Here is a 55,897-nt window from a genome sequence, read left to right on the forward strand (position 1 = left end):
CAGCGCGAGGCAGGCGAGCGCGGCGACGGCCGCGGCCGCCGCGCACCGGGCCGTCCGCGTCCACACCGGCCGCCAGGACGCGACCACCGCCCGGCCCTCCCGGCGCCGGACCGTCGCCGAACTCACCCTGCTCACCCTGGCGGTGGGCGCCGTGGTGGCGCTGCGCACCCGGGGCACGTCCGGCGGGCCGGACGCCTCCGGCGACCAGTTGGTGTCGCTTGCTCCGGTGCTGGTCGCGGTGATCGCCTCCTTCGTGCTGGTGCGGCTGTATCCGCTGCCGCTGCGCGGGCTGGCCCGCCCGGCCGGGCGGCTGCGGGGTGTGGCCGGCCCGCTGTCCCTGGCCCGCGCGGGCCGCGCCTCCGGCTCGGCGGTGCTGCCCCTGCTGGCGCTGCTCACCGCGCTGACCACGGCCGCCTTCGGCGGCTCGGTGCTCAGCGGCGTGGCCGAGGCGCGGGAACGGGCGGATCTGCTCGCCGTCGGCGCCGACGACCGCGTCGAGTCCCTGCACGCGCTGCCCGCCGCTGTGACGGACAGGGTCCGCCGGGTGCCCGGCGTCGAGCGGGTCACCGCCGCCGCCATCTCCTACAACGCCCGCCCGCTGGACGGCGAACGGACGGTCCCGGTGGCGGGCGTCGACCCGGCCGGCTACGCGGCACTCGCCCGGCACACGGGCGTCGGCCCGTTCGACCACCGGGCGCTGCGGGCACCGGGAACGTCCGGCGAGAAGACCCCCGTGCCGGCCCTCGCCTCCCCCGACGTGGCCGAGCGCTACGGCACCCGCCCCTTCCTCGTCCGCATGGAGGACGGCAGCGCCGTCACCGTACGGATCACCCAGGTGCGGGACCGCACCCCGGCCGTGGCCGGCGAGGCGTTCCTGGTCGTGGACCGCTCCGCGCTGTCCGCACGGGCCGCCCGGACGACCGCGCTGCTGGCGACCGGCACCCCCGGCGCGGCGGCCCTGCGCAGGGCGGCGGGCACCGGGCCCACCGTGCAGATCCGCGCCGAGGAGCGCGCCGGGTACGTCGACTCGCCCCTGCAGTCCGGCGCCGAACGCGTCTACACCGCGGCCGTGGCGGCGGGCGCCGGCTACGCCGTCCTCGCCCTGCTGCTGACCCTGGTGCGCGCCGCTCCCGAGCGGGCCGCGCTGCTCGGCCGGCTGCGCACCATGGGCCTGACCCGCGCCCAGGGACGCCGGCTGCTGGTCCTGGAGTCCCTGCCGCAGACGCTGCTCGCGGCGCTGGGCGGCACGCTCACCGCCTGGGCCACCATCCGGCTGCTCGCCCCCGGCATCGACCTGACCGCCGTCGCCGTCCCCTCGTCCGTCTCCCCGCCCGGCGGGACCACGCTGCCCGTCGACCCGGTGTCGCTGCTGGTGCCGGCCCTGGCCGTGCTGGCGCTCACGGTCGGCATCTCGGTGGCGCAGGCGTGGTGGACGAGCCGCCGCGGCTCGGTACGGGAGCTGAGAGCGGGCGATGCCCGATGACCCCGTGGCCGCCACGGCACCGCGCGACCGCACCCGGAGGAGGTCCCCGATGACCACGAACCCCACGCTGGACGACCTGACCCGCCGCGTCACGGCCGGCCGCGACCGGCCCGCCTTCGGCCACGACGCGCTCATCACCTGCGACCGGCTGGTGCGGGTCTTCACCGCGGACGGTGTGGAGGTGCAGGCCCTGCAGGGGCTGGACCTGCTGGTCCGCGAGGGAGAGCTGATGGCGCTGGTCGGCGCCTCCGGCAGCGGCAAGTCCACCCTGATGAACATCCTCGCCGGTCTTGACGTCCCCACGGCCGGCGCGGCCCGGGTGGCCGGGCGCGACCTGCTCACCATGACCGCCCGGGACCGGCTCGCCTACCGGCGCGAGGTCGTCGGCTTCGTCTGGCAGCAGACCGCGCGCAACCTGCTGCCGTATCTCACCTCGGCCCAGAACGTCGCCCTGCCGCTGCAGCTGCGCTGCGCGAAGCGCGCCGGGGAGAACGCCGGGAAGGGCGCGGGCCGGATCCGGGGCCGTGCCGCCCGCCGGGCCCGCGCGGAACGCGTGATGGAACTGCTGGAGATGCTGGAGGTCGCCGACTGCCGCGACCGCCGCCCGCACGAGATGTCCGGCGGCCAGCAGCAGCGGGTCGCCATCGCCGTGGCCCTCGCCAACGACCCGGCGGTGCTGCTCGCCGACGAACCGACCGGCGAGCTCGACTCCCACACCGCCGAGCAGATCTTCGCCGCCTTCCGCACCGCCAACGAGCGGCTCGGCACCACCATCGTGATCGTCACCCACGACCAGGCGGTGGCCAACGAGGTCCGCCGCACGGTCGCCATCCGCGACGGCCGCACCTCCACGGAGGTGCTGCGCCGCAGCGAGGTCGACGAGGTCACCGGCGACGAGAAGGTGGTGGCCCGCGAGTACGCGATGCTGGACCGCGCCGGCCGCCTCCAGCTCCCCGCCGAGTACACCCGCGCCCTCGACATGCGCGACCGCGTCGCCCTGGAACTGGAACCCGACCACATCGCGGTCCGCCCGGACGACAGCCGGACGGACTGACAGTCCTTGGGGGGCACCCGCTCCGTGCTTCAGCGCACGCTGACGTCCAGCGCGCCCAGCCCCGACCGCCGTACGGCGACGGATCCGTAGGGGGTGCGCAGCCGCAGCCACGCGCCGGACGAGAACAGCCCTGCCTCCGTGCCCCGCAGGAAGCCCAGCGCCTGCGCCGCGTGCACCGCCCGCACCGGGAGGGCGGTGTCGCCGACCGTGCGGGACCAGATCTCCCGCCCGATCCGGTCGAGTTCGGCCCGGGTGCGCCGCTCGGGCGGCAGCCCGGCCGTGCGGGACTTGAACTCCGCGACCGCGGCGGCGACCAGGCCGCGCAGCTCCTCCAGCTCCGGCAGTCCCGGTTCCGGTTGCCAGCCGCGGCGCGGCGGCAGCACCCCGGCCCAGGGCGGGCCGGTGACCGCGGCGGGCACGGTGGCCGTGGCGGCGGCCTCGTCCACCGACTCCAGCAGCTCACCGGCGGAGACGGTGCGGTCGAGGGTGACGTCGAGGCCGTTCTCGTACGGCTTGGCGAGCCGCACCGCGCGGACCGCCAGCACCTCGAAGGACGGCGGCCGGCCGAAGACGGCCAGCGCGGTCCCGGCCGACTGCATCCGCACGGCCGCCGAACGGTCGTAGTGGAGCAGCCGGGAGAGGAAGGCGGCGAGATCCGCCGCCTCCCCCTCGTCGGCCAGGTGGAGCACCGTCATGCGGCGACGGCCTCTTCCTCGGAGTCGTCGTCCTTCGCCGGACCGGCGGGCTCGGCGGACTCGTCCCTGTACTGCTCGAGGAACTCCCGCTCCTCCGCGGTGATCCGGCGCGGCCGCTGTGCCTCGAAGTCGAACGGCACGATCACGGTCGACGCCCGGACGTAGATCTGGTCGCCGTCCTTCACCTCGTAGGCGATGGTGAAGGACGCCGCCCGTATCTCCGTGACCCACAGCTCGATGTCGACCGGGTGGTGCCGGTGCACGAGCTGCCGCTTGTAGTCGATCTCATGGCGCGCCACCACGGACCCCTGCTGGAAATCCTTGTCCGGGCGGAACAGGAAGTCGATACGGGCCTCCTCCAGGTAGCGGAGGAAGACGACGTTGTTGACGTGTCCGTACGCGTCCATGTCCGCCCAGCGCAGCGGGCAGCGGTAGATGTGCCGCAAGATCGATCAGCCCCGGGTCAGCTTCTTGTAGGTGGCGCGGTGCGGACGCGCGGCGTCCGGACCCAGCCGCTCGATCTTGTTCTTCTCGTAGGACTCGAAGTTGCCCTCGAACCAGAACCACTTGGAGTCACCCTCGTAGGCGAGGATGTGCGTGGCGATGCGGTCCAGGAACCACCGGTCGTGGGAAACGACCACGGCGCAGCCCGGGAACTCCAGCAGCGCGTTCTCCAGGCTGGAGAGCGTCTCGACGTCCAGGTCGTTGGTCGGCTCGTCGAGGAGCAGCAGGTTGCCGCCCTGCTTGAGGGTGAGCGCCAGGTTCAGCCGGTTGCGCTCACCGCCGGAGAGCACCCCGGCCGGCTTCTGCTGCTCCGGCCCCTTGAAGCCGAACGCGGACACGTACGCCCGGCTCGGCATCTCGACCTGGCCGACGTTGATGTAGTCGAGCCCGTCGGAGACGACCTCCCACAGCGTCTTGTTGGGGTCGATGTTCTCGCGGCTCTGGTCGACGTAGGAGATCTTGACGGTCTCACCGACCCTGATGGTGCCGGAGTCGGGCTGCTCGATGCCCTGGATCATCTTGAACAGCGTGGTCTTGCCCGCACCGTTGGGGCCGATCACACCGACGATGCCGTTGCGCGGCAGCGTGAAGCTGAGGTCGTCGATGAGGACCTTCTCGCCGAAGGCCTTGTAGAGGTTGTTGACCTCCACGACCACGTTGCCCAGACGCGGCCCCGGCGGAATCTGGATCTCCTCGAAGTCCAGCTTCCGCATCTTCTCCGCCTCGGCGGCCATCTCCTCGTAACGCGCCAGACGCGCCTTGGACTTGGCCTGCCGCCCCTTGGCGTTGGAGCGCACCCACTCCAGCTCTTCCTTGAGGCGCTTCTGCCGCTTGGCGTCCTTCTGGCCCTCGACCTTCAGGCGGGCGGCCTTGGTCTCCAGGTAGGTGGAGTAGTTGCCCTGGTAGGGGTAGGCGCGGCCGCGGTCGAGCTCGAGGATCCACTCGGCGACGTTGTCCAGGAAGTACCGGTCGTGGGTGATGGCCACGACGGTGCCCTCGTACTTGGCGAGGTGCTGCTCCAGCCAGTTCACCGACTCGGCGTCGAGGTGGTTGGTGGGCTCGTCGAGCAGCAGCAGGTCGGGCTGCTCGAGGAGCAGCTTGCACAGCGCGACGCGGCGCCGCTCACCACCGGAGAGGTTGGTGACGGGCCAGTCGCCGGGCGGGCAGCCGAGCGCGTCCATGGCCTGCTCGAGCTGCGCGTCGAGGTCCCAGGCGCCCGCGTGGTCCAGCTCCTCCTGCAGCTTCCCCATCTCCTCGAGGAGCGCGTCGGAGTAGTCGGTCGCCATCTGCTCGGCGATCTCGTTGAACCGGTCGAGCTTGCCCTTGATCTCGGCGACACCCTCCTGGACGTTCTCCAGGACGGTCTTCTCCTCGTTCAGCGGCGGCTCCTGCAGCAGGATGCCGACGCTGTACCCGGGCGCGAGGAACGCGTCACCGTTCGACGGCTGCTCCAGCCCAGCCATGATCTTCAGAACGGTCGACTTACCGGCGCCGTTCGGGCCGACGACGCCGATCTTCGCTCCGGGGAGGAAGTTCAGTGTGACGTCGTCGAGGATCACCTTGTCGCCGTGCGCTTTGCGCGCCTTGCGCATGGTGTAAATGAACTCAGCCAAGAGAAACCGTCCGGCAGCTTGAAATCAGGCAGTGGGCAGATACACCCCATCTTGCCGTACCGCCACCCCTGGGTGGAAACCAGCGTGGGGGACCTGCCCTGACCTGGGGTTTCGCCGCCGACGGCGGCAGCTGCCCGCACGCGGCTGTTGCGAGCGCATCGCACCTGGTCAGGGGGTGTACGACGGCTGTGGCTGCAATCGGATTCCTGTGCCACGGTGAGCCGCATGGACGGGAAGCAGCACACGCATCACGGCCACGATCACGGTCACGGTCATGATCAGGGTCACGGTCGCGGTCGCGGTCGCCCGCACGGTCACGGCGGCGCGGATGCCGGGCAGCGTCCCGGCGACCCCCGGCTGAAGCGGCTGCGGCACCGGCTCGCGCACCTGATCACCCCGCACAGCCACGAGGCCGCCGACAGGGTGGACTCGGCCATGGAGACCTCCCGCGAGGGCATGCGCACGCTGTGGATCTCGCTGGCCGTCCTGGGGATCACCACCGTCGTCCAGGCCATGATCGTCGCCCTGTCCGGATCGGTGGCCCTGCTCGGGGACACCATCCACAACGCCGCCGACGCGCTGACCGCCGTCCCGCTGGCGATCGCGTTCCTCCTCGGCCGCCGGGCCGCCAACCGCCGCTACACCTACGGCTACGGCCGGGCGGAGGACCTGGCGGGCGTCCTCATCGTCGCGACCATCGCCGCGTCCGCCGTCCTGGCCGCCTACGCGGCCGTCGACCGCCTCCTCAATCCCCGCGACATCACTCACCTGTGGTCCGTCTCCGGCGCGGCGCTGGCCGGCTTCACCGGCAACGAGTGGGTGGCCCGCTACCGGATCCGCACCGGCCGCCGCATCGGTTCCGCGGCCCTGGTCGCCGACGGTCTGCACGCCCGCACCGACGGCTTCACCTCCCTGGCGGTGCTGCTGGGCGCGGGAGGCACCGCACTCGGCTGGCGCGCCGCCGACCCGGTCGTCGGACTGCTCATCACCGTCGCCATCCTGATGGTCCTCAAGGACGCGGCCCGCGAGGTCTGCCGGCGCCTGATGGACTCCGTCGACCCCGACCTCGTCGCCACGGCCCACGCCGCCCTGCGCGGTGTGGACGGCGTGCTGGGCACCGGGGCGGTGCGGATGCGGTGGATCGGCCATGTCCTGCGCGCCGAGGCCGAGATCGTCGTCGACGCGCGGCTGACCGTCGTCGAGGCCCACCGCATCGCGGTGGCCGCCGAGCACGCCCTGATGCACGCCGTCCCCCGGCTGACCGCCGCCACCGTCCACACGGACCACACCCCCGTCGAGGGCGACCCGCACGCCGCCCTCGACCACCACGCATCACACCCGGCGCGCACGGCCCGGCTGGCCGTCAGCGGCCACTGAAGGCCCGCCGCTCATTGGCTACTGCTGGGCCCCGGCCCGCCTCCTCCGCACCACGTAGCCGACACCGCCCGCCGCGACCACAACGAACGCGGCCGCCGCGCCCCGGCCAGCCCCAGAACCAACAGACCGGTCACAGCCACCGCGCCTTGCCGCCAGGGCACCGGCCCCTCGGCCACCAAGTGGTGTGCGGCCACGCCGAGCACCGTCCCGCCGCCAGCCCGCCAACACCCCCTGGGCGGAGGCCCAGCCGGAGGCGAGCTGCACTTGTCTGACGGGTCAGCTGCGCCGGCGGGCGATGAGGAGGCCTGCTCCGCCGAGGAGGACCAGGGTGATGGCGGAGCCGGCGATCCAGGCGGTGGCGTTGGAGGCGCCGGTGGCGGCCAGGTTGGTGTCGTCGGGGGTGGTCACGGGTGTGGGGCTCGGGTCGCTGAGGGTCTGGGTGGTGGTGCCCAGCTCTGCCGCGCGGGTGCGGCAGTCGAGGTGGCCGGTGAAGCGCTTGGCGAAGCCGCCGGGGCCGCTGACGGTGAAGTCGTAGGCCTGGTCCTCGCTCAGCGGGACGGTCACCGTGCGGGACTCCCTCGCCGCGATGGTGTACTTCAATCCCGTCACCTCGATGGTGAACGGCGTGTCGGCGGGGTTGGTGACGGTGACGTCCACGCCGCCCTTGGCGCAGTTCTCGCGGGCGGACACCGCCGGTACGGCACCCTGACCGGACCAGGACACCGCCGCGGTCGCGGAGACCGTCGACTCGCTGGAGCCCGCCAGGATCTGCGTCTGGCTGCGGCTCTCCGAGGCGAAGGCCCGGCCGACCGGCACCGTGGTCGAGGCGTGCACGGTGAGTTCGGCGCTGTCGGCCGGTGCGTCCTCGGGGATGTCGAAGTACAGCCGGCTGCCGTCGGTGGCGCTGGTGACCGGCTTGCCGTCCTGGTCGACGACCCGCACCTCGCCGGTGGCCGTCCCGGTGAGCGGTGCGACCGTGACGCTGGGGGCGTCCGTACGCACGGTGACCGGGCCCAGCTTCTCGCCGGGGCGGCCGGAGACCGCGGGCGGGTCCAGGGTCAGGGACGCCCTCGGTTCCGGCTGGTTGCGGGCGTTCTTCTCCAGGTAGTCCGCGAGCTGTTCGGCCTGCGGGTCGACGGCCTCGACGTCCACGTCGTCGGAGTAGCGCCAGATCGCCACCTGGGTGCCCGCCGCCGCGTCCTGCTCGGTGAGCCGGCCCCGGACGCCCGCCTTCTCGGCGAGCGCCGCGAGGTCGTTCACCTGGGGGTAGGAGTGGTGCAGGATCCAGCGGATCCGGCCGGCGTTGTCGTTGGTGGCCAGCGAGGTCCCGCTCCAGGGGGTCTCGCGGTACCGGGCGTCCTGCTGGGTGGGGGTGTGGATGTCGATGCAGTACGTCTGCAGGGTGCCGCCGCCCTCGACGGACATCTCGAACAGCCCGGCGGGGATCTGCTGCTCCTGCGCGGCCCCGCGTATCACGGCCGCGCCGTACGTCTTCAGTCCGGCGATGGTCGCGGTCGCCCCGCCCTGGCCCGGCTCCGTCCCGCTGGTGCCGGCCGCTCTGGCCGTCCCGGCCCCGGTCAGCAGGCCGGCGGCGAGGCCGGCCACCAGAGTCCCGGCGGCGAGGCGGGCCGTCCCGCGCCCACGCGCGGACGACGACACGGAGAACGAAGCAAACACCGAATTCCCTTCCGAGCGGGACCCGTTGCACGTGGGGGACGGTCCCACCAGCAGAATCAGCGGCCCCCTGAACCCCAGGAGCCATTTCGGCATCCTATGGACGCGGCGCGACGCGCCGGCCGGTGATCCCGTCGGAGGGCTGATCCGACTCGTAATCGTTATCGCCGCATGCGCAGATAAGCCGTAGTTCGGCCAGGTCGGGCATCTTCGGGGGCGACCGCCGGAGCGCCGTTCGGAGCTGACGTCATGTCACGGCGGCGGGCTGGGGCCGCTGTTGCTGTTGCTGTTGCTGTTGTCGAGGGTCCGTGGCCGGCGTCGCCGGATCGTCGGGGGTGGTCTCCCAGTCGGGCTCGGGGCGGTCCTGGGGCGTGGTGCCGGCGGGCTGTTCCGTGCGCTGCCTGCGCTGGAAGGCGGACGTGCCGCGGGTGAGGTCGTGGCCGATCGCCACCGCGTCGATGTCCGCCGACAGCCAGCCCTGCTGTCCTTCGCGCAGCTCGGTGCGCACCTTCAGCCGGCCCTGCACGATCACGGGGTCGCCCACCGACAGCGAGGCCGCAGCGTTGGCGGCGAGCTGCCGGTTGGCCCAGACGGTGAAGAAGTTGGTGTGGCCGTCGGCCCAGGTGCCCTTCTCCCGGTCCCAGTACCGGGAGGTGACCGCCAGCCGGAACCGGGTCGACTCGCCGGAGGCCAGCTCCCGGTGCACCGGCTGCGTCGCCACATTGCCCACCGCGCAGACCATCGTCTCGTTCATCGCGTCTCCCTCCCTCACCCGGGCGCCGTCGGCGCCGGGCGGATACGCGTACGGGCCCGTCCCGTACGGAAGCGTCCGCCGCGACGGTCGCCGCATCTGCCGCAACCGTCGCCGCGCAGCCAGACTGCCTCCGCCGGGCCGGACCCGCTGAGCCCTGTGGACCACGACCGGCCTGTGGACAACGCCGTCACCCGAACGGGCAACTCCACCACGAGAACGGGCAACTCCGCCGCCAGAACGGACGGGCAACTCCACCACGGAACGGCCCGTCCATCGCCCCGCGCAGGGGGCCGTGCCCGTCATCTCCTCCCGCTACCGGCCCCCACCCCCGCAACCCGCCCGAACCGCTCCCGTACCTCCCGGTACCGCAGCAGCTCCGCCGCCACCGGATCGAGGACGCGGGCCCGGCCGCACCCGGCCGCAGCCTCCCGCAACCGTCTCTCGGCCTCCGTCCCGTATCTCCGCGCGGGCCCCCGGGCGGCCATCTTGCAGCTCCACTCGATCAGCGGGCCGCCGATGATGCCGATCATCATCAGCAGCACCGGGACCCCGAGGTTCGGCGACATCACCCCGATGATCTGGGCCAGCAGCCACAGCCCGCCCACGAACTGCAGGATCGTCATGGACGCCTGGGCCAGCACCGCGACCGGCCACCAGCCGGGCCTGGGCGGCCTCCCCGGCGGCAGCCCGGCCCGCACGGCCAGCTCGTCCAGCGCCTCCGGCAGCCCCTGGGCACCGCGCGCGGCCGCCTCCCGCACCGCCTGGGCCCAGGGCGCCGGCAGCCCGGCCGAAGCCCGGTCCGCCACCGTGCGCACCGCCTGCTCGACCCGCTGCCGCGCGGTGACCTCCTCGTCGGGCTGCGGTCGCACGACCTGCCGGCCGGTGGCGGGTTCCCGGCGTTCCTGGCACCAGCGCCACAGCCGCAGCCAGGGCGTGCCGCAGGCGCGGTTGGCGTTGCGCAGCCAGGCGCGTTCCGCGGCCTCGCCCGCCGCGGTGGCCCCCACCGCGTCCGCGAGGCGGGCGGAGAACTCCTCGCGCGCCTCCTCGCTCAGTCCGACCCGGCGGCGGGCGGCGTAGACGGGCCACAGCCGGGCCGCGGCGATGTCCACGTCCGCGGCGATCCGGCGGGACGGGGCGGCGCGCTCGGCGACGAACTGCCCGAGCGCATCGCGCAGCTCCCCGACCCCGTCACCGGTCAGCGCGGACAGCGCCATCACGGTCGCCCCGGGCTCGCCGTACTCGCCGAGCGCGATGCCGTCCTCGTCGAGCAGCCGCCGCAGATCGTCCAGGACCTGCTCGGCGGCCTCGCCGGGCAGCCGGTCGATCTGGTTGAGGACGACGAACATGACCTCGGCGTGGGCGGCCATGGGCCGCAGATAGCGCTCGTGCAGCACGGCGTCGGCGTACTTCTCGGGGTCGACCACCCAGATCACCGCGTCGACCAGGCGCAGCACCCGGTCCACCTGCTCGCGGTGCTGCACCGCCGCCGAGTCGTGGTCGGGCAGGTCGACCAGGACCAGCCCGCGCAGCTGCTCGTCCACGTCCGGGCCCGGCTGGAGGGGGCGCCTCCGCAGGCGGGGCGGGATGCCGAGGCGTTCGATGAGGCCGGCCGCGCCGTCGCTCCAGCTGCACGCGATAGGCGCGGCGGTGGTGGGGCGGCGGACACCGGTCTCGGAGATGGCCACTCCGGCGAGCGCGTTGAACAGCTGCGACTTACCGCTGCCGGTGGCGCCGGCGATGGCGACGACGGTGTGCTGCCCGGAGAGCCGGCGCCGTGCGGCGGCCTCGTCGAGCACCCGGCCCGCATCGGCGAGGGTGTGGTTGTCCAGGCGGGTGCGGGAGAGCCCCACCAGTTCGCGCAGCGCCTCCAGCCGGGAGCGCAGCGGCGGGTCGTACGACAGCGGGGTGATGATCTGCTGTGCCGGCGGGGGGGTCTGGGTGAGGGCGTACGGCGCGTGGCCGGGGTTCTCCTCGGCGCGCCGCGCGATCAGCCCGTCGTCCCAGGGATCGCCGTCGCCCGCACGGCCCGCGCGGGCGCCCGCGCTCGCACCACTGCTCACGTTCGCGTTCGCGTTCGCGGAGCGGTCCCCGGTCAGCCGCCCGGAGTCCCCGCCGGACGTACCGCCCGCGCCACCGCAGGCGTCGTCCGCACCGGACCGGTCCCCCTCGGCGCGGCCCGGCCGCCGGGCCTGCTCGGGACGTCCGGCCTCCGGAGCACTCCCGGAAGGGCTCCCGGAGTGCCTCCCGGAAGGGTTCCCGGAGTGCTCTGCATGCTCAGCATGCTCGGCTTGCTCGGAATGCTCGGGGTGCTCGGTGTGGTCCTGGTCAGTGACGGCGGTCACCGAATCACCTCTCCTTCTGCAGTACGGACAGCGCGGCGATGAGTTCGGCCTGCGGCTCGGGGTGCACCTCGAGCGCGTCGAGCGGCGCGAGCCGGCGTTCCCGTTCGGTGTGCAGGATGCGGTCCACGTGCTCGACGAGCAGCCGGCCGCCCCGGTCGCGCAGCCGCAGCGCCCCGTGTGCGCCGATCCGCTCGGCCAGCCGCTCCCCCGCGGCGCGGCCCCGGCGCCCGCCCAGCAGCACCGTGGCGACCAGGGCGGCGACCATCTCGGGGTCGGGCGCGACGCTGCGGTCGAGCTCGCGCACCTCGTCCTCGGCGTACTCCTCGAGCTCACGCCGCCATCGCCGTACGGCCAGCCCGATCCGGTGCTCGGCATCGTTCCCGGCCGTCTCGCGGGCGGCGAGCTCGGGGGCGGCCGCGGCCGGCTCGCGGCGCCAGGCCTCGTCGACGCGCTCGTCGGCGGCGGTGACGGCGCACAGCAGCAGCTCGGCCAGGCTCTCGACGAGGGTGTCGAGCAGTTCGCCGGGGGTGCAGTCGAGGGGGAAGGCGCGCCACCGCTTGAGTGCGTCGCCGGCGAGCACGGCCCCGGCCTGGAGGCGGCCCCGCACCCGGTTGTGCTCGCTGTCGTACGCGGTGTCGACGGCCGAGGTGAGCCGGAGCGCGGCGGCGTGCTGCGCGGCGGCGGCGCCGGCCAGCTCGGGCAGGCGGGTGCTGAGGGAGTCGAGGACGCCGTGGGCGGTGCGGGCCACGGCGTGCTGGCGGGCGGCGGGGTCCTGGGTCTGGTGGACGAGCCAGGTGCGCAGCGCGGCCACGGCGGTGGCCGGCAGCAGCCCGCCGCCCCAGGCGGACTCGGGCAGCTCGGGCACGGTGAAGCGGGGCACCTGGCCGAGGCCGGCCTTGGTGAGCAGGGCGCCGTACTGCCGGGACACCTCGCCGATCACCTGGTGGGGGACCCGGTCCAGGACGGTCACCAGGGTGACGTCGTACTCCTTGGCGGTGCGCAGCATGTGCCAGGGCACGGCGTCGGCGTAGCGGGCGGCGGTGGTGACCATGATCCAGATGTCGGCGGCGCAGATCAGCTCGGCGGCCAGGACGCGGTTGTCGGAGGCGAGGGAGTCGACGTCGGGGGCGTCCAGCAGGGCGAGGCCGGGCGGCACGGTGTCGGCGGTCTCGATGCGCAGCACCCGGGCCGGGTTCTCGCCGGGGAGCAGCAGGTCGTCGGTGGGGTCGTGCCGGTGCGCCCAGACGCGGGTGAGGTCGGGGAGGACTCTCATCCCGCTGAACCAGTGATGATCCTCCGGATGGCAGACCAGCACCGGTGTGCGTGTCGTCGGCCGCAGCACGCCGGCCTCGCTGACCCGGCGGCCCACGAGGCTGTTCACCAGGGTGGACTTGCCGGACCCGGTGGATCCGCCGATGACGGCCAGCAGAGGCGCTTGGGGGTCGCGCAGCCTGGGCACCAGATAGTCGTCCAGCTGCGCCAGCAGTTCGTCGCGGTTGGCACGCGCGCGGGGAGCCCCGGCCAGGGGCAGCGGGAAGCGTGCGGCGGCGACACGCTCGCGCAGGGCGGAGAGTGCGTCGAGCAGCTGAGGCCGTACGTCCAAGGTCACCACATGCGAAGAATGCCCAATTTTAGGGGAATTCTGAAGCATATGAGCATGTCTGCGCGCCGACCGGACGCAAGGGACAGAAGGGATGACTGGGATAGAGGCATACTCCAGGCATAACGAGTACACAACACCGGGCGGGTGAGCCACCCAAAAGCGATGCGGGAATCCCGCCGGCCTGCGATTATCGGGACCGCTTCACTGAACCTCCACATCGAGCCACGGAGGCGAAGCGTCAGGGGCAGGGACGCGGGAGCCCTATCCTTGTCCCCGGCAAACGTCAGGGGTCCGCCACACCGGCCCCCATGGCACCAGGCCAGCACACCGGCCCCCGTAGCTCAGCGGATAGAGCAGGCGCCTTCTAAGCGCTTGGCCGCAGGTTCGAGTCCTGCCGGGGGCGCCACACTCCTTCCGGTCTCCGCATCGCGCCTCGCGGCCTCTGCATCACGGCAGGGGTCGTTTTTTCCTGCACGGCATCTCACGCGCAGCCGTACCCCACACCTGCGAGCGGCTGCGAACGGCTGCGAACGGCACTCCTCTACAGCCTTGCCCCATGAGCCACTTCGCCCGGATCGCCCACAATTGAGTGATAGCGCCGGGTTGGTGAGTTTCCTGGTAATCATGGAACGGTTCTCCGTCGTTCCGCCTTCCCCGGAGCCGCTCATGCGCACTGCCGTCACCGCCGCCCAGGACTTGCCGACCCAGGGAGCGTCGGGGCCCGCCCCTTCGGAACAGGTGGAGGAGCACGGCCTGGTGTTCGGGGGCTTTGCCTATCAGTGCCGCATCGTCCGTCAACCCGCCCCGCTCACCGAGCCGTTGCTGCTGCTCGGCGGCTCCTCCCAGAACCGCTACTCCTGGCAGGGCCACGAGAGGTGGCTGTCACCGCTGTGCACCATGGTCACCGTGGACCTGCCCGGCTACGGCAGCGCCGACTTCCTGCCGGCCCGGTACGGCATCGACTTCCTCGCCGACGCGGTCGCGCACATGCTGGCGGAGCTCGGCATGCCGCGGGTGAATCTCTTCGGCGGCTGCTTCGGCGAGGTGGTCGGCCTGCGCTTCGCCCAGCGCCACCCCTCCTTCGTCCGCCGCATCCTCTTCGGCGGCGCGGCGAAACGTCTTCCCGGCCTCTACACCGAGGCCGTTCCCCGGCTGACCCACGCGCTGGAGCGGGGGTCGATCGAGGAGGCCGCCGACGGGCTGGTGCGGCTGTTCATGTCGAACCCGGAGGCCGGCCGGGTCCGCAAGCACGCGGCCGTGGCCCGGCTGCTGCGCAACCAGTTCCTGACCCAGACGCCGGACGAGATCAGAAAGGCCGTCGAGCACAACACCCGCCTGACCACCCACGGCTGCTACCGCCCGCTGCCCGTCCCCCGCGTGCCGACACTGGTCTTCACCGGCGAGTACGACACCCTCTGCACGCCGGCGATGGGCCGTGAGCTGGCGGCGACGATGCCGGGTTGCTGGTTCACCACCGTCAAGGAGGGGGACCACCTGGTGACCGTCGAGCGCCGGGAGGAGTCCTCCGACCTGATCGGCCGCTTCTGCACGGACCGCTCCATCGAGGACCTGCCGTACTGCAACGCCGTCGAGCGCATGTGACGGATGCGCGCCGCACAGCGGAGAGCGGCCGGAACCCTGCGGAGGGGTTCCGGCCGCTCTCCGGTGCACGGCGCGGGCGGGGTGCCGACGTGAACAAGGCGTCTCGGCCGCCGCGCCGGGGCGTCAGGATTTCCCGGACCTGACGACCACCTCGCTGACGCAGGTGACCTGGCTGTTGCTGCTCGGGCAGCTCTGCACGGACTTGTTCTTCAGGAGGACGTTGCCGAGCGAGTCGCTCTTCATCCGGTACTCGGCCGCCTGCACGCAGCGGATGTTGCCCTTGCCGTCGTTGACGCACTTGTCGCCGGGCGCGTCGGTGGCGGCGGCCTGGCCGGCGCCGAGACCGATGAACGCGAGACCTGAGAGGACGCCCGCCGCCGCTGCGATCTTCTTCGTACTGAACATCTACCTATTCCTTGAGCGGTCGCCCCCAGCGCGAGGGGGCGACGACGTGGTGCCGGGTGGCCCACCGGGCCACAAAGCCGGGCAGGCCCGGAGCCCGAACACGAGGTTCGAACTCCGGGACCCGCCTGGTTCGACCGAGAGGACTCAGTGCTCCTCGCCGCCGACGGTGAAGCTGGTGGCGCAGGTGAGCGACTCCTTCTCGCTCGCGTCCTGCTGCGACCAACCGAGGATGCCGAGCGACAGGTTGACGTCGTCGATGTTGATCAGACCCGTGGTGGAGTCGTTCTGCTCGCAGTTCTGGGTCTGCGAGTTCTTGAGCTCCACCTGCGGGTCGTCACCAGCGTGGCCGATACCGGCACCCAGGAAGCTGACACTGCCGAGCATGGCCATGACGACCGCGGCCTTCTGGTACTTGCGCATTACCTCTCCATTCTCGAGTCGACCCGATCCGGGATGAACCGGGCCGCTATTTCCGTCGCCCAAATTAGGCGACCTGACGGGACATTCAGTACGTGAAACGCCGAGTCGCGAAGCGCCGACTAAAAGGAACCCATTGGCGCCATTGCGTATTCATTTAATCTGTAAATCCATCGGGGCCGGGGAATTCACCGGCGGGCCGGGCAGGCCCGGAACCCGGTACGAAGCGCCGGATTCCGAGACCTGCCCGCATCACTGGACCAGTGATCACTTGCCGAGCTTGAAGCCCTGGGCGCAGCTCAGGGCCTCGTGCTCGCCCGCGTGGTTGGAGGACCAACCCAGGAGCGCGCCGACGCTGACGTTGACGTCGTCGACGTTGATCAGGCCCTTGGCGCTGTCGTCCTGCGAGCAGTTCTGCGACTGCTTGTTGTCCAGCTTGAACGCCGGGTCGTCACCGGCGTGACCCACGCCGGCGCCCAGGAAGCTGACGCTGCCGAGCATGGCCATGACGACCGCGGCCTTCTGATACTTGCGCATTACCTCTCCGTTCTCGTGTAGACACGATCCGTGATGGACCGGTTACGTACAGTGAGTAACGTAAGGGAGGGGCACGGATTTGGACAGGCGAAACGCCCAATAACGTAGTTTTCCTGTGAATGAGCACCTCATAGGACCGGCGCGCCGACATCGAATGGCGCAGCGCGCGGGCATCCCGGCCCCGTGCTTCGAGGTCCGCCTATTTCAAAAGGGTGATACGCACCCGATCACCGTTACCGGTCCCGCATCGCCGCGTTGAGTCGGCTGTGCGGGTGCGCTTCGTGCAACCGCCCTTACCGAACCAGTTAGGAGAACGTGATGTCTCGCATCGCGAAGGCTGCCACTGTCGCTCTCGGCACGGGTGCCGTGGTCCTCGGCGGGGCCGCCATGGCCCAGGCTGACGCCGGCGCCAAGGGCGCGGCGGTCCACTCGCCGGGCGTCATCTCGGGCAACGTCGTCCAGGCCCCGATCCACCTGCCGGTCAACGTGTGCGGCAACACCGTCGACTTCATCGGCGCCCTGAACTCGACGTGGGGCAACACCTGCGTCAACGAGGACTGAGTCAGACGCACTTGGAGAGAGCCCCGGCCCTCGAGCGCCGGGGCTCTTCGCATGTCCGGCGGCGTGCAACGTACAGGTCCTGCGGTACGCAAGGCCCCGGTGCCCTTCCGGCGGACTCGACAGCAACAGGCGGGGACAGCGAGAAGGAGCATGGACAGCAAGAAGCCCCCGGTTCGCACCGGGGGCCTTCTCGCTGTCCGCGCGTCGTGGGATCTCAGGCGCGCAGCCCCACGTCGCCGTGCACCGGCTTCGCCTCGTTCACGATGACCGCCGCTTCCTTCATCGTGCCGAGCACCGAGGCGTCCTGCTGCTCGCCGGTGAGGACGTTCGTCTCCTGCGACAGCGGCATCATCTCGAAGGGGATGCCGGTGCGCAGGCCGGTGTCCAGGCCGGTGGAGGCCAGGTCGCGGCCGTCCTGGGCGTACGCGGGCGCTGCCGCACCGGCGGCGATCAGGGATCCGGCAAGGACGACGGCAGCCTTCAGGGACTTCATCATGTTCCTTTCTTCGGCAACGCAGGTCGCCGGAGGGGAATGTGTCGCCCTGCCTAACGATCCCTGGCGGCGCCGGAAACCAGGAGTCCCCAGATTGACGAGTCCTCATATGAGATCAGCGCAGGCCGCCCGGTGAAGGGTCCGTGAAACGGCGTGGCGGACCGTGACACGGCACGGTCCGCCACGTGGTGGGTCACGGCGCCGGCAGCAGCACCACCGTGTTGTCCGGGGTGAGGGCGGGCAGCGTGGTGGCGGTCGCCGCCGGGGTGGTGGCCGCCGAGTCCGAGGCGGACGTGCCGGTGGCGGCCCCGGTGGCGGTCCCGGTGGTCGTGGGCGCGGCGAGGCCGGGGTCGCTGACCTCCTCGATGAGCGCGTCCACCTCGGCGAGCAGTGCGTCGATGAACGCGTCCAGCGAGTCGAAGGACTCGAAGCCGGCGTCGGCCAAAGCCTCCTCGGCGGCGGCCTCCGCGGCCACGTCGGCGGCATCGGCGGCATCGGCCGCGTCCTCGGCGGCGTCCGCCGACGTGTCCTCCGTCGCCGTGGCGTCGGCGGTGGAGTCCGTGGCGTCGGCGGTGGAGTCCGTGGCGTCGGCGGTGGAGTCCGTGGTGCCGGTCGTGCCGGTGGCCGGGGTGCTCGCCGGGAGGCCCGGCACCAGCTCGAAGACGCTGCCGAGCAGGTCGAGCAGTTCGCCCAGCAGGTCCTCGGTGAGCGGGGTGTCGGCGGCGGGCAGCAGTACGCCGGTCGCCTCCTGCTCCGCCGGGACGAGGGTCACCACCGGCTGCTCGTCCGCGGCCTTGCGCAACGCCTTCCTGGCGGCCTCACCCAGCTTGCGCACCTCGGCGTGCGACAGGGTGGCGCGGTCCTGGCGCAGCACCGCCTCCGCCAGATCGACGACCGGAGCGAGCGGCCCCGCCTGGGCCTTGAGCTTCTCGGCGCGCTGGAGCAGCGCGTCGGCGCCGGGGAGCGCCGCGCCCGGCGCCGCAGCCTCACCGCGCTCACGGACCGGGTCCGCCGCCAGTGCGGCGGGGCCGGTGATCCCGGCCAGGAGGGCGGCGCACAGTGCGCCGAGTGCGAGGCGCCGTGCAGGCAGAGCGCGCATGGGCAGTTCCTTTCGAGGGATTTTGCGAACCTGCACCCCACCGTGAGAGCGCCCAGTGGCTCCCGCAACCGATCATCGGCCTTTCGGATCACGGACCGTCACCCCAGTGCCCGTACGGCCTGATGAGGGGACGTGAGGCAGAGCGCGCACCCCGGGGGGCGCACGTACGAGGGATTCACGATTCCAACACACTTGCCGTTATTCATTGAGTTTCAGTGAATTTGTCCGGTTGATGACTAGAGTTGCCAACCTCTCCACGCTTCCCCCACGGGCGGACGCATCGCACTCGTCCCCGCTGCTGCCTGCCGCCGCCACTGCTTGACGAAAGGCTCCGACGGTCATGCGCCAATCCCTGGGTCAGCTGCTCCGCCATACGACGGCGGGCGTGCTCTCCCTTGCCGCGGTGTGGGCTTCTTGCGGCTCCACCGCTGCCGCCCCGGCCCCGGAGGTCGACAGCATCCCGTTCGATCTCAGGCACCGCGCGGTCCAGCACGGCGGCATCGTCCGCGCCGCCAACTCCTCCATCACCTGCCGCGCGCGCCAGAAGTCGTGCTCCGACGTGCGCGAGGGCAAGGCCGGGGTCAACGGCGACTTCGACATGCACTACATCGACGTCGACAGCGACCCCAACACCTACAACTCCTCCCGCGCGACCCTCCGGCTGCCCAGCGGCTCCCGGGTGACGTACGCGCGGCTGTACTGGGGCGGCAACCTGCGGGTCGGCGAGCAGAAGCCGGCCGAGGACACCGGGCGTGTGCTCATCGCCGAACCGGGCGGCGAGTACAAGGAGGTGCTCGCCGACACGATCGTCGGGCACCGGGTGACGGACGACGCGGACGCCTTCCAGGCCTCGGCCGACGTGACGTCCCTGGTGGGCGACAGCGGGTCGGGCCTCTACACCGTGGCGCAGGTCAACGTGGCCGCCGGGCAGTCCGCCGCCGGCGCCTGGGGCGGCTGGACGCTGGTGGTGGTGTACGAGAACCAGTCGGAGCCGCTCCGCCAGCTCGCCCTGTGGGACGGCTTCGCGGCGCTGCGCTCCCGCGGCGAGGACCTGCGGCTGACCGGCCTGAACATCGCCGACGGCGCATCAGGGCAGGTGGGTCTGGTCGCCTACAACGGGGACCGCGGCACCGCCGGCGACTCGCTCGTGGTGACCGGCCCGTCCGGCTCGGCCTCGCTGGGCGACGGCGTCAACCCGCGCGACGACGTGCTCAACTCCACCATCAGCGGCCCCGGCACCGGCTCCCGGGTGCCCGACTACGGCAACACCCTCGGCTACGACTCCGACGTGTTCGACGTCGGCCGGGGCATGCTCGGCGCCGGCACCGACGCGGCCCTGCGGCTCACCTCCGCCTCGGACGCCGCGTGGGCCGGGGTGTTCTTCCTCACCGCCGAGGCTCGGCAGTAACCCGGCGCCCCGCGGCCCGCACTCCCTTCCCGACTCCTTCGTCACCGCCTTCGTCAGCGAGGAACCCTCACCATGGACCTGTCGTCCTGCGGCCGCCGTCCGCGTGTCCTGCACCTCACGCAGCCGGTGGACGGCGGAGTCGCCCGCGTCGTGGCGGACCTGGTGCGGGCCCAGCTCGCGGACGGGCTGCAGCCCGTCGTGGCCTGCCCGGACAGCGAACTCTCCGTCCGGCTGCGGGCGCTCGGCGCGCCGGTGCACTCCTGGCAGGCGACCCGGTCGCCGGGCTCGTCGCTGGCGCGGGAGGTGCGGCAGTTCGCCCGCCTGATCGACGGGATCCGCCCGGATCTGGTGCACGCGCACAGCGCGAAGGCCGGACTCGCCGGGCGGCTCGCCGTGCGCGGCCGCATCCCGACCGTGTTCCAGCCGCACGCCTGGTCGTTCGAGGCAGTCGGCGGGACCACCGCCGACCTCGCGCTCAAGTGGGAGCGGTGGGGGGCGCGCTGGGCCGCGCGGACGGTGTGCGTGAGCGAGGCCGAGCGCCGGACCGGGGTGGCCGCGGGCATCTCCGGCCGGTGGACCGTGGTGCCCAACGGCGTCGACCCCGAGCACTTCCGCCCGGCGCCCGCCGAGGACGTACGGGCCTTGCTGGCGCCGCTGGCCGGGCTGCCGGCCGGCGCGCCCCTCGTCGTCTGTGTGGGGCGGCTGTGCCGGCAGAAGGGCCAGGACGTGCTGCTGCGGGCCTGGCCGTCCGTGGTGCGGCAGGTCCCCGAGGCGCGTCTGGTGCTGGTCGGCGACGGGCCCGACCGGGACCGGCTGCGGGCGGCGGCGCCCCGGTCCGTGGTGTTCGCGGGCGCCGCCGCAGACACCGCCCCCTGGTACCAGGCGGCCGATCTCGTCGTCCTGCCGTCCCGCTGGGAGGGCATGGCCCTGGCGCCGCTGGAGGCGATGGCCTGCGGCCGGCCCGTGGTGCTCACCGACGTCGACGGCGCCCGCGAGAGCCTGCCCCCGGCGTTCGCCCCGTCCCTGCTGGTCCCCCCGGAGAGCCCCGCCGAACTGGCCCGTGCCGTCGCGGATCTGCTGCGCGACCGGCCGCTGAGCGCGTCCCTCGGAGACGGGGGACGCCGGCATGTGCTGGCCCTGCACGACGTGCGGCGCACCACCCGGGCGATCACCGACGTCTACCGCGACCTGCTCGGCACCTGGACCGGCAGGAGATGGACGCGCCCGCCGCGGGACGGAGCGGATGTCCGTGCGCCGGGGCGGAGCCGGGCGGGGAGCGCCGGGGCCCATCGGACCACACAGCGTGTCGAGCCATCCGAGCACAGGGAGTCCATCCACTCGTGACCGCCGAACGTACCGTGCCCTCCCCCGGCACACCGCCGATGGAGCACGGATTCTCCGCCGTCTCCGTCATGCCGAAGCCCGGCACCGACACCGCCGTCCTCACCGAGCCCGCCGCCACCGGCTACCGGCCGCCCGCAGGCGGGCGCCCGGCCCGGCCGGCCTCGCCGCTGCCGCTGCTCGCCGCGGACGCGGCCGCCGCGCTGGCGGCCGGGCTGGCCCTCGCCGGGGCCCGGCGCCACCTTCTCTTCGTCGCGCTGCTGTGCGCGGCGGCGCTGCTGCTGCGCCGGCGCGACCGCAGACCCCCCGTACCGGCGCTGCTGGAGGAACTGCCCGCCGTGTGCGGGCGGGTGGCGGTGGCCTGGCTGGCGTCCGCCGCGCTGTGGGCCGTGCTGCGTCCGGAGCTCGCGATGGCCACCGGCACCGTGCTGACCGGGCTCGCCCTGCACGCGGTGCTGTGCTGTGCGCTGCGGGCGGCCGTGCACGGGCGGCGGCGGGCCGCGCTGCTGCGGCATCCTCAGGCCGCACTGGTGATCGGCCCGGCGGCGACCGTGCAACGCGTGGCCGCCGCCGTGCTGCGTCATCCGCGCTGCGGGCTGCGGCCGGTGGGGGTGATCTGCGAGGAGCCGGACGGCGGCGAGGGGATCCCGGTGCTGCGGACCGGCGAGGAGGTCGAGCGGGCCGTCGTCCAGAACGGGGTGCGGGCCGTGCTGGCCGTACACCCCTCGGTCCGCGCCGACCAGGGGCCGCTGCTGCGCACGCTGGCCGGGTCCGGCTGCGAGATCTGGGAGCTGGACGCCGCCACACCGGCGTGTCCGACCGGTGAGCGGCTGGCCGGATTCGCCTGCCGGCGGCTGGAGTTCTTCCCGGCGCGGGCGGGCAGCGCGGGCAAGCGGGCCCTCGACGTCGTGGTGTCGGGCACGCTGCTGCTTCTGGGCAGCCCGCTGCTGCTGGTGTGCGCGGTGACGCTGCGGATCTGCGACGGGCCCGGCGTGGTGTTCCGGCAGGAGCGCATCGGCCGCGACGGGCGTCCGTTCACGCTGCTGAAGTTCCGCACCCACCGGCCGGTCGACGAGCACGAGTCGGCGACCCGGTGGAGCGTGGCCAACGAGAACGAGATGCGCCGCTTCTGCCGGATGCTGCGGCGCACCTCGCTGGACGAGCTGCTGCAGCTGTGGAACGTGCTGAGGGGCGACATGAGCCTGGTCGGCCCGCGCCCCGAACGCCCCTACTTCGTGTCCCAGTTCAGCCAGAAGTACCCCGGCTACGCGGCCCGGCACCGGATGCGGACCGGGATCACCGGCCTCGCCCAGATCCACGGGCTGCGCGGCGACACCTCCATCGAGGACCGTGCCCGCTTCGACAACGCCTACATCGACGACTGGTCGCTGTGGCAGGACGTCTGCATCCTGCTGCGCACCGCCGTCACGCTGGTCCGGCCGACGGGGAGCTGAACAGAACGTGCGTCACGCCCTTGCCCTGCTCCCGCGCCGGGCGGCCGAACGGGTGCCGGTGCTGCCCCTGGCGGCGGTGATCGCCCTGCTGGCCGTGCCGCACACGGGTGACGGCGCCGGTCCCGCGGACGCCATGTCCGGGCTGCTGGTGGTGTACTGCGTGATCCTGCTGCTGCGCGAGCGGCAGCGCCCGCTGACGCCGGTGGCCGCGCTGGTGCTGGGCCTTCCGGTGGCGGGCCTCGCACTGGCCGCCATGGGGGCGTCCTCGGCGACGGCCGGGCTCACCGGCCTCGGCCGCTATCTGCAGATCTTCGTGCTGGTCCCGGCCGCGGTGCTGGTGCTGACCCGGAACCGGGCCGACTTCCGGGTGCTGGCCTGGACGTTCGTGGGGCTCGCGGGGTGGCAGGGGGCCGTCGGTGTGCACCAGTACGTCACCGGCACCGGCGCCAGCTACCAGGGCGAGCCGATCCGGGCGGTCGGCACGTTCGGAGCGCAGGACGTGATGGGCATGGCGACGGTGGTCGCGCTCGGCCTGGTGTGCGCGGTGGGCCTCGCGCTGGGGCGGGCGCCCCGGGGGCAGCGGGCGTTCGCGGCGGGCTGCGCGGTGGTGTTGCTGCTGCCGCTCGCGCTGTCCTTCAGCCGGGGCGCCTGGATCGCCACGGCGCTGACCTGCGCGGTGCAGCTGGTGCTGGCGGGGCTGCAGCGCGCGGTGAAGGCGGGCGCGGCGCTGGTCGCCGCGGGGATCGTGCTGATGGGCGGCTTCGGGGTCGGCACGGCGCAGCTCCAGGAGCGGATCGACAGCATCGGGCAGGTCACCGACGCGCCCGACCAGTCCGTGGTGGACCGGTACGCGCTGTGGGGGTCCGCGCTCGGCATGTGGCGGGAACAGCCGCTGACCGGCGTGGGCCTGAAGAATTTCCCCGAGTACCGCGACGAGCACGCCACGCTGGCGCTGTCCTCGGGCAGCGACATCGGGGGCGCGGGCGAGGCCTACCACAAGCAGGCGCTGCTGTCGCCGCACAGCATGTATCTGCTGGTGCTGAGCGAGCAGGGATTGATCGGGCTGGTCACCCTCGCCGGCGGCTGGCTGGCGCTGCTGGTGTGCGGCCTGCGCCGGCTGCTGCGGGCGGACCGCCACGGCCCGGCCCCCGACTGCGGCCTCATCGCCTGCGGCCTGCTGATCTGGCTGCTGACCGACTTCGTCTACGGCGACATCGGCGGCCCCTCGACGGTCCTGACGGCCATGGCCCTGGGCCTGGCCGCCTGGTGGGGGCTGGCTGCCGGCCCGCAGGAGGCCGCACGGCCGTACGGCGAGCCGGCCGCGCGGGTCGAGGAGGCCGTGTCCCGATGACGCTCGTCCCCTCCCACACCCCGGGCACCCCGGGCACTCCGGGCACTCCGGGCACGCCACCCGGCCCCCGTACCGCCGCCTCCGCCACCGAGCCGGGCCCGACGACGGCCCCGGATGCGGACGCCACGGACGCTGCTTCCGGTGCGGACTCGGCGACTGCCTCCGGTCCGGACTCCCGGGCTGCCTCCGGTCCGGACACCCCGCCCTACGGCCAAGGCGCGCCGACCGCCCACGGCAAGGGCCCCATGACCTCCTACCGCCGGGACTCCACGACCACCACCCCGGACTCCACGACCGCGCGAACCACGGGCGCCGTACCTGCTGCGCGGCCTGCACGCACCAGCGGAGGGGCCGAACAGGCCGCGGCCTCCGGGAAGTTTCTGGCGCGGGCCACGCTCGTCACCGCGGCGCTGTCGGTCGGCGGGTCGTTGCTGGGGCTGCTGCGGGATCAGTCGCTGGCCCGGCTGTTCGGGGCCGGGAGCGACACGGACGCCTTCCTGGTGGCGTGGACCGTGCCGGAGGTTGCGGCGACGCTGCTGATCGAGGACGGGCTGGCGATCGCGCTGATCCCGGCGTTCAGCATGGCGCTGGCCCGCCGGGCCAGGGGTGTGCCGGGTGATCCCGTGCGGGAGCTGGTCGCCGCCACGCTGCCCCGGCTGTGCCTCGCTTTCGCCGCCGTGGCCGCGCTGGTGGCCGCCGCCGCCCCGCTGCTGGTGCGGGCGCTCGCCCCGGGGCTGCCCGATCCGGGGCTCGCCGTCGACTGCACCCGGCTCACCGCGATCAGCCTGCTGGCCTTCGGCCTGGCCGGCTACTGCAGTGCCGCCCTGCGCGCGCACCGCAGCTTCTTCGCGCCCGCGGCGATCTACATGGCCTACAACGCCGGCATCGTCGCCGCGATGTTCCTGCTGGGCGCCACCTGGGGCGTGCGGTCGGCCGCGGTGGGCGTGGCGGTGGGGGGTGTGCTGATGGTGGTGGTGCAGCTGCCGTCGCTGTGGCGGCAGCTGACGTCCCGTACGAACGCGCCCGTGGACGCCCCGGACACCGGTGACGATCCGCGCCGGCCGGTGCGGCTCGCGCTGATCGCCGCCGTGCTGCTGTTCGCGCTGTGCCGTCAGTCGCAGGTGCTGGTCGAACGCTTCCTCGCCTCCTCGCTGCCCGCCGGGGCCATCTCGCACCTCAACTACGCGCAGAAGGTCGCCCAGATCCCGATGACGCTGTCGCTGATGGTGGTCACCGTCACCTTCCCGGTGGTGGCGCGGGCCCTCGCGGACGGCGACACCGAGCGGGCCCGGCGCCGCGTGGAACGCGATCTGGTGCTGGCCTCCTGCGTGGTGCTGCTGGGTCTGTGCGCGGTGCTGGCCTGCGCCCCGCAGATCATCGGACTGCTCTTCCAGCGCGGCGCGTTCACCGCGGACGACACCGTGGCCACGGCGGACGTGATGCGCGTGTACGCCCTCGGTCTGCTGGCGCAGACCCTGGTGGGCGCCCTGGTCCGCTCCTACTTCTCGGCGGGCCGCCCCTGCTGGTACCCCCTGGCGGTGATGGTCGCCGGTGTGGCCGCCACCTCGCTGATCGGCGCCGTCACCGTGGGCCCGTGGGGTGTGGCGGGGATCGCCGCCGCCAACGCCTTCGGCATCACCGTCACCGCCGCCCTGCTGCTCGCCGGTCTGCGCTCCTCCCGGCGCGGCGGCAGCCCGTGCGGCGTCTCGATCCGGGTGCGCAAGGTTCTCGCCGAGCTGAGCAGGCCCGTGCTGGCCGCCGCCGCGGCGACCGCCGCCGGATGGTTCGTGGCGGGCCGGACCGACTCCCCGGCGGCGGGTCTCGCCGCCGGCGGTCTGGCCGTCACCGCAGTCTTCTTCTCCCTCGCCTGGGCCCTCGGCGTCCAGGGTTTCGCATCCGCTGTGCGCCCCGTACGCGCCGTCACACGAAAGCTGACTCATGGCCGCTTCCGTTGATTCCGTCTCCACCGGCAGACCCGGCAGACCCTCCGCCCCGCTCCCGGGGCCCGTCCCGTGGATCGCCATGTACCACTCCGTGGGCGACTGCTCGGACGATCCGTACCGCATCACCGTCACCCCCGAGCGGCTCGGCCGGCAGCTGGCCTGGCTGCGGCGGCGCGGCCTGCGCGGGGTGTCCGTGGCCGACCTGCTCGCCGCCCGCGCCCGCGGCGACGGCCGCGACCTGGTCGCCCTCACCTTCGACGACGGCTATGTCGACTTCCTCACCGGCGCGCTGCCGCTGCTGCGCCGCTGGAACTGCGGCGCCACCCTCTTCGTGCTGCCCGGACGGCTGGGCGGCGACAACGCCTGGGACCCGCTGGGCCCGCGCAAGCCGCTGCTGAACGCGGCCGGCATCCGGCAGGCGATCGAGCACGGCGTGGAGATCGGCTCGCACGGTCTGACCCATGTCGACCTGACCAAGACGGACGACGCCACCCTCAAGGCGGAGGTCGCCGAGAGCCGCGCCCTGCTGAAGGAGCTGACCGGCGGCCCGGTCGAGGGCTTCTGCTACCCGTACGGCACGGTCGACCAGCGGGCCGTACAGGCCGTACGGGAGGCCGGCTACCGCTACGCCTGCGCCATCGACCCCGGCCCGCTGACCGGCCTGCTGGCGCTGCCGCGCGTCCACATCGGCCAGAACGACACGGCCTGGCGGATGTTCCTCAAGCTGCGCCTGCACCGGCTGCGCCGCCGCCCGGCGAAGGGGGATGCGGCATGAGGGTCCTGCACATCATCACCGGTCTCGGCGTCGGCGGCGCCGAGCAGCAGCTGCGGCTGCTGCTGCGTCACCTCCCGGCCGACTGCGAGGTGGTGACGCTCACCAACCCGGGCGCGGTCGCCGACGGTCTCGCCGCGGACGGAGTCCGCGTCACCCATCTCGGCATGCACGGCAACCGGGACCTCACCGCCCTGCCGCGCCTGGTGCGCCTGATCCGCGCGGGCCGCTACGACCTGGTGCACACGCACCTGTACCGGGCGTGCGTCCACGGGCGGCTCGCCGCACGTCTGGCGGGGGTGCGGGCGGTGGTGGCCACCGAGCACTCGCTGGGCGACACCCAGATGGAGGGCCGCCGGCTCACCGCCGGGGTGCGGGCGCTGTACCTCGCCAGCGAGCGGCTGGGCTCGGCGACGGTGGCGGTGTCCGCGGCGGTCGCCGACCGGCTCAAGCGCTGGGGGGTGCCCGCGCCGCGCATCGAGGTGGTGCCCAACGGCATCGACCTGAACGGCTTCCGCTTCGACACCGGGCGGCGCGCCGCCACCCGCCGCCGGCTCGGCCTGCCCGAGGACGCGTTCGTGGTCGGCGGCATCGGCCGGCTCGCCCCCGGCAAGCGGTTCGACGTGCTGGTGCGGGCGCTGCCCCGGCTGCCGGAGGACTGCTGGCTGCTGCTGGTGGGCGGCGGCCCCGAGGAGCACATGCTGCGCCGCACCGCCCAGGAGGCGGGCGTGACGGGCCGGGTGCTGTTCACCGGGGAACGCCCCTACATCGCCGACGGCTCCTCAGGCCCCGATCTGCCGTCGCTCACCTCGGCCATGGACCTGTTCGCCTCCCCGTCCGCCGACGAGGCCTTCGGCCTGGCGGCGGTGGAGGCGCTGGCCTCCGGTCTGCCCGTGCTGTACGCGGCCTGCCCGGCGATCGAGGACCTGCCGCCGTCCGAGACCAGCGGCGCCCGGCGGGTGCGCGGCGGGCCCGAGGAGTACGCCCGCGCGATCACCGAGGCGCGTGCCGCGGGCCCCCGGCCGCGCACGGTTCTGCAGGCCGCGCACCGCTACAGCATCAGCCGCAGCGCGGCCCGGCTGATGGACGTGTACGCGGCGGCCGTCTCCGGTCCGGGCGCGTCGCCGCGCGGCGCGTTCCTGCCCGCCCCCTCTCCCCCGGCGTCCACCGCGACGCCCTCTTCTTCCTCCGCACCTTCGTCCGCCGTCTCTTCCGTCTCTTCCTTCGGAGCAAGCCCGTCATGACCGACTCCCCGACCCGTCAGCGCCGTCTGTCCCTGGCCCGTGCCGGTGCGCTGCCGTCCTGGTCCGTCCTCGCGGCGGGCACCCTGCTGGGCGGTCTTCTCGGCGGCGCCTACGGCCTGTTCACGCCGGCGACGTACACGGCCACCAGTTACGTCGTCGCCGTGCCGACCTCGAAGTCCACCCCGGAGGCCGCCCGTGGCTTCGCGCAGGCGTACGGCCGGGTGGCGACGCAGCTGGCGGTGCTCGGGGACGCCCAGGTGTGGGCGGGGGTGCCGGTCGGGACGCTGCGCGAGAGCGTGCGCGCCTCCACCTCGCCGGACGCCCCGATGGTCGCCCTGTCGGCCACCTCCTCCGAGCCGGCCCGGGCGGTCGAGATGGCCAACGCGGTGTCACACGCGCTCACCCAGCACGCGGAGCACAGCCGGGACAGCACCCAGGTGCGTCTGGTGCAGTTCTCGCGGGCGGTGCGGCCGAGCGAGCCCACGTCCGCCTCGCCGGGTGTGACGGCCCTGGTGGGCGCGAGCGCGGGCGGGCTGCTGGGCGGCCTCGGTCTGCTGGCGCGGCCGAGGCGAGGCGGCCGGGACGACGAGGCCGTCCCGGCCGCTTCGGTGCCCGGTCCGGCCACCGCCGCCGATGCGCACGGCAAGCGATGATCCCGGTGCCGGCCGGGCCGAGGGCGGAGGCTCTACCACCACGTGAAGCGGATGCAGAGCCGCCCGCCGAGCCAGTGCTCCACCCAGTCGCCCAGGTCCAGAACCGAGCAGTTCGGCGGCTCGGCGGGGGCGGGCGGCTGCGTGGGGGCCGTGGGTGTCGGTGTGGGCACCGGGTGCCCGGGGTGGTCGTGGCGGCCGGAGAGGACGGACCGGTAGACGTGCGACGACCGCGGGTTGGCGTCGCACTGCCACACCCCGTGCGGGCAGTAGTCGGTCAGCGTGTTGTACAGCGGCCGGTGCTCGGCGATCCAGGAGAGCATGCGCCGCATGTACTCGGGATTGTCGCCGTTGCGGAACAGCCCCCATTCCGGGTACGAGATGGGCTTCCGGTGCGCCCGGGCGAATTCCACGTGGTGCCTCAGCCCGTACGGTTCACTCACCTGCTCGTCGAACGACATTCCGGACGGCTGGTCGTAGGAATCCATTCCGAGGATGTCGACCATGTCGTCCCCGGGGTAGCACTCGCTCCACGGGACGGCGTCCCGGCCGCGGCTCGGGGTGAAATCGAACCGGAATCTCTGGCCCGGCACCGCACGCATCGTGGTGACGATCCGCCGCCAGTACGTCTTCCACGCCTGAGGGTCCGGCCCGCAGCGGTGGGTGTAGGTGCTGCCGTTCATCTCCCAGCCGAGCACGATCACCGTCTCCGGCACCTTCAGCCGCACCAGCCGTTCGGCGAGGGTGCGGAAGTGGTGGTCGAACTCCCCGGCCGCGCCGCGCCGCAGCAGCTCGCGGACCTCGTGGTCGGGCACGCCCTCCTCGTTGCGGGCCTGCATGGGGACGTTGAGGACGAACATCCGGCCGGGCTTCGCGTTGCGCCAGTCGGCCCACGCCTCGAGCCACTGCGCCCTGCCCTCGATGTCGCTCCAGTCGTTGCCGGGCAGGTAGGTGTGCCCGACGGTGAGCTCCGTGCCGCCCAGCCACTGGCTGAACTGGGCCATCCGGTCCACGCCCTGCTGGTCGGAGGCGAGGAAGACGCCGGAGGGCGGGAACTCCCTTCCCGCCGTCGTCGTCCGGTCGGCCGGCTGGGGCAGCAGCGGTACCGGGGCGGCGGGCACGGGCGCGGGGGGCTCAGTCGGGCCGGCGGTGCCCGGGACGACCGGCGCCGGGGCGCGGCCGTCGTCGACGGGCAGCACCGTGGCGTCCACGCCGGTGACGAGGAGACCTGCCGCCAGGGCGGCGGACACGGCGAGCGCCGCGGCTCCCCTGACCGGCCGCCCGCGGTTTCGGACCCGCTTCTCGTGAGGGGCCATGTCTGCTCCTTCGGTCGGGTCGTTGGCGCTCGTATCGCTCACGGAATTGCTCACGCTATTGACCAACAGTCACATGAAAGTCAGTCACAGATGATCCACCGACGCCACCGTCGTTGCGGCTTTCGAGTGCCGTTCTCGCCCGAGCGGGTGAGCGGACGGAATGCGGACGGACGCCGGTGATGAAAGCTCCGAGCCGCTCCGGAAGAAAGCGAGAATTCGTGTCGCTGCTCGACACCCAAGTCCCGGCCGTGGTGCTGCGGACCGACCGGAACCCTTTTCACCACGGAACGCTCGGCGCCGTGCGTTCCCTCGGCCGGGCGGGCGTGCCCGTGCATGTGGTCGCGGATGTGACGGGCAGTCCGGTCGGCCGTTCGCGCTATGTGACCCGGCTGCACGCCCCGCCGCCCCCGCAGGCGTCCGCCGCCGATCTGCTCGCCGTGCTGCGCCGGGTGGCCGGCGAGATCGGGCAGCCGGCCGTGCTGGTGGCCATGGACGACGCCTGCGCGATCGCCGCGGCCCGCCTGCGCGAGACCCTCGCCCCGTCCTATCTGCTGCCCGAGATGCCCGAGACCCTGGCCGAACGGGTCGCGGACAAGGCCGAGTTGGCCGCCGTGTGCGCCTCGGCGGGGCTGCCGCACCCGCGGACGCTGGTCCCGGACAGTGCGGTGCGCGCCGCCGACGACGCGCGGCGGCTCGGGCTGCCGGTGGTGGCGAAGTGGAGCCGCCCCTGGCTGCTGCCGCCCGGCCGGGGGCTGCGCAGCACCCAGCTGGTGCACACGGCTCAGCAGGCCCGGAAGCTGTACGAGCGCACCGAGGAGGCGGGCAGCCCGCTGCTGCTGCAGGAGTTCCTGCCGCCGGGGCCGGACCGCGACTGGTTCTTCCACGGCTACGCCGACCGCACCGGGGCCCTGCGCGCGGGCGGGCCGGGCCGCAAGCGGCTGGCGTGGCCGCGCGGCGCGGGGCTGACGGCGGTGGGCCGCTGGACGCCCAATCCGGAAGTGCGGGAGCTGGCGGAGCGGCTGGTCGCCGCGCTCGGCTACCGCGGCATCCTCGACCTGGACTTCCGGCGCTGCGGCACAACGGGCCGCTACCACCTGCTCGACTTCAACCCGCGGCCGGGCGCGCAGTTCCGGCTGTTCGCGGACAGCGCGGGCGTGGACGTCGTACGGGCCCTGCACCTGGACCTGACGGGCCGTGCGCTGCCGGACGGGGAGCAGCTGGCGGGGCGGGAGTTCGTGGTGGAGAACTACGCGCCGCTGGCCGCGCTGCGCGGCGCGCCGGGCGGGCGTGAACTCGCCTGGTACGCGGCGGACGACCGCCGTCCCGGGTGGGCGATGTGGTCCCTGTGGTGCCGCCATGTCTCCGGCCGGCTGCGGCAGCGCCTGATCCCGAGGCCGGCGGCACCGGCCACCCCTGTGATCCCCCGGGCGGCCTCACCCTTGCCGACCGACAACGAGAAAGCGAGCAGTTGATGATGTACGACCTTCTGGTGGTGGGTGCCGGTCCGTACGGGCTGTCGATCGCGGCACATGCCGCGTCCGCCGGGCTGAGCCTGCGCGTGTTCGGCCGTCCCATGGCGTCCTGGCGCGACCACATGCCCGCCGGCATGTTCCTGAAGTCCGAGCCCTGGGCGTCCAACCTGTCCGACCCGGCGGGCCGCTGGCGGCTGGACGTCTACTGCGCCGAGAACGGGCTGACGGCGCGTCACGCCCACCCGATCCCGGTGGAGGCGTTCGCCGGGTACGGCCTGTGGTTCGCCAAGCACGCGGTGCCCGATGTGGACGAGCGCACCATCGTCCGGCTGGCGGCCGCGCCCGGCGGTTTCGTCGCGGTCACCGAGGACGGTCAGGAGGTGCACGCGCGCACCGTGGCGCTGGCGGTCGGCGTGATGCCGTTCATCGAGGTGCCGCAGGCGCTGCGCGGGCTGCACCCGTCGCTGGTGACCCACAGCAGCCACCACAGCGACCTCGGCCAGTTCCGCGGCAAGCACGTCACCGTGATCGGCGGCGGGCAGGCGGCCCTGGAGACGGCGGCGCTCCTCGCCGAGCAGGGCACCCGGGTGCGGGTGCTGGCGCGGGCGGACCGGCTGGTGTGGAACGACGTGCCGCCGCCGTGGGAGCGCCCGTGGTGGCAGTCGGTCCGCTCCCCGCACAGCGGTCTCGGTCCCGGCTGGAAGAACTGGTTCTACTCCGAGCGTCCGGGCCTGTTCCGGCGGCTGCCGGAGACCACCCGGTCGCGTATCGCCGCGACGGCGCTCGGTCCGGCGGGCGCCTGGTGGCTGCGGGACCGGGTGGAGTGTGCGGTGGAGGTGGCGCCGGGCCACGCGGTGACGGCCGCCACCGCGGTGCCGGGCGGGGTGCGCCTGGACGTGCTGAGCCGTGACGGCTCGGTGCGTTCGATGGAGACCGAGCATGTGATCGCGGCGACCGGCTTCAAGGCCCGCTGCGACCGGCTGGGCCTGCTCGCGCCGGAGCTGCGCCGGAGCCTCGTCACGATGCCTGACGGCTCCCCCGATGTCGGCCGGTGCTTCGAGTCCTCGCACCCGGGGCTGTTCCTGGCGGGCCTGATCACCGCGTCCGGCTTCGGCCCGGCGATGCGCTTCGTGCACGGGGCGCCCTTCACGGCCTCGGCCCTCGTCCAGGGCGTGCGGCGCCGGCTCCGCTCGACCCCGGCCCGCGGCACGGTCCCGCTGCCCGCGAGCGCCGGCCGCGCCGAGACGCCGACACCGGTGACGCGCTGACGGGGGCCCTGCGGGGCGTAGCGAGGGCCGCCGACGGGAGCTTGCTTCCGTCGGCGGCCCTTTGTCATGCGGCTGGAGCGCCCGCGCTCCCGGACCGGACATGGCCGCACTCCACTTCCGCCGGACCGCGCCCCGGGCCGGACGCGACCGCACCCGCGGACGGGATTCACCGCGTCTCCTCTCCGACCCGACCGCGCCCCCGTCCGGCTCGGTCACCACGAGGGTGGCCGTGTCGAACGGGGGCGGTCTGCTGCCAGGGCGGTGGCAGGGCCGGACGGAGAGGTTCGGCGCTCGGGGTGTCCGCCGACGGGACGGGGCGCCCAGACGCGGGACGGGGCGCCCAGACGCGGGACGGGGCGCCTAGACGCGGGACGCGGCGCGGCCGCGGCGGTAGAGCAGGGCACCGCCGATGAGCAGCGCGGTACCGGCCGCCGAGGCGGTGAGGATGCCGTCGCTGCCGGTCTCGGCCAGGCTCGGGGCCTCGGGCTCCTTCTCCTCGGCCGGGGGCGCGACGATGTCCGTCGTCGGCGGCTTCTTGGTGCTCGGCGGGGTCTTGGTCTCCTTCTCCGGCTCGTCCGGAGTGGAGACGCTGTTCTCGCAGTAGTTCTCGTACGCGCTGTTGAAGATGCCCACGACGTCGAGGTTGTTGCCGCAGGCGTTCACCGGGGCGTGCACCGGCAGCTGGATCAGGTTGCCGGAGAGAACACCGGGCGAGCCCTCGGCGCTGCCCACCGCCTGCGGACCGCCCTTGTGCGAGTGCGAGTGGTTGACGCAGGTGTTGCCGGCGGTCTCGTTGAACAGTCCGGCGCCCGCGATGTTGTTGCCGCAGACGTTCACCGGCGCCTCAACCGGCACCTGGACGTTGTTGCCGGAGCCGACACCGGGTGAGCCCTTGGCGATGCCCTCCGCCTGTGCGCCGCCGCCGGAGCCGCTCTTGGTGGCGGACCTCGTGGAGGCGGCGCCGGACGCCGAGGTGGAGGAGGAGTCCGCGGCGGCGGACTTCTTCTTGTCGTCCGAGGAGTTGGCGCAGACGTTGCCGGCCGCTTCGTTGAGCGCGCCGACCGCGCCGACGGTGTTGCCGCATACGTTCACCGGCGCCTCGACCGGCACCTGGACGTTGTTCCCGGACAGCACGCCGGGAGAGTTCTCGGCGGCTCCCTCCGCCTGCGAGTCGGCGATGGCCGGGGCACCGTAGAGGGACAGAATGCCCGTGGCGGCGGCCGCCGCGAACACTCCCCTGCTCAGGGTCTGTCGCAATGTCGTTGTCTTCCTGCTTGAAGAATTGGGAAAGCCGGCCTTTGCGAGGAGACCGACATCCGGGGGTCGGCCTTCTCTTGGCGTCGCATGCCCTACTCCTTCATCAACCCGGTGCACAGGGATCGGTTGCGCAGGTTCACCCGGATGGCCCGCACCGGTTGCGGGCGGCGCGCAGCGGTCGCAGGCACCGCCGATGCCCCATCGTGATGCGCCGGCGTACAACCCCGCGCGGACGCCGGCTGTCTGTACGCGCTGGAGGGAGGAGCCTTCGGTGCCCTTCCGTACAGCGATTGGGGATCAGATGGGGAAGCAGGTCTGGAGAGTCCTCGTGGCCGGTGGTGCGGCGGCGGTGTTCACGGCCGTGGCCGCGGTGCCGGCCGGGGCGGCCGAGGGCGGGGCCTCGTTCACGCGTGTCCAGGTGAACGGCGGCAAGCCGATCGTGATCGGAGTGTCGAAGGAGGTCGCGGTGCCCGCCTCCTTCCGGATGACGACCACGCGCCAGTGGAAGTGGCCGGCGGTGTTCCTGTACCGCGGCAGTGCGGGTACGGGCGAGCGGCTGTGGCACGCCATCGAGACGAGCGACTGCATCCAGGTGGGCCCGGGCGTCTGCGACTTCGACGAGACGATGTACTTCGACCCGAGCGTGTGGGAGATGCGCAACAGCGAGGCCGGAGCCTGGAAGGTCGGGGCCGAGGTCTACTTCAAGGGCGGCGGCGGTGACACCGACGACGAGGGCCTGACGGTCCACGTCAAGCGCAACTCCCGCCTGACCGTCAACGCCTCCCCCGAACCGGTGGCCAAGGGCGCGACCATCACCGTGACCGGAAAGGTCACACGGGCCGTCTGGCAGACCAGGAAGTACGTCTCCTACGGAGGCCGCAAGGTGAGCCTGCAGTTCAAGCCCGCCGGTGCCGCCTCCTACACCACGGTGAAGAAGGTGTACGCGAACGCCTCAGGTGCTCTCCGGACCACCGTGAAGGCCTCCACGACGGGTACGTGGCGCTGGGTGTACTACGGCAACACCACCATCGGGCCGTCGACGTCCTCCGGGGACAACGTCGTGGTGAAGTGACCGCCCAGGGGTCCCCCTAGGACACGACGTCCTTGCGGGCGAAGCCGCGGAAGGCGGCGGCGAACAGGACCAGGGCGTACGCCACGGAGATTGCGGCGCCCTGGATCATCCCGGACCACTCGGGCGTGGGCTGGACCGCGTCGATCCAGGCGAACTGCCAGTGCGCGGGCAGGAAGTCCCGCCAGTGGCCGAGCGCGGTGACCGCGTCCAGCACATTGCCGACGATGGTCAGTCCGACCGCCCCGCCGACCGCGCCCAGCGGGGCGTCGGTGCGGGTCGACAGCCAGAACGCCAGGCCCGCGGTGACCAGCTGGGAGACGAACAGGTACGCCACGACCACCACGAGCCGCTGGGCCGCCGTGCCGGCGTCCAGCGCGCCGCCGGTGGGCAGCCGCAGGGAGCCCCAGCCGTACACGGCTGTGCCGACGGCGAGGGCGACCAGCGGCAGCAGCACCATCGCGGCGAGACTGAGCCCCAGTCCGACGATCAGCTTGGACCACAGCAGCCGCATCCGGGGCACGGGCGCGGCCAGCAGATAGCGCAGGGAGGACCAGCTCGCCTCCGAGGCCACCGTGTCCCCGCAGAACAGCGCGACGGGGATGACCAGCAGGAAGCCCGCGGAGACGAACAGGTTCACGGCGGCGAAGTTGGCGCCGGAGGCGGTGGCCGTGTCCATCAGCGTGACGCGGTCGTTGCGGCCTCCCGGCTCGCCGCCGATCGCGAAGGCGATGGCCAGCACGAACGGCAGGACGGCGAGGACCGAGTACATCACCAGCGTCCGGCGGCGTTTGAGCTGGCGGACCAGCTCCACCCGCAGCGGCAGGGTGCGGCCGGCCCGGTAGCCGGCGGCCTCGGGGTGTCCGGTGAGCGTGCTGCTCATGCCGAGCCTCCGATCAGGGTGAGGAAGGCGTCCTCCAGGCGGCGGTGGGGGCCGACGGAGTGCACGGGCACCTCCAGGCGTACGAGTTCGGCGACCAGCCGCTGCGCGCTGCCGCCGGCGCCGAGGCGGACCAGCAGCCCGTCGTCGGTGCGCACCGCGGAGGCCACGCCGGGCAGCGCGGCGACCTTCTCGACGACGGCGTCCTCGACGGCCGTGGCCGTGCCGACGAGCAGTGTCTCGCCCGAGCCGGTGATCTCGCCGACGGGGCCGGCCTGGACGAGCCGGCCGCGGTCCATCACCACCAGGTGGGTGCAGGTCTGCTCGACCTCCGCCAGCAGATGGCTGGAGACGATGACGGTGCGCCCGGCGGCGGCGTAACGGATCATCACCTCGCGCATCTCGCGGATCTGGGGCGGGTCGAGCCCGTTGGTGGGTTCGTCGAGGATGAGCAGATCGGGCAGGCCGAGCATGGCCTGGGCGATGGCGAGCCGCTGCCGCATGCCCTGGGAGTAGGTGCGCACCGCGCGGGCGAGGGCGTCGCCGAGTCCGGCGATCCGCAGGGCCTCGTCGAGGTGGGCGTCCTCGGGCGGGCGGCCGGTGGCCTTCCAGTACAGCTCGAGGTTCTCCCGGCCGGACAGGTGCGGCAGGAAGCCGGCGCCCTCGACGAACGCGCCGACCCGGGAGAGCACCGGGGCGCCGGGGCGGATGGCGTGGCCGAAGACGCGGATCTCGCCGGCGTCGGGCTGGATGAGGCCCATCAGCATGCGCAGGGTGGTGGTCTTGCCGGCGCCGTTGGGGCCGAGCAGGCCGAGCACCTGGCCGCGTTCGACGCGGAAGGAGAGGTCCTGCACGGCGTACCGGTCGGCGGAGCCGGCGTAGCGCTTGCTCAGGCCGGTGATCTGCAGCGGCACGTCGGCGAGTCCGGGGTCGGGGGCGGTGGGCCCGCTGCCGGTCGAGGTGCGGCGGCGGCCGGTGAGGATCAGGGCGAGGGCGGCCGCGGCGGCGGTGAGCGGCAGCCACCACACCCAGGAGGGCAGGGGTGCCGCGGCGGTGCTGACCCCGGGCGCGGTCGGCACCGTGAGGTCGCTCTTCAGGGCGACGGTGTACTTCGCGGGTGCGGCCGGGGAGGCATAGGCGAGGTCGGTGGAGGCGAGGACCAGGCGCAGGCGGTGGCCCCGCTCGATCTCGTGGTCGATGGCCGGGAGGGTGAGCCGGACGTCCTTGCCCTGCTTGGCGTTCTCGACCCGCACGGGTGTGACCAGCTGGGAGGGCAGCACCTGCTGCCGTCCGTCCGGGCCGACGTCGTAGACCTTGGCGAACAGGACGGCGTCCGCGCTGGTGGAGGTCACGCGGACGGTGGCCGTCGGCGAGCCGGTGATGCGCAGGTCCTCCCGGAGCGGGGCGGAGTCGAAGCGGGCGTGCTGGCCGGGGAAGTCCAGGGAGACGCCGACGCCGAGGGAGGAGAGCTGGGACAGCCCGCCGGACTCCCCGAGTCCGGGAAGGGCGGAGACGGCGGGCGGGCCGGCGCCGGCCGGGTTGTCGAAGGTCTGCTCGTGTCCGGTGAGCGGGATCTCGCGCGGCCCGCTGTGCAGGCCGGGGTAGCGGTCGGCACTCGCGCCGCGCAGCTGGGCCTCGCCGTCGGTGGAGTCGACGCCTCCGGTGCGGGTGACGCGGAAGGCGGGTCCGGTGTCCGCGCCCTCGTCGCCCTTGAGGTGGCGGTCGAACCAGGCCCGCACGCGGCCTTCGACCCGGGCGGTCTCCATGTCGCCGCCGTCGTGGCCGCCGGCGATCCAGTCGACGTCCACGGGGGCGCCGTTGCGGCGGATGGCCGTGGCCGTGGCGTCGGACTGGCCGAGCGGGAAGAGCGAGTCGGACTGGCCCTGCACCAGGAGGGTGGGTACGTCGATGCGGTCGGCGACCGCGGACGGCGAGCGCTTCTCCAGCAGGCGGCGGGCCTCGGCGTCGGGCGTGCCGGACTCGGCGACCCGCTGATACATCCGGCACAGCGCGGGCTCGAACCGGTCGCAGCCGCCGCCGGCGCTGACGAAGAGGCTCGCCCACAGCTTCTTCAGCACGCCGTTCGGGAACAGCGCGTCGGCGAGGTCGTAGTAGGTGAGGGACGGGGCGAGGGCGTCGATCCGGTCGTCGTGCCCGGCGGTGAGCAGGGAGACGGCACCGGCGTAGGAGGCGCCGGCCATGCCGACGCGGGGGTCGCCGGGCTTGTCCAGGCGGACCTCCGGCTGCTTCGCCAGCCAGTCGACCAGCCGGGAGGCGTCGGCGACCTCGCCCTTCGGGTCGTTCAGCCCGATCTTCCCGGTGGACCGGCCGAAGCCGCGCGCGGACCAGGTGAGCACCGCGTATCCGTCGCGGGCGAGGGCCTCGGCCTGCTTGCGCACATCGTTCTTGCTGCCGCCGAAGCCGTGCCCGAGCAGCACGGCGGGGCGGCGGCCGGCCGGCCCCGCGGTGAAGTACGAGGTGTCGATGCGCACCCCGTCGCCCATCGTCATGACCCGGTCGGCACGCCGGACGGCGGGCGGCTCGTCCGAGGCGACCGCGCCGTAGGTGCCGGCTCCGGCGAGTACGACGACGGCGGCCCCGGCGGCGAGGGCACCTCGGGGCCGCAGCGACCGGAACCACCGCAGGCCGGGCAGTCGAAGATCCATGCGAACCACGGTACGGGGTGAACCGCCCGTCCCCCTGCCGCCCGGAGACCGAACCTCGTCACCTCCCGGTGGTGTACGGCCCCGCCACCGCATACCGCGGCCGTTGTACGACGGGGCCGCCCCGGCTCCCGCGTCGGGCGCGTCACGCAGCCATTTGCGCAGTTATGTACGCATTGTCTTCGTGCCAGGCGGGCGGGAATCGCAGCGAAGGCGGGCGAGGGCGGGGCCGCCCGGAGAACGGGCGGCCCCGTGAGGGTGTGCGCCGGAAGGCGCCGGTGGCGCTCAGTGGTTGCGCGGGAAGCCTCAGTACGTCGCTCTGACCTGCGATCTTGTGCGCGGTATCGCGCTGACCAGCCGTTCCCCTAACGGCGGTTACCGGCCCTTGACGGCCGTTTTCTACGCGCCTGCGGACTGTTTGCGGACCGCTCGAGGACCGCCCCGCCCCTTGCTCGACACGAAGCGGCGCCGCCCGGTGCAGCCACACCGGCACGGCGCCTAGACCAGACCCCTTCCAGAGCAAGGAAGTCCGACCATGCAGAACAACGTACAGCCCATCGACCCTGGATTCGTCGCCGAGTTCCCCGCCGTCGCCGCCGCGCTCGCCAAGCTGGACGGCCGGCCGCTGCCCGAGCCCCTGCACCCGCTCGCGGCCGTTGTCGACGCGGACGCGAGCGCCTACGACCCGGACGCGGGCCGCGCTCGTGGGCTCGTCACCGTCGCCGACGCCGAGCGCATCAACGCGGCGCACGAGGATGCGGACCTGATGCGCGTTGATGCGCCGCAGGTCAGCCGGTGTGACGCGCTCGACAGCCAGTGCGGCGGCGCGTACTGCCAGGACCCGCAGGAGCGGGTGCATTACGGCCCCGAGCACGCCCTGCGCGTCTCGTTCGTCGACGAGCCGCTGCTGCCGTTCGAACTTGCCCAGTGGGACGGCGAGCAGCCGCACCTCTCGTTCTTCGCGGACGGCTCGTGGCCCGCCCTCGACGTCGCCCAGGTCGACGAGCTGCTGCTCGCCCTCGACCGCTACACGGGGGCGCTGCGGGTGGCGCGCGAGCACCTGGCCCGCGCCCTCGACGGACAGGTCGCCCGCAGGGGTGATGCGTGATGGCTGCACTGTCCCGTGCGACCCGGCGCATCGTCGTCGCGCACCTCACCGAACGCGGCATGAGCCCGGCGGAGATTGCGGCCGAGCTCGGTGTTTCCCGTGACACGGTGCGCAGGGACCTGACGGAAACGCCCCCGCCGGCGCCCGCCCCGGAACCCGTGCCTGCGCCGCCGGTTGCGGCCGGTCTGCTGCTGCCCGACGAGCCGCAGCTGCGCCGCAACCTCGAGATCCTCACCGCCGCATACAAGGCACGACCGGAGGACGCGGCCCGGTTCGCGATCCACCAGGCCGCCCGCCACGTGCGCGCCTGGCAGGCACGCCGCGCGTCCGAGGGGCGGTGACGCTCGTGAGCAACAACCGCAGCCTCATGCCCTCCAGGCGACGCGGCAAGGTCCGTGCGAGGCTCGTCGAGCGGGACGGCAACCAGTGCTTCTACTGTGGACAGTCGTTCTCTGAGCACGTGAAGCCCACGCTGGACCACTACGTCCCGCACAGCCTGTGGCGCGGGTGGCGGCAGGAGAACCTCGTGCTCGCCTGCTGGCAGTGCAACCTGGCAAAGGATGACGTGCTGCCGTGGCCGCTGGTGTGGCTGCTCCTCGCCCACCACCAGGAGGCGCCGGCGCTCGCGGCCTGACCCCGGGGAGGGAGGCGCCACGGGGGAGGCGAAACACCGCTCCAGACCCGTTTTCCGGGGTCGGGGCGGTGCCTCCCTGGCCTCCCTGAACGGCCGTTCCCGCAGGTCGCCCCCGGGGAGGCAGGGCAGGGAGGCATACAGGGAGAACTCCCCGCCTCCCCCGCGCCTCCCTGCCCGGCACATGGCACCGCCCCCGGCCGCTGTAGCGGTCCGGGGGCGGCTCGGGGCCGGGACCCCGCCATCTGGACGGGACGGCGCACCTCGCGCAGTAGCGCCTACCGCGGCCCCGCCCCATCCTGCTACCGGCGTCGGCGCGAGCCAGCAGCAGGGGGGCTTCAACGGGCCGCGGCCCCGCGCGCCGCCCGCCACGCTCGACGCCACACGCGGTACAGCTCCAGCGCCACCGCGCACACCGGCCGCTCCTCCGTCGGGGCGTCGGCGTCGGGGCGGCACACCGGGCAGCCGACGCTGTGGTCGGCCAGCTCGAGGAACGCCGTCTCCGCCGTACTCACGGCCGGTCCGCGAACGGCACCAGGCCGTGCTCCTGGCGGCACGGCCCGCACGCGTAGTGCACGTGCCCCGGACCGGACCCCTGCTCGATGACGGTGATCAGCCGCACCCCTGGGGCGTGCGCCTGGTGCCAGCTGCAGAACCCGTAGGCGGGCGGGGTGTCCCCCACAGTCGTGCGCTGCGTACTCTCTGCCATGTCGACTCCAACCAGTCGTCCGTGCCCCCGAACCCTGGCCGGTTGCGGGGCTTTCCGCTGGTCGGACGGTACCGCTACAGGCCACTACAGGGCACCCCATACGGCCACATGGGGCCACCTACGGGTGCCCGCCGCTGGGCGTCGCCCTACGTTCCGGAGCATGAGCGAGGACCCGTTCGTCTACGTCTACGTGCGCGTGGCCAACGAAGTGGAAGCCGAAATCCGCTCCGGCCGGCTTCCGCACGGCGCCCGCCTGCCGAACGAACGGGAGATGGGCGCACAGTACGGCGTCGCCCCCGGGACGGCCCGCCGTGCCGTCAAGGAGCTGCGCGACCGCGGCCTGGTCGTCACCCTGCCGAACAAGGGGACGTTCGTCGTCGCCCCGACCACATGACCACCTGCCGCCGTCCGGCATGACCACCTGGACGGCGCGCTGAACGGCCGTCCCCGCAGGCTGCTGCGGCGGCCCGGACCGGTGAGATGACCACTCGCCGGCCGGTGTCAGGTGACGTCACGGCCCGCTGTCAGGAGTGCGTGACACCGCGCCTGCCTAGGGGTTCGGGTGTCACGCGGCCCTGACGGTGTCAGGTCGTCAGGGCGAAACCGGTTTCGGGTCCAGGCGAAACCGATTTCGCCCCCGGTATCGGGGGTGACCTGCGAAGTTTCGGGTTTCGGGGGTCGCCGCAGCACCCCCTCTACCCCCTCTACAACGCAGGTCAGACCCCACTACCGCCCCCGCTACCGCCGTAGAGGGCTCCCTCTACCTCTGCCCGCCTCCGGGCCTCCCTCGCGCGGCGCCGGGCCAGCCACACAACGTGCAGGGGAACGGGGTTGTCCGGGCCGGGCGGCCACCGCTTGATGCCGTACTCCAGGGCGCGCCAGTCGAGAGACACCGGGCCCGCCGGCGGAGGAGCGGCTGCAGCTGCACGCGCGCGGCGGCGAGGAGTCGTCACTGCTCACTCTCCACGATCCGCCAACCCAGCTGAGCCATCGCCCGCGGCGTGAGCCCCAACGCCTCACCGGCGTACCGGGCCTCCTGCGCCTGCCACGCCGACGCCGACCCGTTCAGCACCGCGGCCTCATAGACGAGGAGCAGCGCGACCGTGCCGCGGGCGGTGTCGTCCCACATCGTCGCCTGGGGGGACTGCCACAGCTCCTCCCACCGCGTCCGGTCCGCGTCCGTCCAGTCCCGGCCGGGCGGCATCTCCGGCACCGGCAGGGTGCAGCCCTCGGCCGGCAGGTCGACGACGTTCGCGAGACGGCCCTGCCCACGATGGGCACGGCTGTACGGCTTCGACGGATCACGAGGTGCAGGCATAGCGCCCTCCGTTGAGGTTGATTGGTCGACCGCTCCCCCGGAGCCCTCCCCGGCGCTCCGGCCCCCCTATGGGGTCGGGTTCCATCCCCAGGGGGTACGGCTGTGGCCGCTGACGGCAACGGGAGAGAAGCGTCAGCGGCCACATGTCTGCGGGCCCAGCCCGGCGCGTCAAGCTGGGCCCGCATCGATCATCCCACGGTGTGGGGGTTCGGTGCACGGTTGTGCACCGATCTGTCAGGCCGCGTCGTCGATGTCGACGCTGTGTTCTGCGAGCCACAGGCGGGCCAGCTCTTCCTCGGTCTGGTCGAACTTCGGGGCCACCCAGTACCGGGGGGCGTCCGTGAGGCTGCGCACCCTGCCCTTCTGCTGCAGCGACACGTAGGCGAGTGTGGCGACGCGTGCGCGGTAGGCGCCCTTGGCGGCGCGGTATGCGGCCTCAGCCTGGCGCATCTCCTGCGCATCCTTGGGCAGGGCGTCGCGGAGTTCGGCTTCGACGCTGGGCAGGGCGCGGGCCCATTGCCGGTAGACCTCGGTGTCGTGCTGGCGGACGCGTTCGGCGAGGGCGTTGATGATGCCGACGGCGCGGCCGTGCTCGGCGGTGACCCGGGCGACTTCGGAGATTCCGTCGTGCGGGTCCTGTCCGCGGCGGACGGCTTCGCGGGCGCGGTCGGCGTCGCGCTGCTGGGCGCGCTCGATGTAGCCCTGCCCGATCACGTCGTCGTACTTGATGAGGGCTTCGGCGTAGTCGTCGAAAGCGGCGTCGCGGGCGGTCATGGCCTTGCGCACGTTGGCGGGGATGGTGACGCCGGCGGGGATGAGATCAGAGTCGGAGCTCGTGTAGGTGATGTGGAGTACGGACATGGCGGGGTCCCTTCGTGGTGTTCAGGCCGCGGTGCGGCTGCTGGGGGTGTGGTCGGGGCGGACGGCCCAGACGAGTTCGCATGCGTCGTCGGGGCACTGGATGAGGTCCTGGCGGTGGCCCTTGACGGTGGCGGTGCCGACGAGCCGGGTGATGCGCTCGCAGCGGCAGAGGGCGACGCGGTAAGGCATCAGGACTCCTGGGGGATGAGGCCGGGTGGTGGGGAGTCGACGGGCAGGCCGAGGGTGGCGGCGGTAAGTTCCCACCAGGGTTGGCGGTGCCGGTCGCACAGGGTGTAGACGGTGAGAGCGGGACACCCGGTGTCGAGAAGAGCGACGGCGGTGGTGGCGCGATCCCAGCACTTCGGGCAGGTGTCCTCGGTGTGCCGGCCGAGGACGGCGTCACTGTCGGGACAGTCGCACCAGGCGCAGGGAAAGAGACCGGCAGGAATCGGCGCGATGCGGAAGGCGGGTTGCCCGTGGTCGCGTGCAGCCGCGGCGGCCTGGTCGACGAGGGCGAGCGCCGCGGGGGACAGCCGCGGCTTCCGGTACGAGGCGGTCACTGGGTCTCCTCGGGCTGGTTGGTGATCTGCGGGTGGGGGAGGTACTTCGGGGATGGCGGTCGGCCGCCCCGGGCCGGGGGCTGCTCGGCGGGGAGCGCGGCGATCCACCCGCGTTCCTCGAGGACGGCCAGGGCCGCGGATACGGCGTCCCGGCCTCCGTCTTCGACCCACTTGCGGCGCACGCCCCGGTGGACGTCCCGAAGGGTGAACGGCTCGCCGGGCTTGTCGCGCGTGCGGAGCCAGTCCAGGACGTCGCGGGCGGGCACGAGGCGGGAGTCACGGTTCGCGCCCATGAGGTCCAGGCAGAGCTGGGCGTGCGTGATGAAGTACGGCGCCATGGAGACCGCGGCGGCCATGTAGTCGCCGGTCACCTCGGTCGCCGTGGGGTTGTCGTACAGGGTGAGGGCGGCGGCGATCCGGGCGAGCTTGCCCGGGAGCTTCGACGCCCACGACATGAGCGGACGCAGGTCCCCGTTCGGCGCCATGCGCGGCTCCAGGGTCTCCTCGAACCGGTACATGAACTCGTTGGCTTCGGGAGCGAACGTAATGATCCGCTGCTCCTTCGCCTGCCACAGCTGTTTCACGAGCGTCTTGATGCGCGTGCTGTAGTCGTCCGTGATGTCCGCGGGTACCGGCCGCGCGTTGCGCGGGTCCCGGCCGCCGAGCGCAGATTCCGGGTAGCTGTAAAGGGGGCGCTGGACGAACCCGTTGTGCAGCAGCTCGTCATCGTCGTCCTTCGCAAGGGTCGTCAGCATGACGGGCTGGACGAGCAGTCCAAGGCTCAGCCACGCGTGCTCGAGGTCGACGCTGCCGCGCTGCACCCGGTGCACGGGAACCGCTACACCGTCGTATGCCTGGAGGGCGAATGTGGTGTCGGGGGTGCCGGTGCCGAAGCGGCGGCCGGTGGCGTTCTTGAAGAAGACGCCTTCGGAGTCGATGACTGCGCCGCGTCCGTCGTTCTCGCCGGCCTTGATGGGCATGGCCGCCGGGGTGATGTCGCCGAAGAACAGCGACGGTAGGGCGGGCACCTCGCCAACGTCGTTGAGAACCTTCTGAGCGAGGTTCACCTCCTGCATGGCCTTCTCCAGGTCTGCGGGCTTTGCGCGGACGGCGTTCTTCTCGGCGCTGCGCACGCGTTCCTCGTAGACGCGGCGGCGGGTTTCCGCTTCCTGGATGAGCGGGGCGGCGGCGCCCCGGAGGCGGGCCTCCTCCTCGCGCAGGGGGTTGGTCAACAGTCGTTCGATCTGTGTCTTGCGTTCGCCGGGGAGGGCAACGCCCACGGTCCACAGCACGAGTTGCTCGCGCCACCCGGGCCGGATCTGGACGGCGGCCCGTCCGCCGATGGCGGTGGTGATGACGGGCAGGGCGAGGATGACGGCCAGGTCGGGGGAGACCTGCGCGGACGCGGCGAGAGCTTCGACCATGCGGGCGAGGCTGGACTCGCCGAGGGCGGCGAGGGGGAAGCGGGGGACGCGCGGCCGGTCCACGGGGAGCGGTTTTTCCGCCGCCATTTCCCGTGACAACCGTGACACAACCTCGCTCGGGTCCGGATACTGGACGGCGTCCGGCGTTGTGTCACGGTTGTCACGCACTTCGGGGGTCTCCGTTGCGGTCTTGATGGCGGCGAGGACTTCGGCCGGCACCGCACGCGCGGCCGGGGTGGCAGCGCCCCTCCCGTGGGCGGCCCGCATCAGGTCCAGGGCGGCGGCGGACATGTTCCCGCCGTGGTGAAGGTGGGCGAACAGGCCACCGGCAGACATGACTTCACCGGTGGGCAAGCCGGGGGTCTCCGACCAGATGGTGATGGTGTTCTCGCCCCGGTGGACGGCGGCGCCGGTGCCGTTGACCCCGTCGACGTAACCGGGGTAGCTCCAGTACTGGTCTGCGCTCCCGCAGTAGCCACATCCTCCCGGGCTCTGCTCGCGGTAGGTCCATCCCACGTGTTCGAGGAGCGCGGGCACGACAGGGTGGTCGCCGAGGATGCCAAGCGGCCCCCCGGATGGCGTGACAACCGTGACAGAACCCTGCTGGGTGTTCACAGAGCGGACTGCTCCCCGGGTTGTGTCACGGTTGTCACGGGATCTCGGTGCACGCGTTTTCGGCGCGAGCCGGTCCGCAAGGTGCCGCAGCTCGGTGTAGCCGTAGCGCGGGCCGTCGTCGGAGACCAGGACGCACGGCCGGGCCAGGTCTTCCTTCCGGTTGACCGTGCCCGGGATGCGCAGGACCCGCGCGAGGTCCTTGACGCCGGTTCCGTAGGCGTAACCGAGACGGCCCGCGGACTCCCCGAGGATGTTCTGCCAGTCTGCGGCCAACCGCTTCGCGTCCTCGCGGGTGATGTCCTCACCGATGATGAGCGGCCGGTCGAAACGGGCACGGACGTACAGGCCGCCTCCGGAGTTGATGACCGAGGACGGTTCGGGCAAGCCGGATTCCGTCCAGATGCGGAGTGCCTGTTCGGCGTCGGGCGGGTTGGGCACCTTGCCTTCGGCGTGGCCGACGGTGCCGAAGTCGATGTCTGACCACATGTCGATGAGCGCGTGCGCCAGTTCGGCGCCGCCGCGCCCGCCGCGCTCCGGGGGGCGGGCGAGCGTGGTCACCTGAGCGTAGACGCCCTTCACTCCGGGGACGTCGACCGCGGCGGCGTACTCTGCGGCCTGGTCCACGCAGTCGAAGCGGCGGCCGGTCCGGTCGTTGCTGGTGATGACGGAGATCAGGCCGGGGGCTTCCCCGTACTGATTCTTCATCCAGGCCCGGACCACGTCGGGATCGGCTACGGTGGTCACCGACCCGCCCGCCCGCTGGTCGCTCTGCGCCCCGGTTGCCTCCGGGGCGTTCTTCTTGCTGCTCACGCCGCGGCCTGCCCCTTCTGCTGGGAGACCCAGGCGTCCACGTCGTCCCAGTCCCAACGGAGCTGGGTGCCGACCTTGAAGGCCAGGGCGCCGATGCCGACGCCGCGGTGCCGCTGGTCGTAGATCGTGCGCGGGGGCAGACCGGTGAAGTCGACGATGTCCCGCAGTGTTGCGAGCGGCCGGCGCTCCATACTCACACTCCCTGTCTTATCCGCACGGTGTGACATCTCTGCGCACACTTCGTGTCAGTGACGACTATGCCCGACGCTTGCAACCTGTGTCCAGCGATGCTTGACTGTGCTCATGAAGCACACAGAAGGTCCGGCCTCGCCCGTGGACACGGTCAGGGAGCGCGTAAGAGAACTGCGAGGGCGCGCGCGCATGAGCGCCGCAGAACTTGCGGCCGAGCTCGAACGCGTCGGCGTCAAGTGGAACCGGTCGATCGTTGCGAACTTCGAGGGTGGCCGGCGCCCGACGCTGAGCGTCGTCGAGCTGCTGGCGCTTGCCCGGGTGCTTAACGTCTCGCCACTGAACCTGTTGGTCTCGCCCGACGCACCGCGCGACGCGGCATATCAGGTCACCCCGGAAGAGACCGTGTCCGTTGGGGACGTCCGGCGCTGGATCGCGGCGAAGGGGCCGATTCTCGGCGGCAGTCGGGAACAGTTCTTCCGCGAAAGCTGGGCGCGTTCCTTCGACATGTCGATTCCCGAGGAGCGGGAGAAGGCCGCAGCCTGGGCGCGCGCCATGGCCGAGCAGGGCTACGGCACCGTGACGGAGGGGGGCGAGCGTGGCGAGTCTGGCGAAGCGACCGAACGGTAAGTGGCGCGCCCGGTACCGGGACGACGCGGGCAAGGAACACTCCCGGCACTTCGACCGCAAGGTCGACGGGCAGCGGTGGCTCGACGAGGTGACCGCCTCGCAGCTCACCGGGACCTACGTCGACCCGCGCGCCGGCCTCACCACCTTTCGGGCCTACGCGGAGCAGTGGCGGAAGGCCAAACCGCACAAGCCCACCACGCAGGTGAAGGCCGAACAGCATCTGCGGGTGCACGCCTACCCGGCTTTCGGTGACAAGCCGATCGCACGGATCCGGCGCGGTGACGTGCAGAGCTGGGTCACCGGTCTGACGAAGAGCGGCATGAAGGCATCGACTGCGAGAACCACGTTCAACACTGTGCGTGCGGTGTTCCGGGCCGCGGTCGGCGACCGGGTCATAGCTGTGTCACCGTGCGCGGACGTCGACCTGCCGGAGGTGCCGCGCCGCAAGGTCGTGCCGCTCACTGTTGAGGAGGTGCGCGCGCTCGCCGACGCGATGCCCGACCGGTACCGGGCCCTCGTCGTCCTCGGCGCCGGTACCGGGCTGCGGCCGGGGGAACTGTTCGGGCTGCAGGTGCGGCACGTCGACTTCTTCAAGCGGCTACTGCACGTCGAGCAGCAGGTACAGCAGACCAAGGGTGGCGGGACGCGGGTGTGTGAGCCGAAGACGAAGGAGTCCGTGCGGACGGTGCCATTGCCGGACGTCGTCGTGCACGCCCTGGTGACGCACCTGAAGGCGTTCCCCGCGGACCCGGACGGCTTCCTGTTCCAGGACCCGAAGGGCGGCCCGGTGGTCTCCACGCGCCTGATGGACAGTGCATGGCGGCCGGCGCGGAAGGCGGCCGGTCTGCCAGCGGTGACCATGCATCAGTTGCGGCACACCTACGCGTCGCTTCTGATCGCGGCGGGCGAGTCGGTCAAGGTCGTCTCGGAGCGACTCGGGCACACGAACGCGGCCATGACGTTGAACGTGTACTCGCATCTGCTGCCCAACTCGGAGGACAAGACGCGGCGGGCGATCGACGACGCATTCAGCACCAAGATCACTTCAGATGCGGACTCTGTGCGGACTGATGATGCCCGCTGACCAGGAGACAGCAGGCCAGCGGGCATCGAAGGGGGGTGTTCAGGAGTTGCGCGGGAAGCCCAGGTCGACGCCGGCGGGGAGGTCGGCGGGGTCGGGCCAGCGGGTGGTGACGACCTTGCCGCGGGTGTAGAAGTGCGTGCCGTCGTTGCCGTAGATGTGGTGGTCGCCGAAGAGGGAGTCCTTCCAGCCGCCGAAGGAGTGGTAGCCCACGGGGACCGGGATCGGGACGTTGACGCCGACCATGCCGGCCTCGACCTCCAGCTGGAAGCGGCGGGCCGCGCCGCCGTCCCGGGTGAAGATCGCGGTGCCGTTGCCGAACGGCGAGGAGTTGATGAGCTCCAGGGCCTCCTCGTAGGTCTCGGTGCGCAGCACGCACAGCACCGGGCCGAAGATCTCGTCCTGGTAGGCCTTGGCCGAGGTCGGCACCTTGTCGAGCAGGGAGATGCCGATCCAGTGGCCGTTCTCGTGGCCGTCCACGGTGAAGCCGGTGCCGTCCAGGACGACCTCGCAGCCCTCGGCGGCCGCGTTCTCCACGTAGGAGGCCACCTTGTCGCGGTGGGCCTTGGTGATCAGCGGGCCCATCTCGGAGGTCGGGTCGTTGCCGGGGCCGATCTTGATCTTCTCGGCGCGCTCGCGGATCTTCTCCACCAGCTCGTCGCCGATCGAGCCGACCGCGACGACCGCGGAGATGGCCATGCAGCGCTCGCCGGCCGAGCCGTAGGCGGCGGAGACGGCGGCGTCGGCGGCCGCGTCCAGGTCGGCGTCCGGGAGCACCAGCATGTGGTTCTTGGCGCCGCCGAGGGCCTGCACGCGCTTGCCGTTGGCGGAGGCGGTGGTGTGGATGTAGCGGGCGATGGGCGTGGAGCCGACGAAGGAGACGGCCTTGACGTCGGGGTGCTCCAGGAGGCGGTCGACGGCCACCTTGTCGCCGTGGACGATGTTGAACACACCGTCGGGCAGGCCGGCCTCGGACAGCAGCTCGGCGAGGCGGACGGAGGCCGAGGGGTCCTTCTCGCTGGGCTTCAGCACGAAGGTGTTGCCGCAGGCGATGGCGATGGGGAACATCCACATCGGCACCATCGCCGGGAAGTTGAACGGGGTGATGCCGGCGACCACGCCCAGCGGCTGGCGGATGGACGCCACGTCGACGCGGTTGGCGACCTGGGTGGACAGCTCGCCCTTGAGCTGGACGTTGATGCCGCAGGCCAGGTCGACGATCTCCAGGCCGCGCGCGACCTCACCGAGGGCGTCGGAGTGCACCTTGCCGTGCTCGGCGGTGATCAGCTCGGCGATCTCGTCGCGGTGCTGGTCGAGCAGGGCGCGGAAGCGGAAGAGGATGGTGGTGCGCTGCGCGAGCGAGGTCTTGCTCCAGCTCGGGAACGCCTCCTTGGCGGCGGCTACCGCGGCATCCACCTCCTCCACGGAGGCGAAGGCGACCTTGGTGGTGACCTCCCCGGTGGCGGGGTTCGTCACCGGACCGTAGGTACCCGAGGCGCCCTCGGCGGTCTTGCCGCCGATCCAGTGGTTGACGATCTTCGTCATGACCGAGTACTCCTTCACAGATGGCGGCGTCGGGTGGAGACGTGCCGTTCGTACAGCTCACGTGCCTTGACCGCGGACGCGCGGGTCGCGGTCTCGGCCACAGGTACATCCCACCAGGCCTGCGCCGGAGGCGCGCCCGACACAGTGTCGGTCGTTTGGGTCTCCACGTAGACACATGTGGGAGTGTCGGCGGCCCGCGCCTCGGCGAGTGCCCCGCGCAGCCCGTCGACAGTCCTGGCGCGCAGCACCCGCATGCCGAGGCTGGCCGCGTTGGCGGCGAGATCGACCGGCAGCGGCGGCCCGGTGTGGCCGCCGTCGGCGGACGGGAAGCGGTAGGCGGTGCCGAACCGCTCGCCGCCGACCGACTCGGACAGGGCGCCGATGGAGGCGTAGCCGTGGTTCTGCAGGATCACGACCTTGATCGCGATCCCCTCCTGCACGGCGGTGACGATCTCGGTGGGCATCATCAGATAGGTGCCGTCGCCGACCAGCGCCCACACCTGGCGCTCGGGTGCGGCGAGCTTCACCCCGATGGCGGCGGGGATCTCGTAGCCCATGCAGGAGTAGCCGTACTCCACGTGGTACTGGTCGCGGCATCGGGCGCGCCAGAGCTTGTGCAGGTCGCCGGGGAGTGAGCCGGCGGCGTTGATGACGATGTCCCTCTCGTCCACCAGGCTGTCCAGGACGCCCAGGACCTGCGGCTGGGTGGGCCTGACGTCGGGCTCGTCGGCCTCGTAGCAGGCGTCGACGCGCTGCTCCCAGCGCTCCTTGTCCTCGGTGTACTCGGCGGCGTAGGCGGCGGCGATCCGGTACCGGTGCCTGGTGAGTGCCTCGGTCAGCTGGGTCAGGCCGCTGCGGGCGTCCGCGATCAGCGGGAGCCCGGCGAGCTTGTGGCCGTCGAAGGCGGCGATGTTGAGGTTGAGGAAGCGGACGTCCGGGTTCTGGAAGAGGGTGCCGGAGGCGGTGGTGAAGTCGGTGTAGCGGGTGCCGACGCCGATCACCAGGTCGGCGGCGCGGGCGAGTTCGCAGGCGGTGGCGGTGCCGGTGTGGCCGATGCCGCCGACGTCCTGGGGGTGGTCGTGGCGCAGGGCGCCCTTGCCGGCCTGGGTGGAGGCGACGGGGATGCCGGTGGCGGCGGCGAAGCCGGCGAGGGCCTGCTCGGCGCGGCTGTGGCGCACCCCGCCGCCGGCGATCAGCAGGGGGCGGCGGGCGGCGCGGATGGCGGCGACGGCCTGGGCGAGCTCGGCCGGGTCGGCGGCGGGGCGGCGCACGGTCCAGGTGCGCTCGGCGAAGAACTCCTCGGGCCAGTCGTAGGCCTCGGCCTGCACGTCCTGCGGCAGGGCGAGGGTGACGGCGCCGGTCTCGGCGGGGTCGGTGAGCACGCGCATCGCGTTCAGCGCGGAGGGGATCAGGGCCTCGGGGCGGGTGATCCGGTCGAAGTAGCGGGACACCGGGCGCAGGCAGTCGTTGACCGACACATCGCCGGCGTGCGGCACCTCCAGCTGCTGCAGCACCGGGTCGGCGGGGCGGGCGGCGAAGACGTCGCCGGGCAGGAGCAGCACCGGCAGGTGGTTGACGGTGGCGAGGGCGGCGCCGGTGACCAGGTTGGTCGCGCCGGGGCCTATGGAGGTGGTGACGGCGTGGGCGGACAGCCGGTTGCACTGGCGGGCGTACCCGACGGCGGCGTGGACCATGGCCTGCTCGTTGCGCCCCTGGTGATACGGCATCACCTCCGCGTGCTCCAGCAGCGCCTGGCCGATCCCGGCGACATTGCCGTGGCCGAAGATGCCCCAGGTGGCCTCGATCAGCCTGCGCCGCTCGCCGTCGCGCTCGGTGTACTGGGCGGCGAGGAAGCGGACGAGTGCCTGGGCGACCGTGAGCCGGGTGGTCGTGGTGTGCGCCGTCATCGGGTAACCCCCTGTGCTGTCGGCGTGGGCCGGACGAAAGCAGAACCGCGCCGAGGTATACGCGCGGCCGGCCCGCCGTGTTCGCCTGCGGCGGGCCGGCCGGGAGTCCGGTCGGGGAGTCCTCCGGCGCGGGGCCGAAGCGGGCGGGGAGTCATCGCTCGCACTTCGCTCCTGCCAAAGCAAAGCGGCCTCCCGCGCCGGAGGTGATCGGTGCCGGGCGCGCGTCCCGTTCGTACGGCCCTTCCCCCGGTTTCTAGCCGGGCGACGCAGCGCTGTCAACATTTTGTCCAGACATACGGACCAGTTCTCGTCAGGTGTGTCACAGACACCTCACCCGTGTCACACATGTCCGGCTTGCGCGAGGTCTTGGTCACACCCGCGCACGATCCCTTCCCCGGCCCCATCACCCATCGTTCACCGGGCACAACGCTTGGTGATCACCAGCGCAGCCCGGCTCCCCCTGACGGCCACCCCCGGCCGCCGCCGTGGTCTGCGCGGGGAGGTACGACGCATGACCGACAGAAGGCTGTGGTCCTACAAGGACATCGCTGCGCACATCAAGGTGCAGCCGGACACCGTGCGCTCCTACCGCAAGCACGGCCTGTTGCCGCCGCCCGACCATGTGGAAGGGGGCAAGCCCTACTGGTACGCGGACACCGTCCGGGCCTGGGTGGCGTCCCGGCCGGGGAACAGGGGGCGGAGGTGAGGGCCTGAGGGCCCGGCCCGACGCACAGGCGGCGGCTGCGTCCCACCTCGAACGGGTGGGGCGCAGCCGCCGCTCCTTGGCTCAGGGGAGCCCGTGCCGTCAGCTCCGGCCGGCGTCCACCGTGTCGCGCCGGCCCTCGGACGGCTCGTCCGGCTGCTCCGCGTCGGCCGCGGGTGCCTCCTTCGTGCGCGGCGCGGACTCCCCCTCGCTCAGTCCGAACCGCTCGTGGAACCGCCGCAGCGGCCCCGGCGCCCACCAGGTGGCGCGGCCGGTGAGGCGCATCACCGACGGTACGAGCAGGCTGCGGACGATCATCGCGTCCATGAGGACGGCCAGCGCGATCCCGAGGCCCAGCATCTTGGTGTTGGTCACCCGGGAGGTGCCGATGGCGACCATGACCACAGCCAGGATGACCGCCGCCGCGGTGATCAGCCCGCCCGTGCGCTGCAGACCGTGCCGGACCGCCTGGTCGTGGTCGCCGGTCTTCTCGTACTCCTCCTTGATGCGGGAGAGCAGGAACACCCCGTAGTCCATGGAGAGGCCGAAGGCCACGCAGAACATCAGCACCGGCAGGGTGGTCTCGATGGAGCCGGGGCTGGTGAAGCCCAGCAGGCCGGACAGGTGGCCGTCCTGGAAGACCCAGACCACCGCCCCGAACATCGCGGTGAGGCTGAGCGCGTTGAGCACCACCGCCTGGATCGGTATCAGCACGCTGCCGGTGAGCAGGAAGACCAGCAGCAGGGTGACCAGGGCGATGAGGACGAGGGCGAGCGGCAGTTGCTCCGCGATGGCGTCCTTGGAGTCGACCAGGACGGCCGCCATACCCGTCACCTTGGTGTCGAACGGGGCGTCCACCGCGCGCAGTTCGTCCACCAGCCGCTGGGCGGGGTCGTCCACGGCCTCGCCCTCGGGCAGCACGGTGAAGTAGGCCGAGTCGCCCTTCATCAGGGGTCCCTCGACCCGCAGGACCTCGGGCAGGGCGGCGACGCGCTCCTTGTAGGCGGCGTACTGCGCCCCGGTGGCGCGTCCCTCGGCGAGGATCTCCAGGCCGCCGCCGGGGCTGCCCGGGAAGCCGTCGCGGATGTGCTGCTGCACGATGTGCGACTCGGCGCTGGAGGGCAGCTGGCGGTCGTCGGCGGTGCCGAACTTCACGCCCAGGAAGGGCAGTCCGAGCAGCACCAGCACGGCGGTGGTGCCCAGCGCGAAGAACGGGGCGCGCCGCATCACCACCCGGGCGGTGCGCCCCCAGGCGGCGCCCTCCTCCACGGCGGCCTGCTGTGCGGGCTTCTCCGGCGCGGCGTCCGCGGCCCCCTTTCCGCGTCCGCGCCGGAACAGGCGCCTGAGGTCGAGGGAGTTGACCCGGTGCCCGAGCAGCACCAGGGCGGCCGGGAGCAGGATCAGCGCGGCGGCCGCGGCCAGCAGCACCACCGCTATGCCCGCGTAGGCGAAGGAGCGCAGGAAGTACTGCGGGAAGAGCAGCATCGCGGCGAGGGACACGGCGACCGTGAGCGCGGAGAACAGCACCGTGCGGCCGGCCGTGCGCAGGGTGGCGCCGACGGCGGTCAGCGGGTCGCCGTCCGCGGCCAGTTCCTCGCGGAAGCGGCGGACGATGAACAGGGCGTAGTCGATGGCGAGACCGAGTCCGAGCGCGGTGGTCAGGTTCATCGCGAAGACCGACACATCGGTGAACTCGGTGAGGCCGCGCAGGACGGCGTTGGTGCCCAGGATGGCGACGACACCGATGCCGAGGGGCAGCAGGGCGGCGACGGCGCTGCCGAAGACCATCACCAGCAGGACCAGGGTCACGGGCAGGGCGATCATCTCGGCCCGCAGCAGGTCCTCCTGGATGATCGTCTGCATCTCCTGCCGCACCGCGACCGGGCCGCCGACGCTGACGTCCACCGGGCCGCTCTCGCCGCGGTAGGCGGGGGCTATGCGGTCCAGGGTCTCGTACATCGTGGTCTCGTCGCCCGTGATGCGGGCGGCGATCAGCGCCTCGTGGCCGTCCTCGGCGCGCAGCGCGGGCGAGCCCGTCTGCCAGTAGGAGCGGACGCCGGTCACGCCCTGCTCCCCGGCCAGGCGCTCGGCGAGCCGCCTGCCCTCGGCGGCGACGGCCGGGTCGTCCACCTGGGCCCGGCCCGCGTCGACGAGCAGCAGGACGTTGGGCTGGGAGTCGGGGAACTCGCGCTCCAGGGCCTTGGTGGCGTTGGTGGACTCGGCGTCCGGGTCCTCCCAGCCGCCGCTGCCCATGCGGTCGGCGACATCGCTGCCGGCCAGCACGGCCAGCACCGTGAGCACCAGGGCCGCCAGCAGCGACAGGCGGGGCCTGGCGGTGACGAGGCGCGTGAAGCCCCCGGTCCTGGGCGGCTTGTCGACTTCGGTCATCCTGCGCTGTCCCCTTCACCATGAAGTGCAAGCCGGCACGGCCATGGACGTGCACGGCCATGGCCATAGACTGGAAAACACGAGAGATCGCTCGCGTTTCCTCAGAATGCGAGCGACCTCTCGCGTTTGTCAACGCTTACCGAGAACTGGGGACAACCACGTGCCCGCCAAGAGCGAGAAGACAGGGAAAGAGCAGCCGCGCCGCCGTCAGGCGCGCGGCGAGCGGCGCATCGCCCAGCTGCTCGAGGCGGCGGCGTCCGTCTTCTGCACCACCGGCTACACCGCCGCCAGCACCAACGCCATCGCCCGCGAGGCCGGCGTCTCCCCGGGCACCCTGTACCAGTTCTTCCCGAACAAAGAAGCGATCGCCATCGAGCTGGGCGAGCGCCTGATGAGCGAGATGCGCCGGACCTACGGCGAGGCCCTCGCCCCGGTCGACCCCGCGACCCCGCTGGAGGAGGCGGTCGGGGCGGCCGTGGACCGCTTCATCGACTTCAACTGCCGCCACCCGGTCTTCTACACCCTGATGCACGGCTCCGACATCCCCGGCCGCATGGCCGAGGAGCACGACGCCCTGCACGCCACCCTGATCGGCCGGGTCGAGGCCCTGCTCACCCCGTTCCTGCCGGACACCCCGGCGGCGGACGTCCGGCGCACCGCCGAGGTGTGCGTGGGGATCTACAAGGCCGGCCTGGAACTGGTCCTCGCCCACGAGGGCGAGGAGCGCGAGGCCTATGTGCGCGAGCTGAAGAACGTTCTCCTCCGATACCTGGCCCCCTTGGTCGACTAATACCCCCTAGGGGTATACTCTGGGTGGTGTCGGGGCCTCCTTGGCCCCCTCGACCCCACACGCCTCGACGAGGAGCAACGACATGACCGCCCAGACCGACACCCAGGGAACCGTCACCACCGTCTACAAGGTGAGCGGGATGAGCTGCGGACACTGCGAGGGTGCCGTCTCCAGTGAGATCTCGGAGATCGCCGGCGTCAGCTCGGTCAAGGCCACCGCCGCCACCGGCGAGGTCACCGTCGTCTCCGCGGCGCCGCTCGACGACGAGGCGGTGCGCGCGGCGGTCGACGAGGCCGGTTACGAGCTGGTCGGCAGGGCCTGAGCAGC

Annotated in this window: 53 protein-coding genes, 1 tRNA gene and 1 pseudogene; 26 read left to right on the forward strand and 29 right to left on the reverse strand. The window is 72.6% G+C overall.

What is annotated here, in order from left to right:
* A partial coding sequence (locus ABD198_RS19910) for an FtsX-like permease family protein (protein WP_344003561.1) occupies positions 1-1,483 on the forward strand: 1,483 nt, incomplete at its 5' end.
* 49 nt (positions 1,484-1,532) lie between these two features.
* The gene (locus tag ABD198_RS19915; RefSeq protein ID WP_344003564.1) at positions 1,533-2,537 is read left to right on the forward strand and encodes an ABC transporter ATP-binding protein; all 1,005 of its coding nucleotides are present in this window, start codon (positions 1,533-1,535) and stop codon (positions 2,535-2,537) included.
* Between the two features lie 29 nt (positions 2,538-2,566).
* Here the strand turns inward: ABD198_RS19915 and ABD198_RS19920 are convergent, their stop codons facing one another.
* The 4 genes from ABD198_RS19920 to ABD198_RS19935 all read right to left on the reverse strand — a co-directional run bounded on the left by ABD198_RS19920 (position 2,567) and on the right by ABD198_RS19935 (position 5,736).
* Positions 2,567-3,232, reverse strand: a complete 666-nt coding sequence (locus tag ABD198_RS19920) for a DUF8185 domain-containing protein (protein ID WP_344003567.1) — start codon at positions 3,230-3,232, stop codon at positions 2,567-2,569.
* Complete coding sequence (locus ABD198_RS19925; protein ID WP_344003569.1) at positions 3,229-3,678, reverse strand: acyl-CoA thioesterase; 450 nt, start codon at positions 3,676-3,678, stop codon at positions 3,229-3,231. Before ABD198_RS19925 ends, ABD198_RS19920 begins: the two co-directional genes overlap by 4 nt.
* Positions 3,679-3,684: 6 nt before the next feature.
* Complete coding sequence (gene ettA / locus ABD198_RS19930) at positions 3,685-5,349, reverse strand: energy-dependent translational throttle protein EttA (RefSeq protein WP_344003572.1); 1,665 nt, start codon at positions 5,347-5,349, stop codon at positions 3,685-3,687.
* Between the two features lie 168 nt (positions 5,350-5,517).
* Entirely contained in the window at positions 5,518-5,736 is a 219-nt protein-coding gene (locus tag ABD198_RS19935; RefSeq protein ID WP_344003575.1) for a hypothetical protein, read from the reverse strand.
* Positions 5,737-5,784: 48 nt separating this feature from the next.
* Between ABD198_RS19935 and ABD198_RS19940 the strand changes: the two genes are divergently transcribed.
* A complete protein-coding gene (locus ABD198_RS19940) occupies positions 5,785-6,726 on the forward strand; it encodes a cation diffusion facilitator family transporter (RefSeq protein WP_344003578.1) in 942 nt (313 codons plus the stop codon).
* A gap of 276 nt (positions 6,727-7,002) precedes the next feature.
* Here the strand turns inward: ABD198_RS19940 and ABD198_RS19945 are convergent, their stop codons facing one another.
* The 4 genes from ABD198_RS19945 to ABD198_RS19960 form a co-directional block, all read right to left on the reverse strand.
* Positions 7,003-8,403, reverse strand: coding sequence for a Cys-Gln thioester bond-forming surface protein (locus ABD198_RS19945; RefSeq protein WP_344003581.1), 1,401 nt, complete (start codon positions 8,401-8,403; stop codon positions 7,003-7,005).
* Between the two features lie 244 nt (positions 8,404-8,647).
* Positions 8,648-9,154: a single-stranded DNA-binding protein gene (locus tag ABD198_RS19950; RefSeq protein WP_344003583.1), complete on the reverse strand. Its 507-nt coding sequence runs from the start codon at positions 9,152-9,154 to the stop codon at positions 8,648-8,650.
* Positions 9,155-9,453: 299 nt separating this feature from the next.
* Positions 9,454-11,496: a GTP-binding protein gene (locus ABD198_RS19955; protein WP_344003586.1), complete on the reverse strand. Its 2,043-nt coding sequence runs from the start codon at positions 11,494-11,496 to the stop codon at positions 9,454-9,456.
* A 4-nt stretch (positions 11,497-11,500) separates the two neighbouring features.
* Positions 11,501-13,108 (reverse strand): dynamin family protein, encoded by a 1,608-nt coding sequence (locus ABD198_RS19960; RefSeq protein ID WP_344003589.1) that lies wholly within the window; start codon positions 13,106-13,108, stop codon positions 11,501-11,503.
* Between the two features lie 321 nt (positions 13,109-13,429).
* Here ABD198_RS19960 and ABD198_RS19965 point away from each other — a divergent pair.
* Positions 13,430-13,505 (forward strand) — tRNA-Arg (locus tag ABD198_RS19965).
* A 260-nt stretch (positions 13,506-13,765) separates the two neighbouring features.
* The gene (locus ABD198_RS19970) at positions 13,766-14,701 is read left to right on the forward strand and encodes an alpha/beta fold hydrolase (protein WP_344003592.1); all 936 of its coding nucleotides are present in this window, start codon (positions 13,766-13,768) and stop codon (positions 14,699-14,701) included.
* Between the two features lie 123 nt (positions 14,702-14,824).
* On the opposite strand, the gene ABD198_RS19975 is transcribed toward ABD198_RS19970, so the two are convergent.
* The 3 genes from ABD198_RS19975 to ABD198_RS19985 form a co-directional block, all read right to left on the reverse strand.
* Entirely contained in the window at positions 14,825-15,106 is a 282-nt protein-coding gene (locus ABD198_RS19975; RefSeq protein ID WP_344003594.1) for a hypothetical protein, read from the reverse strand.
* Positions 15,107-15,250: 144 nt separating this feature from the next.
* Positions 15,251-15,526: a hypothetical protein gene (locus tag ABD198_RS19980; RefSeq protein ID WP_344003597.1), complete on the reverse strand. Its 276-nt coding sequence runs from the start codon at positions 15,524-15,526 to the stop codon at positions 15,251-15,253.
* Between the two features lie 264 nt (positions 15,527-15,790).
* On the reverse strand, positions 15,791-16,060 hold the full coding sequence (locus tag ABD198_RS19985; protein WP_344003600.1) for a hypothetical protein: 270 nt from the start codon (positions 16,058-16,060) through the stop codon (positions 15,791-15,793).
* 318 nt (positions 16,061-16,378) lie between these two features.
* Here ABD198_RS19985 and ABD198_RS19990 point away from each other — a divergent pair, with 318 nt between their 5' ends.
* A complete protein-coding gene (locus ABD198_RS19990) occupies positions 16,379-16,621 on the forward strand; it encodes a chaplin (protein ID WP_344003602.1) in 243 nt (80 codons plus the stop codon).
* Between the two features lie 214 nt (positions 16,622-16,835).
* On the opposite strand, the gene ABD198_RS19995 is transcribed toward ABD198_RS19990, so the two are convergent.
* Both ABD198_RS19995 and ABD198_RS20000 read right to left on the reverse strand, forming a co-directional pair.
* Positions 16,836-17,117 carry a hypothetical protein gene (locus ABD198_RS19995; RefSeq protein ID WP_344003604.1) on the reverse strand — a complete coding sequence of 94 codons (282 nt, stop codon included), beginning with the start codon at positions 17,115-17,117 and terminating at the stop codon, positions 16,836-16,838.
* 190 nt (positions 17,118-17,307) lie between these two features.
* Complete coding sequence (locus ABD198_RS20000; RefSeq protein ID WP_344003607.1) at positions 17,308-18,213, reverse strand: hypothetical protein; 906 nt, start codon at positions 18,211-18,213, stop codon at positions 17,308-17,310.
* Between the two features lie 340 nt (positions 18,214-18,553).
* On the opposite strand from ABD198_RS20000, the gene ABD198_RS20005 reads away from it, so the two are divergent.
* The 8 genes from ABD198_RS20005 to ABD198_RS20040 all read left to right on the forward strand — a co-directional run bounded on the left by ABD198_RS20005 (position 18,554) and on the right by ABD198_RS20040 (position 28,379).
* On the forward strand, positions 18,554-19,621 hold the full coding sequence (locus tag ABD198_RS20005) for a DUF3344 domain-containing protein (RefSeq protein WP_344003610.1): 1,068 nt from the start codon (positions 18,554-18,556) through the stop codon (positions 19,619-19,621).
* A gap of 72 nt (positions 19,622-19,693) precedes the next feature.
* Positions 19,694-20,965: a glycosyltransferase gene (locus tag ABD198_RS20010; protein ID WP_344003613.1), complete on the forward strand. Its 1,272-nt coding sequence runs from the start codon at positions 19,694-19,696 to the stop codon at positions 20,963-20,965.
* Positions 20,962-22,416 (forward strand): exopolysaccharide biosynthesis polyprenyl glycosylphosphotransferase, encoded by a 1,455-nt coding sequence (locus tag ABD198_RS20015; RefSeq protein WP_344003616.1) that lies wholly within the window; start codon positions 20,962-20,964, stop codon positions 22,414-22,416. The genes ABD198_RS20010 and ABD198_RS20015 overlap by 4 nt, the downstream gene beginning before the upstream one ends.
* A gap of 7 nt (positions 22,417-22,423) precedes the next feature.
* Positions 22,424-23,767: an O-antigen ligase family protein gene (locus ABD198_RS20020; RefSeq protein WP_344003619.1), complete on the forward strand. Its 1,344-nt coding sequence runs from the start codon at positions 22,424-22,426 to the stop codon at positions 23,765-23,767.
* On the forward strand, positions 23,764-25,722 hold the full coding sequence (gene murJ / locus ABD198_RS20025) for a murein biosynthesis integral membrane protein MurJ (protein ID WP_344003621.1): 1,959 nt from the start codon (positions 23,764-23,766) through the stop codon (positions 25,720-25,722). Before ABD198_RS20020 ends, murJ begins: the two co-directional genes overlap by 4 nt.
* Positions 25,706-26,485, forward strand: coding sequence for a polysaccharide deacetylase family protein (locus tag ABD198_RS20030; RefSeq protein WP_344003624.1), 780 nt, complete (start codon positions 25,706-25,708; stop codon positions 26,483-26,485). The genes murJ and ABD198_RS20030 overlap by 17 nt, the downstream gene beginning before the upstream one ends.
* Entirely contained in the window at positions 26,482-27,726 is a 1,245-nt protein-coding gene (locus ABD198_RS20035; RefSeq protein ID WP_344003626.1) for a glycosyltransferase, read from the forward strand. Before ABD198_RS20030 ends, ABD198_RS20035 begins: the two co-directional genes overlap by 4 nt.
* Complete coding sequence (locus tag ABD198_RS20040) at positions 27,723-28,379, forward strand: YveK family protein (protein ID WP_344003629.1); 657 nt, start codon at positions 27,723-27,725, stop codon at positions 28,377-28,379. Before ABD198_RS20035 ends, ABD198_RS20040 begins: the two co-directional genes overlap by 4 nt.
* A gap of 32 nt (positions 28,380-28,411) precedes the next feature.
* Here the strand turns inward: ABD198_RS20040 and ABD198_RS20045 are convergent, their stop codons facing one another.
* Positions 28,412-29,692, reverse strand: a complete 1,281-nt coding sequence (locus ABD198_RS20045) for a glycoside hydrolase family 26 protein (protein WP_344003632.1) — start codon at positions 29,690-29,692, stop codon at positions 28,412-28,414.
* 218 nt (positions 29,693-29,910) lie between these two features.
* On the opposite strand from ABD198_RS20045, the gene ABD198_RS20050 reads away from it, so the two are divergent.
* Positions 29,911-31,164 (forward strand): carboxylate--amine ligase, encoded by a 1,254-nt coding sequence (locus ABD198_RS20050; protein WP_344003635.1) that lies wholly within the window; start codon positions 29,911-29,913, stop codon positions 31,162-31,164.
* 2 nt (positions 31,165-31,166) lie between these two features.
* Entirely contained in the window at positions 31,167-32,432 is a 1,266-nt protein-coding gene (locus ABD198_RS20055; protein ID WP_344003738.1) for an FAD-dependent oxidoreductase, read from the forward strand.
* Between the two features lie 360 nt (positions 32,433-32,792).
* Here ABD198_RS20055 and ABD198_RS20060 read toward each other — a convergent pair whose 3' ends face one another.
* The gene (locus ABD198_RS20060; RefSeq protein ID WP_344003638.1) at positions 32,793-33,689 is read right to left on the reverse strand and encodes a chaplin; all 897 of its coding nucleotides are present in this window, start codon (positions 33,687-33,689) and stop codon (positions 32,793-32,795) included.
* Between the two features lie 301 nt (positions 33,690-33,990).
* Here ABD198_RS20060 and ABD198_RS20065 point away from each other — a divergent pair, with 301 nt between their 5' ends.
* Positions 33,991-34,761, forward strand: coding sequence for a hypothetical protein (locus ABD198_RS20065; protein WP_344003642.1), 771 nt, complete (start codon positions 33,991-33,993; stop codon positions 34,759-34,761).
* Between the two features lie 16 nt (positions 34,762-34,777).
* On the opposite strand, the gene ABD198_RS20070 is transcribed toward ABD198_RS20065, so the two are convergent.
* Both ABD198_RS20070 and ABD198_RS20075 read right to left on the reverse strand, forming a co-directional pair.
* Entirely contained in the window at positions 34,778-35,641 is an 864-nt protein-coding gene (locus ABD198_RS20070) for an ABC transporter permease (RefSeq protein ID WP_344003645.1), read from the reverse strand.
* Entirely contained in the window at positions 35,638-38,304 is a 2,667-nt protein-coding gene (locus ABD198_RS20075; protein WP_344003648.1) for an alpha/beta fold hydrolase, read from the reverse strand. Before ABD198_RS20075 ends, ABD198_RS20070 begins: the two co-directional genes overlap by 4 nt.
* 532 nt (positions 38,305-38,836) lie before the next feature.
* Between ABD198_RS20075 and ABD198_RS20080 the strand changes: the two genes are divergently transcribed.
* Genes ABD198_RS20080 through ABD198_RS20090 form a run of 3 tightly spaced genes read left to right on the forward strand, consistent with a single transcriptional unit; the run spans position 38,837 to position 40,043 of the window.
* Positions 38,837-39,409: a hypothetical protein gene (locus tag ABD198_RS20080; protein WP_344003651.1), complete on the forward strand. Its 573-nt coding sequence runs from the start codon at positions 38,837-38,839 to the stop codon at positions 39,407-39,409.
* Complete coding sequence (locus ABD198_RS20085) at positions 39,409-39,750, forward strand: helix-turn-helix domain-containing protein (RefSeq protein ID WP_344003654.1); 342 nt, start codon at positions 39,409-39,411, stop codon at positions 39,748-39,750. The genes ABD198_RS20080 and ABD198_RS20085 overlap by 1 nt, the downstream gene beginning before the upstream one ends.
* Before the next feature lie 26 nt (positions 39,751-39,776).
* Positions 39,777-40,043, forward strand: a complete 267-nt coding sequence (locus tag ABD198_RS20090; protein ID WP_344003657.1) for an HNH endonuclease — start codon at positions 39,777-39,779, stop codon at positions 40,041-40,043.
* A gap of 335 nt (positions 40,044-40,378) precedes the next feature.
* Here the strand turns inward: ABD198_RS20090 and ABD198_RS20095 are convergent, their stop codons facing one another.
* Both ABD198_RS20095 and ABD198_RS20100 read right to left on the reverse strand, forming a co-directional pair.
* Positions 40,379-40,555 (reverse strand): hypothetical protein, encoded by a 177-nt coding sequence (locus ABD198_RS20095; RefSeq protein ID WP_344003659.1) that lies wholly within the window; start codon positions 40,553-40,555, stop codon positions 40,379-40,381.
* Positions 40,552-40,749, reverse strand: coding sequence for a hypothetical protein (locus ABD198_RS20100; protein WP_344003661.1), 198 nt, complete (start codon positions 40,747-40,749; stop codon positions 40,552-40,554). The genes ABD198_RS20095 and ABD198_RS20100 overlap by 4 nt, the downstream gene beginning before the upstream one ends.
* Positions 40,750-40,909: 160 nt before the next feature.
* Between ABD198_RS20100 and ABD198_RS20105 the strand changes: the two genes are divergently transcribed.
* A complete protein-coding gene (locus ABD198_RS20105; protein ID WP_344003664.1) occupies positions 40,910-41,143 on the forward strand; it encodes a GntR family transcriptional regulator in 234 nt (77 codons plus the stop codon).
* Positions 41,144-41,698: 555 nt separating this feature from the next.
* On the opposite strand, the gene ABD198_RS20110 is transcribed toward ABD198_RS20105, so the two are convergent.
* From ABD198_RS20110 to ABD198_RS20135, 6 genes are all read right to left on the reverse strand, one after another.
* Entirely contained in the window at positions 41,699-42,067 is a 369-nt protein-coding gene (locus ABD198_RS20110) for a phage terminase small subunit (RefSeq protein ID WP_344003667.1), read from the reverse strand.
* Between the two features lie 234 nt (positions 42,068-42,301).
* Positions 42,302-42,928, reverse strand: coding sequence for a hypothetical protein (locus tag ABD198_RS20115; RefSeq protein ID WP_344003670.1), 627 nt, complete (start codon positions 42,926-42,928; stop codon positions 42,302-42,304).
* Between the two features lie 21 nt (positions 42,929-42,949).
* Positions 42,950-43,117 (reverse strand): hypothetical protein, encoded by a 168-nt coding sequence (locus ABD198_RS20120; RefSeq protein WP_344003673.1) that lies wholly within the window; start codon positions 43,115-43,117, stop codon positions 42,950-42,952.
* Positions 43,117-43,488, reverse strand: a complete 372-nt coding sequence (locus ABD198_RS20125; protein ID WP_344003676.1) for a hypothetical protein — start codon at positions 43,486-43,488, stop codon at positions 43,117-43,119. Before ABD198_RS20125 ends, ABD198_RS20120 begins: the two co-directional genes overlap by 1 nt.
* The gene (locus tag ABD198_RS20130; RefSeq protein WP_344003679.1) at positions 43,485-46,337 is read right to left on the reverse strand and encodes a YfjI family protein; all 2,853 of its coding nucleotides are present in this window, start codon (positions 46,335-46,337) and stop codon (positions 43,485-43,487) included. The genes ABD198_RS20125 and ABD198_RS20130 overlap by 4 nt, the downstream gene beginning before the upstream one ends.
* The gene (locus ABD198_RS20135) at positions 46,334-46,528 is read right to left on the reverse strand and encodes a helix-turn-helix transcriptional regulator (RefSeq protein ID WP_344003682.1); all 195 of its coding nucleotides are present in this window, start codon (positions 46,526-46,528) and stop codon (positions 46,334-46,336) included. The genes ABD198_RS20130 and ABD198_RS20135 overlap by 4 nt, the downstream gene beginning before the upstream one ends.
* Positions 46,529-46,640: 112 nt before the next feature.
* Between ABD198_RS20135 and ABD198_RS20140 the strand changes: the two genes are divergently transcribed.
* Together ABD198_RS20140 and ABD198_RS20145 are read left to right on the forward strand one after the other, a co-directional pair.
* Positions 46,641-47,156, forward strand: a complete 516-nt coding sequence (locus ABD198_RS20140) for a helix-turn-helix domain-containing protein (RefSeq protein ID WP_344003686.1) — start codon at positions 46,641-46,643, stop codon at positions 47,154-47,156.
* Positions 47,125-48,240 carry a tyrosine-type recombinase/integrase gene (locus tag ABD198_RS20145; RefSeq protein WP_344003689.1) on the forward strand — a complete coding sequence of 372 codons (1,116 nt, stop codon included), beginning with the start codon at positions 47,125-47,127 and terminating at the stop codon, positions 48,238-48,240. Before ABD198_RS20140 ends, ABD198_RS20145 begins: the two co-directional genes overlap by 32 nt.
* 39 nt (positions 48,241-48,279) lie before the next feature.
* Here ABD198_RS20145 and mmsA read toward each other — a convergent pair whose 3' ends face one another.
* From mmsA to ABD198_RS20160, 3 genes and pseudogenes are all read right to left on the reverse strand, one after another.
* Entirely contained in the window at positions 48,280-49,782 is a 1,503-nt protein-coding gene (gene mmsA, locus ABD198_RS20150; RefSeq protein ID WP_344003692.1) for a CoA-acylating methylmalonate-semialdehyde dehydrogenase, read from the reverse strand.
* 14 nt (positions 49,783-49,796) lie between these two features.
* On the reverse strand, positions 49,797-51,689 hold the full coding sequence (iolD, locus tag ABD198_RS20155) for a 3D-(3,5/4)-trihydroxycyclohexane-1,2-dione acylhydrolase (decyclizing) (RefSeq protein WP_344003695.1): 1,893 nt from the start codon (positions 51,687-51,689) through the stop codon (positions 49,797-49,799).
* 154 nt (positions 51,690-51,843) lie between these two features.
* A pseudogene (locus ABD198_RS20160) lies at positions 51,844-51,918 on the reverse strand (5-deoxy-glucuronate isomerase); the annotation flags it as partial.
* 282 nt (positions 51,919-52,200) lie between these two features.
* Here ABD198_RS20160 and ABD198_RS20165 point away from each other — a divergent pair.
* Entirely contained in the window at positions 52,201-52,395 is a 195-nt protein-coding gene (locus tag ABD198_RS20165) for a helix-turn-helix transcriptional regulator (RefSeq protein ID WP_167998208.1), read from the forward strand.
* 99 nt (positions 52,396-52,494) lie between these two features.
* On the opposite strand, the gene ABD198_RS20170 is transcribed toward ABD198_RS20165, so the two are convergent.
* Positions 52,495-54,780, reverse strand: a complete 2,286-nt coding sequence (locus ABD198_RS20170; protein WP_344003700.1) for an MMPL family transporter — start codon at positions 54,778-54,780, stop codon at positions 52,495-52,497.
* A 160-nt stretch (positions 54,781-54,940) separates the two neighbouring features.
* Here ABD198_RS20170 and ABD198_RS20175 point away from each other — a divergent pair, with 160 nt between their 5' ends.
* Both ABD198_RS20175 and ABD198_RS20180 read left to right on the forward strand, forming a co-directional pair.
* The gene (locus tag ABD198_RS20175; protein WP_344003703.1) at positions 54,941-55,570 is read left to right on the forward strand and encodes a TetR family transcriptional regulator; all 630 of its coding nucleotides are present in this window, start codon (positions 54,941-54,943) and stop codon (positions 55,568-55,570) included.
* 82 nt (positions 55,571-55,652) lie between these two features.
* Entirely contained in the window at positions 55,653-55,892 is a 240-nt protein-coding gene (locus ABD198_RS20180; protein WP_344003706.1) for a heavy-metal-associated domain-containing protein, read from the forward strand.
* The last annotated feature ends 5 nt before the right edge of the window (positions 55,893-55,897 follow it).

It is taken from the genome of Streptomyces thermocarboxydovorans, assembly GCF_039524635.1.
Lineage (GTDB): Bacteria > Actinomycetota > Actinomycetes > Streptomycetales > Streptomycetaceae > Streptomyces > Streptomyces thermocarboxydovorans.

Coding starts and splice junctions, on each gene's coding strand:
- ABD198_RS20085 (WP_344003654.1), top strand. CDS start 39,409: ATGGCTGCACTGTCCCGTGCGACCCGGCGCATCGTCGTCGCGCACCTC.
- ABD198_RS20090 (WP_344003657.1), top strand. CDS start 39,777: ATGCCCTCCAGGCGACGCGGCAAGGTCCGTGCGAGGCTCGTCGAGCGG.
- murJ (WP_344003621.1), top strand. CDS start 23,764: ATGACGCTCGTCCCCTCCCACACCCCGGGCACCCCGGGCACTCCGGGC.
- ABD198_RS19970 (WP_344003592.1), top strand. CDS start 13,766: ATGCGCACTGCCGTCACCGCCGCCCAGGACTTGCCGACCCAGGGAGCG.
- ABD198_RS20105 (WP_344003664.1), top strand. CDS start 40,910: ATGAGCGAGGACCCGTTCGTCTACGTCTACGTGCGCGTGGCCAACGAA.
- ABD198_RS20170 (WP_344003700.1), bottom strand. CDS start 54,780: ATGACCGAAGTCGACAAGCCGCCCAGGACCGGGGGCTTCACGCGCCTC.
- ABD198_RS20120 (WP_344003673.1), bottom strand. CDS start 43,117: ATGCCTTACCGCGTCGCCCTCTGCCGCTGCGAGCGCATCACCCGGCTC.
- ABD198_RS19940 (WP_344003578.1), top strand. CDS start 5,785: ATGGAGACCTCCCGCGAGGGCATGCGCACGCTGTGGATCTCGCTGGCC.
- ABD198_RS20055 (WP_344003738.1), top strand. CDS start 31,167: ATGTACGACCTTCTGGTGGTGGGTGCCGGTCCGTACGGGCTGTCGATC.
- ABD198_RS19985 (WP_344003600.1), bottom strand. CDS start 16,060: ATGCGCAAGTATCAGAAGGCCGCGGTCGTCATGGCCATGCTCGGCAGC.
- ABD198_RS20100 (WP_344003661.1), bottom strand. CDS start 40,749: ATGGCAGAGAGTACGCAGCGCACGACTGTGGGGGACACCCCGCCCGCC.
- ABD198_RS20080 (WP_344003651.1), top strand. CDS start 38,837: ATGCAGAACAACGTACAGCCCATCGACCCTGGATTCGTCGCCGAGTTC.
- ABD198_RS19915 (WP_344003564.1), top strand. CDS start 1,533: ATGACCACGAACCCCACGCTGGACGACCTGACCCGCCGCGTCACGGCC.
- ABD198_RS19975 (WP_344003594.1), bottom strand. CDS start 15,106: ATGTTCAGTACGAAGAAGATCGCAGCGGCGGCGGGCGTCCTCTCAGGT.
- mmsA (WP_344003692.1), bottom strand. CDS start 49,782: ATGACGAAGATCGTCAACCACTGGATCGGCGGCAAGACCGCCGAGGGC.
- ABD198_RS20070 (WP_344003645.1), bottom strand. CDS start 35,641: ATGAGCAGCACGCTCACCGGACACCCCGAGGCCGCCGGCTACCGGGCC.
- ABD198_RS20180 (WP_344003706.1), top strand. CDS start 55,653: ATGACCGCCCAGACCGACACCCAGGGAACCGTCACCACCGTCTACAAG.
- ABD198_RS20040 (WP_344003629.1), top strand. CDS start 27,723: ATGACCGACTCCCCGACCCGTCAGCGCCGTCTGTCCCTGGCCCGTGCC.
- ABD198_RS20000 (WP_344003607.1), bottom strand. CDS start 18,213: ATGCGCGCTCTGCCTGCACGGCGCCTCGCACTCGGCGCACTGTGCGCC.
- ABD198_RS20035 (WP_344003626.1), top strand. CDS start 26,482: ATGAGGGTCCTGCACATCATCACCGGTCTCGGCGTCGGCGGCGCCGAG.
- ABD198_RS19980 (WP_344003597.1), bottom strand. CDS start 15,526: ATGCGCAAGTACCAGAAGGCCGCGGTCGTCATGGCCATGCTCGGCAGT.
- ABD198_RS19920 (WP_344003567.1), bottom strand. CDS start 3,232: ATGACGGTGCTCCACCTGGCCGACGAGGGGGAGGCGGCGGATCTCGCC.
- ABD198_RS20045 (WP_344003632.1), bottom strand. CDS start 29,692: ATGGCCCCTCACGAGAAGCGGGTCCGAAACCGCGGGCGGCCGGTCAGG.
- ABD198_RS20140 (WP_344003686.1), top strand. CDS start 46,641: ATGAAGCACACAGAAGGTCCGGCCTCGCCCGTGGACACGGTCAGGGAG.
- ABD198_RS20030 (WP_344003624.1), top strand. CDS start 25,706: ATGGCCGCTTCCGTTGATTCCGTCTCCACCGGCAGACCCGGCAGACCC.
- ABD198_RS20010 (WP_344003613.1), top strand. CDS start 19,694: ATGGACCTGTCGTCCTGCGGCCGCCGTCCGCGTGTCCTGCACCTCACG.
- ABD198_RS20135 (WP_344003682.1), bottom strand. CDS start 46,528: ATGGAGCGCCGGCCGCTCGCAACACTGCGGGACATCGTCGACTTCACC.
- ABD198_RS19950 (WP_344003583.1), bottom strand. CDS start 9,154: ATGAACGAGACGATGGTCTGCGCGGTGGGCAATGTGGCGACGCAGCCG.
- ABD198_RS20065 (WP_344003642.1), top strand. CDS start 33,991: ATGGGGAAGCAGGTCTGGAGAGTCCTCGTGGCCGGTGGTGCGGCGGCG.
- ABD198_RS20165 (WP_167998208.1), top strand. CDS start 52,201: ATGACCGACAGAAGGCTGTGGTCCTACAAGGACATCGCTGCGCACATC.
- ABD198_RS20110 (WP_344003667.1), bottom strand. CDS start 42,067: ATGCCTGCACCTCGTGATCCGTCGAAGCCGTACAGCCGTGCCCATCGT.
- ABD198_RS20005 (WP_344003610.1), top strand. CDS start 18,554: ATGCGCCAATCCCTGGGTCAGCTGCTCCGCCATACGACGGCGGGCGTG.
- iolD (WP_344003695.1), bottom strand. CDS start 51,689: ATGACGGCGCACACCACGACCACCCGGCTCACGGTCGCCCAGGCACTC.
- ABD198_RS20115 (WP_344003670.1), bottom strand. CDS start 42,928: ATGTCCGTACTCCACATCACCTACACGAGCTCCGACTCTGATCTCATC.
- ABD198_RS19990 (WP_344003602.1), top strand. CDS start 16,379: ATGTCTCGCATCGCGAAGGCTGCCACTGTCGCTCTCGGCACGGGTGCC.
- ABD198_RS19995 (WP_344003604.1), bottom strand. CDS start 17,117: ATGATGAAGTCCCTGAAGGCTGCCGTCGTCCTTGCCGGATCCCTGATC.
- ABD198_RS20075 (WP_344003648.1), bottom strand. CDS start 38,304: ATGGATCTTCGACTGCCCGGCCTGCGGTGGTTCCGGTCGCTGCGGCCC.